This is a genomic window from Streptomyces sp. NPDC047886 (assembly GCF_043204435.1).
Taxonomy (GTDB): domain Bacteria; phylum Actinomycetota; class Actinomycetes; order Streptomycetales; family Streptomycetaceae; genus Streptomyces.
Genome location: NZ_JBIDCF010000002.1, coordinates 230,189 through 287,859, shown reverse-complemented (window position 1 = coordinate 287,859; position 57,671 = coordinate 230,189). Strand labels below are relative to the sequence as shown.

At 72.3% G+C, this 57,671-nt stretch carries 49 protein-coding genes and 1 riboswitch (1 of these 50 cut by a window edge); of the genes, 32 read left to right on the top strand and 17 right to left on the bottom strand.

The window, feature by feature from the left end; translation table 11 throughout:
- Positions 1-277: 277 nt before the first annotated feature.
- The 4 genes from ACGF5U_RS07030 to gcvT all read right to left on the bottom strand — a co-directional run bounded on the left by ACGF5U_RS07030 (position 278) and on the right by gcvT (position 4,786).
- Positions 278-1,645, bottom strand: coding sequence for an L-serine ammonia-lyase (locus ACGF5U_RS07030; protein WP_392710970.1), 1,368 nt, complete (start codon positions 1,643-1,645; stop codon positions 278-280).
- A gap of 236 nt (positions 1,646-1,881) precedes the next feature.
- Entirely contained in the window at positions 1,882-3,138 is a 1,257-nt protein-coding gene (gene glyA, locus ACGF5U_RS07025; protein ID WP_392710968.1) for a serine hydroxymethyltransferase, read from the bottom strand.
- 36 nt (positions 3,139-3,174) lie between these two features.
- Positions 3,175-3,549 carry a glycine cleavage system protein GcvH gene (gene gcvH / locus ACGF5U_RS07020; RefSeq protein WP_392710966.1) on the bottom strand — a complete coding sequence of 125 codons (375 nt, stop codon included), beginning with the start codon at positions 3,547-3,549 and terminating at the stop codon, positions 3,175-3,177.
- 121 nt (positions 3,550-3,670) lie between these two features.
- Positions 3,671-4,786, bottom strand: coding sequence for a glycine cleavage system aminomethyltransferase GcvT (gcvT, locus tag ACGF5U_RS07015; protein ID WP_392710965.1), 1,116 nt, complete (start codon positions 4,784-4,786; stop codon positions 3,671-3,673).
- Positions 4,787-4,956: 170 nt separating this feature from the next.
- Positions 4,957-5,054: riboswitch (glycine riboswitch) on the bottom strand.
- A gap of 154 nt (positions 5,055-5,208) precedes the next feature.
- On the opposite strand from gcvT, the gene ACGF5U_RS07010 reads away from it, so the two are divergent.
- The 8 genes from ACGF5U_RS07010 (at position 5,209) to ACGF5U_RS06975 (ending at position 13,815) form a co-directional block, all read left to right on the top strand.
- Positions 5,209-5,970, top strand: coding sequence for an AAA family ATPase (locus ACGF5U_RS07010; RefSeq protein WP_392710963.1), 762 nt, complete (start codon positions 5,209-5,211; stop codon positions 5,968-5,970).
- A gap of 58 nt (positions 5,971-6,028) precedes the next feature.
- The gene (locus tag ACGF5U_RS07005) at positions 6,029-6,778 is read left to right on the top strand and encodes an enhanced serine sensitivity protein SseB (RefSeq protein ID WP_392710961.1); all 750 of its coding nucleotides are present in this window, start codon (positions 6,029-6,031) and stop codon (positions 6,776-6,778) included.
- An 81-nt stretch (positions 6,779-6,859) separates the two neighbouring features.
- Entirely contained in the window at positions 6,860-7,684 is an 825-nt protein-coding gene (locus tag ACGF5U_RS07000) for an enhanced serine sensitivity protein SseB C-terminal domain-containing protein (protein ID WP_392710959.1), read from the top strand.
- A gap of 256 nt (positions 7,685-7,940) precedes the next feature.
- Positions 7,941-9,611: an ABC transporter substrate-binding protein gene (locus ACGF5U_RS06995; RefSeq protein ID WP_392710957.1), complete on the top strand. Its 1,671-nt coding sequence runs from the start codon at positions 7,941-7,943 to the stop codon at positions 9,609-9,611.
- 85 nt (positions 9,612-9,696) lie between these two features.
- Positions 9,697-10,701 carry an ABC transporter permease gene (locus tag ACGF5U_RS06990; RefSeq protein WP_392710956.1) on the top strand — a complete coding sequence of 335 codons (1,005 nt, stop codon included), beginning with the start codon at positions 9,697-9,699 and terminating at the stop codon, positions 10,699-10,701.
- A 1-nt stretch (position 10,702) separates the two neighbouring features.
- A complete protein-coding gene (locus tag ACGF5U_RS06985) occupies positions 10,703-11,656 on the top strand; it encodes an ABC transporter permease (protein WP_392710954.1) in 954 nt (317 codons plus the stop codon).
- Positions 11,657-11,662: 6 nt separating this feature from the next.
- Complete coding sequence (locus ACGF5U_RS06980; protein ID WP_392710952.1) at positions 11,663-12,664, top strand: ABC transporter ATP-binding protein; 1,002 nt, start codon at positions 11,663-11,665, stop codon at positions 12,662-12,664.
- Positions 12,661-13,815, top strand: coding sequence for an ABC transporter ATP-binding protein (locus ACGF5U_RS06975; RefSeq protein ID WP_392710950.1), 1,155 nt, complete (start codon positions 12,661-12,663; stop codon positions 13,813-13,815). The genes ACGF5U_RS06980 and ACGF5U_RS06975 overlap by 4 nt, the downstream gene beginning before the upstream one ends.
- A 112-nt stretch (positions 13,816-13,927) precedes the next feature.
- On the opposite strand, the gene ACGF5U_RS06970 is transcribed toward ACGF5U_RS06975, so the two are convergent.
- Positions 13,928-15,913, bottom strand: coding sequence for an Ig-like domain repeat protein (locus tag ACGF5U_RS06970; protein WP_392710949.1), 1,986 nt, complete (start codon positions 15,911-15,913; stop codon positions 13,928-13,930).
- Positions 15,914-16,287: 374 nt separating this feature from the next.
- On the opposite strand from ACGF5U_RS06970, the gene ACGF5U_RS06965 reads away from it, so the two are divergent.
- On the top strand, positions 16,288-16,965 hold the full coding sequence (locus tag ACGF5U_RS06965) for a trimeric intracellular cation channel family protein (protein ID WP_392710947.1): 678 nt from the start codon (positions 16,288-16,290) through the stop codon (positions 16,963-16,965).
- Positions 16,966-17,003: 38 nt separating this feature from the next.
- The gene (locus ACGF5U_RS06960; RefSeq protein WP_392710946.1) at positions 17,004-17,831 is read left to right on the top strand and encodes a thioesterase family protein; all 828 of its coding nucleotides are present in this window, start codon (positions 17,004-17,006) and stop codon (positions 17,829-17,831) included.
- Positions 17,832-17,834: 3 nt separating this feature from the next.
- Here ACGF5U_RS06960 and ACGF5U_RS06955 read toward each other — a convergent pair whose 3' ends face one another.
- Entirely contained in the window at positions 17,835-18,464 is a 630-nt protein-coding gene (locus ACGF5U_RS06955) for a TetR family transcriptional regulator (protein WP_392710944.1), read from the bottom strand.
- Between the two features lie 115 nt (positions 18,465-18,579).
- Between ACGF5U_RS06955 and ACGF5U_RS06950 the strand changes: the two genes are divergently transcribed.
- From ACGF5U_RS06950 to ACGF5U_RS06940, 3 genes are all read left to right on the top strand, one after another.
- Positions 18,580-18,834: a hypothetical protein gene (locus tag ACGF5U_RS06950; RefSeq protein WP_392710942.1), complete on the top strand. Its 255-nt coding sequence runs from the start codon at positions 18,580-18,582 to the stop codon at positions 18,832-18,834.
- Between the two features lie 11 nt (positions 18,835-18,845).
- Positions 18,846-19,205, top strand: coding sequence for a DUF4190 domain-containing protein (locus ACGF5U_RS06945; protein WP_392710941.1), 360 nt, complete (start codon positions 18,846-18,848; stop codon positions 19,203-19,205).
- A gap of 80 nt (positions 19,206-19,285) precedes the next feature.
- Positions 19,286-20,449: a cysteine desulfurase family protein gene (locus ACGF5U_RS06940; RefSeq protein ID WP_392710939.1), complete on the top strand. Its 1,164-nt coding sequence runs from the start codon at positions 19,286-19,288 to the stop codon at positions 20,447-20,449.
- 63 nt (positions 20,450-20,512) lie between these two features.
- Here ACGF5U_RS06940 and ACGF5U_RS06935 read toward each other — a convergent pair whose 3' ends face one another.
- Positions 20,513-21,214, bottom strand: coding sequence for an N-acetylmuramoyl-L-alanine amidase (locus tag ACGF5U_RS06935; protein ID WP_392710937.1), 702 nt, complete (start codon positions 21,212-21,214; stop codon positions 20,513-20,515).
- Positions 21,215-21,274: 60 nt separating this feature from the next.
- Between ACGF5U_RS06935 and mnmA the strand changes: the two genes are divergently transcribed.
- Positions 21,275-22,402 carry a tRNA 2-thiouridine(34) synthase MnmA gene (gene mnmA, locus ACGF5U_RS06930; protein WP_392710935.1) on the top strand — a complete coding sequence of 376 codons (1,128 nt, stop codon included), beginning with the start codon at positions 21,275-21,277 and terminating at the stop codon, positions 22,400-22,402.
- Between the two features lie 20 nt (positions 22,403-22,422).
- On the opposite strand, the gene ACGF5U_RS06925 is transcribed toward mnmA, so the two are convergent.
- Positions 22,423-22,755, bottom strand: coding sequence for a DUF427 domain-containing protein (locus tag ACGF5U_RS06925; protein ID WP_392710933.1), 333 nt, complete (start codon positions 22,753-22,755; stop codon positions 22,423-22,425).
- 59 nt (positions 22,756-22,814) lie between these two features.
- Here ACGF5U_RS06925 and ACGF5U_RS06920 point away from each other — a divergent pair, with 59 nt between their 5' ends.
- The 11 genes from ACGF5U_RS06920 (at position 22,815) to ACGF5U_RS06870 (ending at position 36,812) form a co-directional block, all read left to right on the top strand.
- Entirely contained in the window at positions 22,815-23,354 is a 540-nt protein-coding gene (locus ACGF5U_RS06920; RefSeq protein WP_392710931.1) for a TIGR00730 family Rossman fold protein, read from the top strand.
- A 26-nt stretch (positions 23,355-23,380) separates the two neighbouring features.
- Entirely contained in the window at positions 23,381-24,070 is a 690-nt protein-coding gene (locus tag ACGF5U_RS06915) for an SDR family oxidoreductase (RefSeq protein ID WP_392710929.1), read from the top strand.
- A gap of 158 nt (positions 24,071-24,228) precedes the next feature.
- Positions 24,229-25,233 (top strand): methionine synthase, encoded by a 1,005-nt coding sequence (locus ACGF5U_RS06910; RefSeq protein ID WP_392710927.1) that lies wholly within the window; start codon positions 24,229-24,231, stop codon positions 25,231-25,233.
- Between the two features lie 38 nt (positions 25,234-25,271).
- Positions 25,272-27,461, top strand: a complete 2,190-nt coding sequence (ligA, locus tag ACGF5U_RS06905; protein WP_392711286.1) for an NAD-dependent DNA ligase LigA — start codon at positions 25,272-25,274, stop codon at positions 27,459-27,461.
- Between the two features lie 258 nt (positions 27,462-27,719).
- Positions 27,720-29,831, top strand: coding sequence for a putative bifunctional diguanylate cyclase/phosphodiesterase (locus tag ACGF5U_RS06900; RefSeq protein ID WP_392710925.1), 2,112 nt, complete (start codon positions 27,720-27,722; stop codon positions 29,829-29,831).
- A 143-nt stretch (positions 29,832-29,974) separates the two neighbouring features.
- Positions 29,975-30,271 carry an Asp-tRNA(Asn)/Glu-tRNA(Gln) amidotransferase subunit GatC gene (gene gatC / locus ACGF5U_RS06895; protein ID WP_010984178.1) on the top strand — a complete coding sequence of 99 codons (297 nt, stop codon included), beginning with the start codon at positions 29,975-29,977 and terminating at the stop codon, positions 30,269-30,271.
- A gap of 5 nt (positions 30,272-30,276) precedes the next feature.
- On the top strand, positions 30,277-31,776 hold the full coding sequence (gatA, locus tag ACGF5U_RS06890; protein ID WP_392710923.1) for an Asp-tRNA(Asn)/Glu-tRNA(Gln) amidotransferase subunit GatA: 1,500 nt from the start codon (positions 30,277-30,279) through the stop codon (positions 31,774-31,776).
- On the top strand, positions 31,773-32,012 hold the full coding sequence (locus ACGF5U_RS06885; protein WP_392710921.1) for a hypothetical protein: 240 nt from the start codon (positions 31,773-31,775) through the stop codon (positions 32,010-32,012). The genes gatA and ACGF5U_RS06885 overlap by 4 nt, the downstream gene beginning before the upstream one ends.
- 16 nt (positions 32,013-32,028) lie before the next feature.
- On the top strand, positions 32,029-33,543 hold the full coding sequence (gene gatB / locus ACGF5U_RS06880; protein ID WP_392710919.1) for an Asp-tRNA(Asn)/Glu-tRNA(Gln) amidotransferase subunit GatB: 1,515 nt from the start codon (positions 32,029-32,031) through the stop codon (positions 33,541-33,543).
- A gap of 351 nt (positions 33,544-33,894) precedes the next feature.
- Positions 33,895-36,219, top strand: a complete 2,325-nt coding sequence (locus ACGF5U_RS06875; protein ID WP_392710917.1) for an MMPL family transporter — start codon at positions 33,895-33,897, stop codon at positions 36,217-36,219.
- A 29-nt stretch (positions 36,220-36,248) separates the two neighbouring features.
- Positions 36,249-36,812, top strand: coding sequence for a GNAT family N-acetyltransferase (locus ACGF5U_RS06870; RefSeq protein ID WP_392710915.1), 564 nt, complete (start codon positions 36,249-36,251; stop codon positions 36,810-36,812).
- Between the two features lie 222 nt (positions 36,813-37,034).
- Here ACGF5U_RS06870 and ACGF5U_RS06865 read toward each other — a convergent pair whose 3' ends face one another.
- From ACGF5U_RS06865 to ACGF5U_RS06855, 3 genes are all read right to left on the bottom strand, one after another.
- Entirely contained in the window at positions 37,035-37,208 is a 174-nt protein-coding gene (locus tag ACGF5U_RS06865) for a DUF6191 domain-containing protein (RefSeq protein WP_392710913.1), read from the bottom strand.
- A 12-nt stretch (positions 37,209-37,220) separates the two neighbouring features.
- Complete coding sequence (locus tag ACGF5U_RS06860) at positions 37,221-38,372, bottom strand: PQQ-dependent sugar dehydrogenase (RefSeq protein ID WP_392710912.1); 1,152 nt, start codon at positions 38,370-38,372, stop codon at positions 37,221-37,223.
- 130 nt (positions 38,373-38,502) lie between these two features.
- Positions 38,503-39,507, bottom strand: coding sequence for an aldo/keto reductase (locus tag ACGF5U_RS06855; RefSeq protein ID WP_392710910.1), 1,005 nt, complete (start codon positions 39,505-39,507; stop codon positions 38,503-38,505).
- Positions 39,508-39,581: 74 nt separating this feature from the next.
- Here ACGF5U_RS06855 and ACGF5U_RS06850 point away from each other — a divergent pair, with 74 nt between their 5' ends.
- The 6 genes from ACGF5U_RS06850 (at position 39,582) to serA (ending at position 49,354) form a co-directional block, all read left to right on the top strand.
- Positions 39,582-40,532: a 2-hydroxyacid dehydrogenase gene (locus ACGF5U_RS06850; RefSeq protein ID WP_392710909.1), complete on the top strand. Its 951-nt coding sequence runs from the start codon at positions 39,582-39,584 to the stop codon at positions 40,530-40,532.
- 361 nt (positions 40,533-40,893) lie between these two features.
- Positions 40,894-43,728: a putative bifunctional diguanylate cyclase/phosphodiesterase gene (locus tag ACGF5U_RS06845; protein ID WP_392710907.1), complete on the top strand. Its 2,835-nt coding sequence runs from the start codon at positions 40,894-40,896 to the stop codon at positions 43,726-43,728.
- A 217-nt stretch (positions 43,729-43,945) separates the two neighbouring features.
- The gene (locus ACGF5U_RS06840) at positions 43,946-45,802 is read left to right on the top strand and encodes an acetolactate synthase large subunit (protein ID WP_392710906.1); all 1,857 of its coding nucleotides are present in this window, start codon (positions 43,946-43,948) and stop codon (positions 45,800-45,802) included.
- Between the two features lie 35 nt (positions 45,803-45,837).
- A complete protein-coding gene (ilvN, locus tag ACGF5U_RS06835; RefSeq protein ID WP_385412025.1) occupies positions 45,838-46,362 on the top strand; it encodes an acetolactate synthase small subunit in 525 nt (174 codons plus the stop codon).
- Between the two features lie 126 nt (positions 46,363-46,488).
- Positions 46,489-47,490: a ketol-acid reductoisomerase gene (gene ilvC / locus ACGF5U_RS06830; RefSeq protein WP_392710904.1), complete on the top strand. Its 1,002-nt coding sequence runs from the start codon at positions 46,489-46,491 to the stop codon at positions 47,488-47,490.
- Positions 47,491-47,761: 271 nt separating this feature from the next.
- Complete coding sequence (gene serA / locus ACGF5U_RS06825) at positions 47,762-49,354, top strand: phosphoglycerate dehydrogenase (RefSeq protein WP_392710902.1); 1,593 nt, start codon at positions 47,762-47,764, stop codon at positions 49,352-49,354.
- A 68-nt stretch (positions 49,355-49,422) separates the two neighbouring features.
- On the opposite strand, the gene ACGF5U_RS06820 is transcribed toward serA, so the two are convergent.
- The 6 genes from ACGF5U_RS06820 to ACGF5U_RS06795 form a co-directional block, all read right to left on the bottom strand.
- Positions 49,423-50,631 (bottom strand): MFS transporter, encoded by a 1,209-nt coding sequence (locus ACGF5U_RS06820; RefSeq protein ID WP_392710901.1) that lies wholly within the window; start codon positions 50,629-50,631, stop codon positions 49,423-49,425.
- Positions 50,628-51,308 (bottom strand): ATP-binding cassette domain-containing protein, encoded by a 681-nt coding sequence (locus tag ACGF5U_RS06815; protein ID WP_392710900.1) that lies wholly within the window; start codon positions 51,306-51,308, stop codon positions 50,628-50,630. The genes ACGF5U_RS06820 and ACGF5U_RS06815 overlap by 4 nt, the downstream gene beginning before the upstream one ends.
- Entirely contained in the window at positions 51,305-52,369 is a 1,065-nt protein-coding gene (locus ACGF5U_RS06810; protein ID WP_392710898.1) for an ABC transporter ATP-binding protein, read from the bottom strand. The genes ACGF5U_RS06815 and ACGF5U_RS06810 overlap by 4 nt, the downstream gene beginning before the upstream one ends.
- On the bottom strand, positions 52,359-54,095 hold the full coding sequence (locus ACGF5U_RS06805) for an ABC transporter permease subunit (RefSeq protein ID WP_392710897.1): 1,737 nt from the start codon (positions 54,093-54,095) through the stop codon (positions 52,359-52,361). The genes ACGF5U_RS06810 and ACGF5U_RS06805 overlap by 11 nt, the downstream gene beginning before the upstream one ends.
- Positions 54,092-55,582 (bottom strand): ABC transporter substrate-binding protein, encoded by a 1,491-nt coding sequence (locus tag ACGF5U_RS06800; protein ID WP_392710896.1) that lies wholly within the window; start codon positions 55,580-55,582, stop codon positions 54,092-54,094. Before ACGF5U_RS06800 ends, ACGF5U_RS06805 begins: the two co-directional genes overlap by 4 nt.
- Before the next feature lie 306 nt (positions 55,583-55,888).
- Positions 55,889-57,181, bottom strand: coding sequence for a PucR family transcriptional regulator (locus ACGF5U_RS06795; RefSeq protein ID WP_392710895.1), 1,293 nt, complete (start codon positions 57,179-57,181; stop codon positions 55,889-55,891).
- 176 nt (positions 57,182-57,357) lie between these two features.
- On the opposite strand from ACGF5U_RS06795, the gene ACGF5U_RS06790 reads away from it, so the two are divergent.
- Positions 57,358-57,671: the 5' end (the start) of a proline dehydrogenase family protein gene (locus ACGF5U_RS06790; RefSeq protein ID WP_392710893.1), read on the top strand. 613 nt of this gene lie beyond the right edge of the window; 314 of the gene's 927 nt are visible here — the first part of the coding sequence; its start codon is at positions 57,358-57,360; the stop codon falls past the right edge of the window.

Below are 57,671 nucleotides of genomic sequence, written 5' to 3'. Positions count from 1 at the left end.
GCTACCAGTTTGATGCTGACGACCGCGAATGCCTGCTCAGGGCCGTGGAACCGCAGCACCGTCCCTCCTGACTGCCCGCAGGCCGGCACCGCGCGTGGTCGGCCGACCGTTGCCCGGGAGCCAAGGCTCGGAAGACCGCTCCGAGCGGAAACATCTCAGGGGCTTGCAGGGACTTTCACGTCTGTCCCGGGGATGTCCCAGGGGCTTTCCGCCGCGTGAGCAGGGAAGGCCCTGACCGTGCCGGAAGGACACGAACGCGCTGTCAGGGCCTTCCGCCTCAGCACTCGATGATGTTCACCGCGAGCCCGCCGCGCGCCGTCTCCTTGTACTTGACCGACATGTCCGCGCCGGTCTCCTTCATGGTCTTGATGACCTTGTCCAGGGAGACCTTGTGGCTGCCGTCGCCGCGCATCGCCATCCGGGCGGCGGTGACCGCCTTGACCGCCGCCATGCCGTTGCGCTCGATGCAGGGGATCTGGACGAGCCCGCCGACCGGGTCGCACGTCAGGCCCAGGTTGTGCTCCATGCCGATCTCGGCGGCGTTCTCCACCTGCTCGGGCGAGCCGCCCAGTACCTCGGCGAGCGCTCCGGCGGCCATGGAGCAGGCCGAGCCGACCTCGCCCTGGCAGCCGACCTCGGCGCCGGAGATCGAGGCGTTCTCCTTGAAGAGCATGCCGACCGCGCCCGCGGCCAGCAGGAAGCGGACAACGCCGTCGTCGTCGGCGCCGGGCACGAAGTTCATGTAGTAGTGCAGGACCGCCGGGATGATGCCGGCCGCGCCGTTCGTCGGGGCGGTCACCACGCGCCCGCCCGCGGCGTTCTCCTCGTTCACCGCCATCGCGTAGAGGGTGATCCACTCCATGGACAGCGCCTGCGGGTCGCCCTCGGAGCGCAGCTTCCGCGCCGTGTTCGCGGCGCGGCGGCGGACCTTCAGACCGCCGGGGAGGATGCCCTCGCGGGACATGCCGCGCGCCACGCACGCCTGCATGACGCGCCAGATGTCGAGGAGGCCCTCGCGGATCTCGTCCTCGGTCCGCCAGGCCTTCTCGTTCTCCAGCATCAGCGCGGAGATCGACAGGCCGGTCTCCCGGGTGAGGCGCAGCAGCTCGTCACCGGTGCGGAACGGGTACTTCAGGACGGTGTCGTCCAGCACGATCCGGTCGGCGCCGACGGCGTCCTCGTCCACGACGAACCCGCCGCCGACCGAGTAGTACGTCTTCTCCAGCAGGGTCGCGCCCTCGGCGTCGTACGCCCACAGGGTCATGCCGTTGGCGTGGTACGGCAGCGCCTTGCGGCGGTGCAGGACCAGGTCCGTGTCGAAGTCGAAGCCGATCTCGTGCACGCCGAGGAGGTCGAGGCGCTTCTCGCTCCTGATCCGCTCGACCTGGTCGTCGGCGGTCTCGACGTCGACGGTACGGGGCGAGTTGCCCTCCAGGCCCAGGAGGACGGCCTTCGGCGTGCCGTGGCCGTGGCCGGTGGCGCCGAGGGAACCGTACAGCTCGGCCCGTATCGACGCGGTGTGGGCGAGCAGGCCCTCGTTCTTCAGCCGGCGCGCGAACATGCGGGCCGCGCGCATGGGGCCGACCGTGTGGGAGCTGGACGGGCCGATGCCGATCGAGAACAGGTCGAAGACCGAGATGGCCACGGGGAACTCCTTGGTTGGTAGACGCCGCTGTCTGCCGGGGTGGTGCAGGGGAGGGGCTTCAGGGGAGAGGGGAGAGGGGGAGGGGGAGAGGGGGAGAGGCGGGGAGGGAGGGGGATCGGGTGTCGGGGGCGGAGCCCGCGCGGGCACCGCGTGTCGTGCGGGGCATGGAGCGGGGCACCGCACTCACCGTCCAGTGTGCGCGGTGCCCCGCAAATGGTCTGTAACGTACGTAACGCTTACAGGCCAGGGTAAAGCGGGTGCTTCGCGGCGAGTGCCGTGACCCGCGCCGTGAGCGCGTCCGCGTCGTACGACGGCTTCAGCGCCTCGGCGATGATGTCGGCGACCTCGGTGAAGTCCTCGGTGCCGAAACCGCGCGTGGCCAGGGCCGGCGTGCCGATCCGCAGACCCGAGGTGACCATCGGGGGCCGCGGGTCGTTCGGGATGGCGTTCCGGTTGACGGTGATGCCCAGCTCGTGGAGCCGGTCCTCCGCCTGCTGGCCGTCGAGCTCGCTGTCGCGCAGGTCGACCAGGACCAGGTGGACGTCCGTGCCGCCGGACAGGACGGAGACGCCGTGTTCGGCGACGTCCGCCTGGATCAGGCGCTCGGCGAGGATCTTCGCGCCCTCGAGGGTGCGCTGCTGGCGCTCCTTGAAGTCCTCGCTCGCCGCGACCTTGAAGGCCACCGCCTTCGCCGCCACGACGTGCTCCAGCGGGCCGCCCTGCTGACCCGGGAAGACCGCCGAGTTGATCTTCTTCGCGAGCTCCTGTGTCGACAGGATCACGCCACCGCGCGGACCGCCCAGGGTCTTGTGCGTGGTGGTGGTGACGACATGGGCGTGCGGCACCGGGTTCGGGTGCAGGCCCGCGGCCACGAGACCCGCGAAGTGCGCCATGTCGACCATCAGGTACGCGCCGACCTCGTCGGCGACGCGGCGGAACGCGGCGAAGTCGAGCTGGCGCGGGTAGGCGGACCAGCCGGCGACGATCAGCTTCGGCTTGGACTCCTTGGCGAGGCGCTCGACCTCGGCCATGTCGACCCGGCCGTCGTCGCCGACGTGGTAGGCGACCACGTTGTAGAGCTTGCCGGAGAAGTTGATCTTCATGCCGTGGGTCAGGTGACCGCCGTGGGCCAGGTTCAGGCCCATGATCGTGTCGCCCGGCTTCAGCAGGGCGAACATGGCGGCGGCGTTGGCCTGGGCCCCGGAGTGCGGCTGCACGTTGGCGTGCTCCGCCCCGAAGAGCTCCTTGACGCGGTCGATCGCGATCTGCTCGACCACGTCGACGTGCTCGCAGCCGCCGTAGTAGCGGCGGCCGGGGTAGCCCTCGGCGTACTTGTTGGTGAGAACGGAGCCCTGGGCCTCCATCACCGCGACCGGAGCGAAGTTCTCCGAGGCGATCATTTCCAGGGTGGACTGCTGGCGGTGGAGCTCGGCGTCGACGGCGGCGGCGACGTCCGGGTCCAGCTCGTGGAGAGGGGTGTTGAGAAGCGACATCACGCGGTCCCTAGGGGTCTGGTGGGTGTTCTCGGGTCAGCCGGCGTACTCGGTGTACTCGTCGGCGGAGAGCAGGTCCTTCGGCTCGTCCGCGACGCGCACCTTGAACAGCCAGCCGCCCTCGAACGGAGCGGTGTTCACCAGCGACGGGTCGTTCACCACGTCCTCGTTGGCCTCGACGACCTCACCCGTGACCGGGGAGTACAGGTCGCTGACCGACTTGGTGGACTCCAGCTCACCGCAGGTCTCGCCCGCGGTCACGGTGGCACCGACCTCGGGGAGCTGCACGTACACGACGTCGCCGAGGGCGTTCGCCGCGTGCTCGGTGATGCCGACCGTCGACACGCCGTCCTCGGCGGCCGACAGCCACTCGTGCTCCTTGCTGTAACGAAGCTGCTGGGGGTTGCTCATGACCTGAATTCTCCTGTACGCGGGGGAGTGGTGGTGAACGGGGAGGGAGTGCGCGGGATCACGTCCGGCACCGCGAGTGCCGCGAGCCGGCAGCCTGGAGGCGAGCCTTCTCGCGAGCGTGTCACTTCTGGCGCTTGTAGAACGGCAGCGCCACGACCTCGTACGGCTCGTGGGTGCCGCGGATGTCGACGCCCACGCCGGCGGTGCCGGGCGCGGCGTGCGCCGCGTCCACGTAGGCCATGGCGATCGGCTTGCCCAGCGTCGGGGACGGGGCTCCCGAGGTGACCTCGCCGATCACCTGTCCGCCGGCGACCACGGCCATACCGGCGCGCGGCACCCGGCGGCCCTCGGCGATCAGGCCGACGAGCTTGCGCGGCGGGTTGGTCGCGGCGCGCTCGGCGGCGGCCTCCAGGGCGGTGCGCCCGACGAAGTCACCGGTCTTCTCGAACTTCACGACTCGGCCCAGGCCCGCGTCGAACGGGGTGAGCCCGGTGGTCAGCTCGTGCCCGTACAGCGGCATGCCCGCCTCCAGGCGCAGCGTGTCGCGGCAGGACAGGCCGCACGGGATCAGGCCGACGTCCCGGCCGGCCTCGGTCAGCGCCTGCCACAGCTTCTCGGCGTGCTCCGGCGCCACGAACAGCTCGAAGCCGTCCTCGCCGGTGTAGCCGGTGCGGGCGATCAGCGCGGGCACGCCCGCGACCGTGCCCGGCAGGCCCGCGTAGTACTTCAGGCCGTCCAGGTCGGCGTCGGTCAGCGACTTCAGGATGCCGGGGGACTCGGGGCCCTGGACGGCGAGCAGCGCGTAGGCGTCACGGTCGTCGCGCACCTCGGCGTCGAAGCCGGCCGCGCGCTCGGTCAGCGCGTCGAGGACGATCTGGGCGTTGGAGGCGTTGGCGACGACCATGTACTCGCTCTCACCGAGGCGGTACACGATCAGGTCGTCGAGGATGCCGCCGTCCTCGCGGCAGATCATGGTGTAGCGGGCGCGGCCCACGCCGACGCCGCCGATGTTGCCGACGAGCGCGTGGTCCAGCAGGTCGGCGGCGCGCGGTCCGGTGACGGTGATCTCACCCATGTGGGACAGGTCGAACAGGCCGGCCGCCGTGCGGACGGCGTTGTGCTCGTCGCGCTCGCTGCCGTAGCGCAGGGGCATGTCCCAGCCGGCGAAGTCGGTCATGGTCGCGCCGAGCGAACGGTGCACGGCGTCGAGAGCGGTCAGACGGGGGGCAGGGCTCATGGAAGGGCTCCCAGGTCCGGGGCATGGCTGGCGAGGACGGTCCTCCCCATCTGTCATCGGAACCTGAGAGGTTCGCCGTGACCCTGAGGGGTCGGTCGGCTTGCACCTTGGGTGGAGCACCCGTGCTCGAACGCGTGCGCTCGAAGCGGGGGCTCGCTTTTCAGATCTGCCTCATCCGTGCGGTACGGGGCCTGAGAGATTCAAGGGAGGAACTTGCTCCTTCGGCGCCCGGACCTGACCTGACCCGGGACTCTCCCGCGCGGATTCGATCGGCCGGTATGCGGTTGTCGGCGCATGCGGTTGACTGCGCCTGGCGCGGACATCATTGCACGAGGGGTCCGATCGGCAAATCACTTGTTCCTTATTACCCTTTCTTTACACTTCTTGGGCAAGGGTCGGGGAGCCGAGCAAGGGGGAGGGCGATGACGTTGCACCGGTCCGGTGTGTACGCGACGACCGCGGGGACGGCCGGAGAGGTGGCGGGCGGGGGCGGGGCGGCAGCCCGCCCCGTGGGCGCCCCGGTGACCGTTCCCACGGCTCCCACCGTTCCCACGGCTCCCACGGCTCCCACGGCTCCCACCGTTCCCGCCGCTCCCACCGTCGCGGTCCTGCGCGACCTGCGCGGGCGGGCCGGACGCGGCCCCCAGGAGCTCGCCTTCGCCCCCGGCGACCTCGTGGTGGTCTCCGGGCTCCCCGGCAGCGGCAAGTCCACCCTGATCGCGCGGGCGGCCGCCGGCTGCGCCGTCGACTCGCAGGACGCCCGGGAGCAGTGGGAGCGGCGCCTCCCCCGCCTCCTGCCCTACGCGGTCTACCGCCCGTTCGTACGGATCGCCCACTACGCCGGACTGCGGCGGGCGCTGCGCTCCGGCGACAGCGTCGTCGTCCACGACTGCGGCACACAGGCGTGGGTACGCCGCTGGCTCGCCCGCGAGGCCCGCCGCCGCGGCCGGTCGCTGCACCTGCTCCTGCTCGACGTGACGCCCCGCACCGCCCGCGAGGGCCAGCGCGAGCGGGGCCGCGGGGTGTCCGGCTACGCCTTCGCCCGGCACCGGGCCGCCGTCGGGCGGCTGGTCAGGGACGCCGAGCGGGGCGTCCTGCCGGGCGGCTGCGCGTCGGCGGTGCTCCTGGACCGCCCGGCGGCCACGGCCCTGACGCGGATCACGTTCTCCGGACCGCCGCGTTAGGGTGCTGCCGCACGCCGCGGACACGCGGGACCGGGAACCAGGACCAGGGGGCGCACCAGTGGACACCGCATGGCCGGGCAACGAGCTCGAAGAGGTGCTCGCCGCCTCCCTCGGCAACCCCTCCGCCGGAGGCCGGATCGTCGAGGTGCTGGGCCGTAGCGCCGTCTGGGTGCCCCTGCCCAGGGGCGGCGGCCCCGACAGCCCCGACCTGGACCTGCCGACGCTGACGCTGGAGCCCGACGGGCAGCCGTACGTCCCGGTGTTCAGCTCCGAGGCCCAGTTCCGCGCGTGCGTCGGCGACCACATGGCGTACACCGTCGCACCCGCCGTCGAGTTCGCCCGCGGCCTGCCCCCGCAGCTCGGCATCGCCGTGAACCCGGGCGGCGCCGTCGGGATCCCCCTCCCGCCGGCCGCCGTCGCCGAACTGTGCCGGGCCGGCCGCACCCCGCTGGACGGCCCCGCGAGCGGCGCCCGGGTGCGGCTGTTCGAGCCCGACTGGCAGGAGGATCCGGTGGACTTCCTGGCCGCCGCCGGCGCCGAGTTCGAGGCGGCGGGCGTCGTGCTCACGGCGCGGCGCGCCCTGGCCAGCGTCGAGGGCGAGGCGCCCGCCCTGTTCGTCGGCGTCCAGGTCTCGTCCTTCGAGGGTCCCGACCGCACCGCGCCCATGGACGCGCTCGGCCGGGCGCTGGGCCGCGTCCAGGTGCCGTGGCCGGTCAATCTGGTGCTGCTGGACGCGGCACAGGACCCGGTCGTCGACTGGATGCTGGAGAAGGTGCGCCCCTTCTACCGCCGCGAGCACAGCTCCTGACGGAGACGCCGCTTAAGCTGGTCCGGTCCACCGGTGGACCGGTGGTCCGGTGGACGAGACGGAAGAGGGGCGGGATCCAGGGTGAGCGCGTCAGGCACCGAAGCGGCCGGTGGGGGCTCCCCTGCCCGAGCGGAGTCCAGGGCTCCCGGGCAGGTGGAGAGCATGCTGCGACAGGTGACGCCCGGACGCTATGACGCGTACGAGGCGCTGCTCCAGGCCCTCGCCGACGGCCAGGTCTGGATGCTGCTCTGGCACGGCACGGCCGGTTCCCCCGACGCCCAGTACGGCAACATGGACGTCGACGGCCTCGGATACGCCCCGTGCGTCACCTCCGCGCAGGAGCTCGCCGCCTCCGGCTGGAACCGCGCCCACGAGGTCGTCGCCGTCCGCGAGGTGGCGGCCGCCCTCTACCCCGACCGCTGGGGCATCTGGCTCAACCCGCACGCGCCCGGCGGCGGCCTCGGGGTCCCGTGGGCCGACCTGCGGCGGATCGCCACCGGCCTGGACCGGATGCCGGCCGGACCGCTCAGGCTCAGCGACCCGGCCATCGAGCTCCCGCAGTTCTACGCGCTGCTCACGCAGAACGCCCACCGCACGCCCCCCGTCCGCTCGCTGCGGCGCGCCTGGGTGCAGCCCTCGCTCGGCTCCCCGTACCTCGCGATCGGCCTCGACCTGTACGACACGAGCCAGACGTCCGTCGACGCGGTCCACGCGATGATGCGGCACTCGATCGCCGCCGTCCCCGACGGCCTGCCCGTCTCGACGGTCGCCATGTCCGACGCGTACGACCCGGTGGCGATGTGGCTGCGGGCGAACACGAGGCCTTTCTACGACCGCGAGGCGCACGGCGCCGTACCCGCCGCACCCCCCGCCCCCGGCTACGGCTACCCGCCACGACACGGCTGATCACCCGCCGTGGTCGTCCGTGGTGACGGGCGCGCGGCGGCGCGGAGCGCGGCGTTCCGAAAACGCCCTGCTGAACTCGCGTAGATTTCCGGGGTGTTAACGCGCCCGCCACCGTTGTCCCGTATCCCACCGGTTTGGCGAGTGTCCGGGTCTCGACTAGGTATCACCGCTATCCGGACTGTTCTCCGCCCGGCCACCCGTGGGTAGTGTTCGGCCGGTCAAGACCTCGTTCACTAGGCCAAACCAGGGGTGGCCCATGCGAATACTCAAGTCCCGCGCCGTCCGGGCGGTCACCGCGGCGGTCGCCGTCGGTCTGATCGCGACGGGCTGCGCCAGCGAGCGCGGCAAGGACGGCGAAAAGGGCGGGGCGAAGGACACCTTCGTGTTCGCCGGAGCCGGGGACCCCGGCTCACTGGACCCCGCGCTCGCCAGCGACGGCGAGACCTTCCGGGTCACCCGTCAGGCGTTCGAAGCGCTGCTGGAGCACGAGTCCGGCGGCAGCAAGCTGGTCGGCGGTCTCGCCGAGAAGTGGTCGAGCAACGACGCCGGTACGGTGTGGACGTTCAACCTCCGCAAGGGCGTGAAGTTCCACGACGGCGAGGCCCTCAACGCCGCCGCCGTCTGCGCCAACTACGACCACTGGTTCAACTGGACGGGCACCTACCAGTCCAGCGCGGTCTCCTACTACTGGCAGACCATCATGGGCGGGTTCGCCAAGAACGAGGACCCCGAGGCCCCGAAGGCGAACTACAAGTCCTGCACCGCGCAGGACGAGAACACCGCCGTCATCGAGGTCAACGAGCCGTCCGCCAACCTGCCCGGCGGATTCTCCCTCCAGGCCCTGGCGATCCACTCGCCGAAGGCCATCGAGGAGTACGCGAAGCAGGCCGCCACCGGCAAGGGCGACGCGATCACCTACCCCAAGTACAGCCAGGAGGCCGGCACGGTCGCCGGCACCGGCCCGTACAAGATCACGAAGTGGAACAAGGGCAACAAGGAAGTCACCCTTGAGCGCTTCGACGACTACTGGGGTGAGAAGGCCAAGGTGAAGAACCTGGTCTTCCGTACGATCGACACCGAGGAAGGCCGTCGTCAGGCCCTCCAGGCCGGTGACATCAACGGCTACGACCTCGTCTCGCCGGCGGACGTCAAGACGCTGGAGGGCGCGGGCTTCGAGGTCCCGACCCGTGACGTCTTCAACATCTTCTACCTGGGCATGACCCAGGAGAAGAACCCGGCGCTGAAGAAGCCCGAGGTCCGCCAGGCCATCGCGCACGCCATCGACCGCGAGAACATCGTCAAGACCCAGCTCCCCGAGGGCGGCAAGGTCGCGACGCAGTTCATGCCCGACACGGTCGCCGGCCACTCGGACAAGGTGAAGACGTACCCGTTCGACACCGCCAAGGCCAAGCAGCTCCTCAAGGACGCGGGCGAGTCCGCGCTCAAGGTCGAGTTCTGCTACCCGACCGAGGTCACCCGCCCGTACATGCCCGCCCCGCAGGACATCTTCGAGCTGATGAAGGCCGACCTGGAGAAGGCCGGCATCACCGTCACCCCGAAGCCGATGAAGTGGGCCCCGGACTACCTGGACGCCACCGAGTCCGGTGCCTGCGCCCTGCACATGCTCGGCTGGACCGGTGACTTCAACGACGGCTACAACTTCATCGGCACCTGGTTCGCCGGGTACGACAAGCAGTGGGGCTTCAAGGAGCCCGCGCTCTTCTCCGCCGTGACCGGCGCGTCCAAGGAGACGGACCCGGCCAAGCGCGTGGAGTCCTACAAGGCCGCCAACGAGAAGATCATGGAGTACCTGCCGGGTCTCCCGATCTCCTCGTCGCCGCCCGCCATCGCGTTCGGCAAGAACGTCAACCCGCCGAAGGTCTCCCCGCTGACGCAGGAGAACTTCGCCGAGGTCTCCTTCAAGTAACCGCACCTCATGCGGGGTCCGCCCGGCCACACACCCGTGGCCGGGCGGACCCGCATCTGACGCACGTAAGAAAGGGGCACGCGGGGTGCTGCGACTTGTCGTACGAAGACTGCTACAGCTGATACCCACCCTGCTCGGCCTGTCGGTTCTCCTCTTCCTCTGGCTGAACCGGCTGCCCGGCGGACCCGCCTCAGCGATCCTGGGCGAGCGGGCCACCGCCAGCGAGGTGGCGCGCATCAACCGGGCTCTCGGCCTCGACCAGCCGGTCTGGGTGCAGTACGGCCGCTTCCTGGGCCGGATCTTCCAGCTGGACCTGGGCACATCGACACAGACCGGCCAGCCCGTGTGGGACGAGTTCGCCCTGCGCTTCCCGGCCACGGTGGAGCTCAGCGTCGCCGCCATGCTCATCGCCATCGCCGTCGGCATCCCGCTCGGCTACCTCGCGGCCAAGCGGCGCGGCGGCTGGCTAGACGTCGCCTCGGTGTCCGGCTCCCTCCTCGGCATCTGCGTTCCGGTCTTCTTCCTCGCCCTGATCCTCAAGGGCGTCTTCGCCGTCAACCTCGGTCTCTTCCCGAGCTACGGCCGGCTGTCGACCGGGCTCGACGCGACCAGCGTCACCGGGTTCGCCGTACTCGACGGCCTCCTCACCGGAGAGCTCGACGCCTCCTGGGACGCCCTCGCCCATCTGATCCTGCCCGCCGTGACGCTCGCCTCCATCCCGCTCGCCGTCATCGTCCGGATGACCCGCGCCAGCGTCCTCGAAGTACTGGGCGAGGACTACATCAGGACCGCCGAGTCCAAGGGCCTGGAGAAGAACGTCGTCCGCGTCCGCCATGTGCTGCGCAACGCCCTCCTCCCGGTGGTCACCGCGATCGGTCTGCTGACCGGCTCGCTGCTGTCCGGTGCGGTCCTCACCGAGTCCGTCTTCTCCTTCGGCGGTATCGGCTCCTTCATCCGCACCTCGATCGACGCCCGCGACTACCCGGTGCTCGTCGGTTTCATCATGTTCATCGCGATGGTGTACGTCCTCATCAACCTGCTGGTCGACCTGGCGTACAGCCTCATTGACCCGAGAGTGCGGGTGAACTGACGTGAGCACCAGAACGGACAAGATCGACCGTCTCGCCGAGCTCACCCAGCTCAACGAGACGACGTCCGGCGCCAGTCTGTGGCGGGAGGCGTTCCGGCGCCTCAAGGACAGCAAGATGGCCGTCATCGGCGCGGTCATCATCGCGCTGTTCGTCGTCGTCGCGATCGTCGGCCCCTGGCTCACGCCGTACTCGCCGACCGCCCAGACCTGGCGCGGTGAAGTCCTCGCCAACCAGGGCGAGTTCGTCGGCATGCGCGGCGAGAACTGGTTCGGCCTCGACCACCTCGGCCGCGACACCTTCTCGCGGATGCTCGTCGGCGCCCGGCAGACCCTGCTCGTCGGCGTCGTGTCGATGCTCATCGGCCTGCTCGTCGGCGCACTCGTCGGCATGCTCTCCGGCGCGGCCGCCACCCTCGGCGGCAAGGCGGGCCGGCGGATCGACACCGTCGTCATGCGGTTCATCGACATCATGCTGTCGCTGCCGTCGCTGCTGCTCGCCGTCTCCATCGCGGCCGTCATGGGCCAGTCCCTGACCACCGTGATGATCGCCGTCGGTGTCGTCCAGATCCCGATCTTCGCCCGGCTGCTGCGCGGCTCGATGCTCGCCCAGGGCGGCTCCGACTACGTCCTCGCCGCGAAGGCGCTCGGTGTGCGCAGGAACCGGATCGTCCTCACCCAGATCCTGCCGAACTCGCTGAGCCCCGTGATCGTGCAGGCGACCCTCAGCCTCGCCACCGCCATCATCGAGGCCGCCGCCCTCTCCTACCTGGGCCTGGGCAACCCCGACCCGGCCGTCCCCGAGTGGGGCGTGATGCTCTCGCAGGCCCAGCGGTTCTTCGACAACGCGCCGATGATGGCCGTCTACCCGGCGGTCGGCATCATCATCACCGCACTCGGCTTCACCCTGCTCGGCGAGGCCATGCGCGAAGCCCTCGACCCGAAGTTGCGAGGCTGAACTGCCATGCCACTGCTCTCTGTTGACGAACTCACCGTCACCTTCGGCGGACGCGGCCGCAAGCCGTCCACGGCCGTCGACGGCGTCTCCTTCACCGTCGACCAGGGTCAGGTCGTCGGGCTGGTCGGCGAATCCGGCTGCGGCAAGTCCGTGACCTCGCTCGCCCTGATGGGCCTGCTCCCGCGCAAGGGCGTCACCATCGGGGGACGCGCCGAGTTCGACGGCGCCGACCTGCTCACCATGAGCCCGAAGAAGCTGCGGGACATGCGCGGCAGCCGACTCGCGATGATCTTCCAGGACCCGCTGTCCTCGCTGAACCCGGTCGTCCCGATCGGCGTCCAGGTCACCGAGATCCTGCGGCGCCACCGCGGCCTGAAGGGCGAGGCCGCCCGCAAGGAGGCCGCGCACCTGCTGGACCGGGTCGGCATCCCCGACCCGGCCCGGCGGCTGAAGGAGTACCCGCACCAGCTGTCCGGCGGCATGCGCCAGCGCGCCCTGATCGCCATGGCCGTGGCCTGCGCGCCCCGGCTGCTCATCGCCGACGAGCCGACCACCGCGCTCGACGTGACCATCCAGGCGCAGATCCTGGAGCTGCTCAAGGAACTCGTGGACCAGGAGGGCACCGCCCTGCTGATGATCACCCACGATCTGGGAGTCGTCGCCGGCCTCTGCGACCAGGTCAACGTCCTGTACGCGGGCCGGGCCGTCGAGTCCGCGGGCCGCCGGGAGCTGTTCGCGCACCCCACGCACCCGTACGCGCACGGACTCCTCGGCTCCATCCCGCGGCTGGACGCCCCGCGCGGCGAACCGCTCAACCCGATCCGCGGATCCATCAACGACAAGATCGCCTGGGCCGACGGCTGCGCCTTCGCGCCCCGCTGCGACTTCTACACGATGGAGTGCCTGACCGGCACACCCGAACTGACCGAACCGCGCGCCGAGGGCCACCAGGTGCGCTGCGTCAACCCGGTCCTGCCCGCAGCGGACCAGTCGGAGGTCTCGGCATGAGCCTGCTCGAACTCGACGGGGTGAAGGTCCACTTCCCCGTCAAGAAGGGCCTCTTCTTCGACCGTACGGTCGGCCATGTGTACGCCGTCGACGGGGTGTCCCTGAAGGTCGAGGCCGGCCAGACGTACGGCCTGGTGGGCGAGTCCGGCTGCGGCAAGACGACCCTCGGCCGGGCCGTGCTGCGGCTGGTCGACGTCACGGACGGCGAGGTCCTCTTCGACGGTACGGACCTGGCGAAGCTGCCCGACGAGGAGATGCGCAGGTTCCGGCGCCGGCTCCAGATGGTCTTCCAGGACCCGCTGGGCAGCCTCAACCCGCGGCAGAACATCGAGTCCATCCTCAGCGAGGGCATGGCCGCGCACGGCATCGGCGCGAACCAGGAGGAGCGCCGGGAGAAGATCAAGGCGATCCTCGCCCGCGTCGGTCTGCCGACCAACGCGCTCTCCCGCTACCCCCACGAGTTCTCCGGCGGCCAGCGGCAGCGCATCGGCATCGCCAGGGCGCTGGTGCTGGAGCCGGACGTCATCATCTGCGACGAGCCGGTCTCGGCGCTGGACGTGTCCATCCAGGCCCAGGTCATCAACCTGCTGGAGGAGCTCCAGGAGCAGCTGGGCCTGACGTACCTGGTCATCGCCCACGACCTGGCCGTGGTCCGGCACATCTCGGACGTCATCGGGGTCATGTACCTCGGGTCCCTGGTGGAGGAGGCGCCCAGCGACGCGCTGTACGCGTCGCCCAAGCACCCCTACACCAAGGCCCTGATGTCGGCGGTGCCGGTGCCCGACCCGGAGGTCGAGGACCGCCGGGAGCGCATCCTGCTCCGCGGGGACCTCCCCTCCCCGGCCAACCCTCCGGCGGGCTGCCGCTTCCACACGCGCTGCCCGTGGGCGCGGCCCCGCTGCGCCGAGGAGCGCCCCGCCCTGACGGACGTCGGCGACGGCCACAAGGTCGCCTGCCACTTCACGTCCGAGATCGAGGCGGGCACGCTGGAACCCACCCGCCCGACGGGCGTGGAAGCGGTCCTGGGCACGGCGGACGCGGAGATCCCGGCCCAGGGAGCCGCCGAGGAGACCACCACCGAGACCACCACCGAGACCGCCGGGAAGACCGTCACGGGGACCACGGGGACCACGGGGATCACGAAGACCTGACGTCCGGCCGCCGAACGGGGAACGGCTCCCACGCACAGGTGCGTGGGAGCCGTTCTCACGTCGCCGTCCGCCGGTCCGTTCGCCGGTGGCCGGTGGCCGGTCGCCGTACGGGCTAGTTGGTGAAGTACAGGTACTTCCAGGTCCCGTGCGTCGTGTAGTTGACGTTGTCGCCCGAGCTCGTGTCGATGTACGAGGAGCGGATCCGGGCACGCAGGCCGGAGGTGCCGGAGGCGCCCAGGTTGACGGTGGACTTCCCGTAGGAGTTCAGCGCGAAGAACTCGGAACCGCCGTCGTACCACGTGCCGTTGTAGTACACCTGGATCTGGAGCCGCTGCTTGCGGCCGGTGTAGTACGTCATCGACGTGGTGGCGATCACGTCGGTGCTCTTGCGGTAGTAGTAGTACGTCGTGGTGCCGATCTGGCCCGTCTTGTAGTGACGGGACGGAGTGGTGGAGACGTTCACCTTGGCGTAGGCGGTCGACTTCACCGCCTTCGGCGCGTAGCGGGCGTCACCCGCGAAGACCGCCGTCACGGCGGTGTCACGGGTCATGTCCAGGACGACCGACAGGTTGCCGCTGGAGTTGACCGTGCCCCGCTTCACCAGCCGCTTGGGCTTGTCGGCGCCGTACGGGTCGGCCCAGATCTCGACGACACGGTTCTTGTACGTGGTGCCGAGGTGCGCCGTGAACGACACGTCGGCGCCGTACGCCCAGACGCTGGCGTTGCGGTTCAGCGTCAGCGAGGTCGCCAGCCGGGACACCTGGACCGCCACGGCCGCCGCCGTCGCGGTGTGCGTGGCACCGCCCGCGTACGCCACCCGGTAGGTGACCTTGCCGCCGGCCGGCGGGATGTCGGTGAACGCGAACGCGCCCGTCGAGTCCACCTTCGCCGGGGCGATGACCTTGCCCGCCGGGGACTCCAGGTCGATACGGGTCACCGTCAGCGGCGTCCCCGCCGGGAGCGGCACGGTCGCGGTGACCTTGCCCTTGACCGTGAGCGGCTTCGCGCGGGCCGCGGTGGTGGGCGCGGTGAGCGTGATCTTCGGCACCGACTTGGTGGGGTCGGTGAAGGTGCGCAGCGTACGCGCGCCCTGGCTGTTGATCGACACCGCGAACAGGCGGGCGCCGCCCGGCTCCCAGGCGAGGGCTCCCTCGACGAGGGTGTCACCACCGCTGGACGTGCCGGTGTTGGGGAACTCGTAGCGCCGTACCGGGCTCGTGGAGCCGGGCAGGAAGACGTGCACGTCCGGGTCGTACCAGGAGCTGGTGCCGGCCGCGACCGTGCCGTCGGCGCCGACGGCGACGCTGTTCGCGTAGTGCGCACCGGTGTTGTACGCGCCGGCCTCGGTCAGGTCGGAGCTCTGCCAGACCGTGTGGGTGCCGCCGGGCGAGGCGGTGATGATCTTGCTGCCGTCCGGGGTGAACGCGGCGTCCGCGACCCGGCCGGACGCCCTGGTGCTCGCCGCCGGGGTCGCCTCGCCGGACGTGACGTCGTAGACCCGCAGCACACCGGGCGAGCCCTGGGTGTCCGCTGCCGCGATCCTGTCGGTCGCGCCAGGGGCGGCGGCCAGCAGCGGCGCGCGGTACCAGCCGTACGCGTCGTCCTGGTCCAGCGCCACGACGGGCTCGGCGCCGGAGACGTCGAGCGAGCCGATGTCGCCGTTGCCCCCCGTGCCGTAGCCGAACCACACCTTGTCGCCGGTGACCGCGAGGGTCATCGGGTCGGTGTCCGCGCCGGTGGCGTACCGGCCGGTCTCGGTGACCGTCTGCGGGTCGAGCGCCACGATCGCGTCGCTGCCGGGTACGGCCGCGTACAGCCTGTCCTGCGCGGCGTTCAGGGCGAGCCCGTTCACGCCGGGCAGTGCGCCGACGCTGGTGAGCACCGTACCCGCGTAGTCGGTGGCGACGATCCTGCCGCTCTGCGGGTCGCTGATGAACACGCGCTGGTGCGCGCTGTCGACGACGACCTCACCGACCGAGGAGACGGGAAGGAGCTTGGCGGAGTCGGCCGACGCCGGACCCGCCGTGCCGGCGACGAGCGCCGCCGAGCTGAAGAGGACCGCGAGCGCCGTCGCGGTCGAGATGCTGCGCCTGTGCACAGTGATGAGAACCCCCCACGAAGAAACCCGGTGGATGGCCGGGTGACATGAGAAGGCCGCGCGCCGCCCCCGCGCCCAGAAGGCGCCGGTCGCGCGACCGTTGGACGCAGCGTATGGCATGTCAGTGACACCGGCGTACCGGGATTTCCCCGAGGGCGGTCACGGCGGTCGGGGCGGGGTCACGGGTGGTGGCCACGGGTGGTGGCCACGGGCGCGGCCGGGCGGGGACTGCGCGGGGCCGGGGCGGGGTGCGCGGGGACGGACCGAGGAACCGGGCGGGTGCGCGCGGGGCCGGGGTGGGGTGCTCGGGGCCGGGCGGAGGAACCGGGCGGGTGCGCGCGGGGCCCGGGTGGGGAAAGAGATAGAACTGTCCGGTGCTCCTGGATCTGTTCACGCCGTCCGTGCTCCACGCCCTCGACCTCGCCGGGATCTTCGTCTTCGCGATCTCCGGCGCGCTGCTCGCCGTCCGCAAGAACTTCGACGTCTTCGGCATGGCCGTCCTCGCCGAGGTCACCGCGCTCGGCGGCGGGCTCTTCCGCGACCTGGTCATCGGCGCCGTACCGCCCGCCGCCTTCACGGACCTCGGGTACTTCGTGATGCCCCTGGTGGCCACGGCCCTGGTGTTCTTCCTGCACCCCGTGGTGGAGCGGACGCAGGCGGCCGTCAACGTCTTCGACGCCGCCGGGCTCGGCCTCTTCTGCGTGGCCGGGGCCACCAAGGCGTACGACTACGGGCTCGGCCTGACGTCCTCCGCCGTGCTGGGCCTCGCCACCGCCGTCGGCGGCGGCGTCCTGCGGGACGTCCTCGCCAACGAGGCGCCGTCGCTGCTGCGCTGGGACCGCGACCTGTACGCGGTGCCGGCGATCGTGGGCGCGGTGATGGTGGTGCTGTTCATCCGGTTCGAGCTGCTGAACCCCTTCACCAGCGGCCTCGCGGCGGCGACCACGTTCGTGCTGCGGCTGCTCGCCCTCCGCTTCCACTGGCGGGCGCCGCGCGCCTGGAACCGGCGCTCCGCCGCGACCGAGGAACCCCCCGGCAAAGCTACCGCTTAGTAATTGCTTGTTGTACGGTTCTGGCCATGGACAGGAGTATGGACAGCACCAGTCAGTTCGACCGCGACACCGCGGTGACCCTCCGCGTGCCCGGCGTCTACGACACGGAGCTCGCCGCCGACTGGACGATCTTCGGTGTCGTCAACGGCGGCTACCTGCTCGCCCTGCTGGGCCGCGCCCTCGGCGACGCCCTGCCGCACCCGCACCCCTTCTCGGTCTCCGCCCACTACCTGGCGCCCTCCCTGCCCGGCCCGGCCGTGATCCGTACCGAGACCGTGCGCACCGGCCGCACCCTCTCCACCGGCCAGGCCTCCCTGTACCAGCGGGCCGAGGACGGCACCGAGGTCGAGCGCATCCGGGTCATGGCCACGTACGGGGACCTGGACGCCCTGTCCGGCGACGTCCGCACGACCGCCAAGCCCCCGGCCATCCCCCCGTACGAGCACTGCTTCGGCCCCTCGGACGCGCCCTCGCCGCTGCCCGGCTCCTCCGCCATCGCCGAGGTCCTCGACCTCAAGCTCGATCCGGCGACCGTCGGCTGGGCCGTCGGGGCCCCCTCCGGCAAGGGCGAGATGCGCGGCTGGTTCGGCCTCGCCGACGGCCGGGACCCCGACCCGCTCTCGCTGCTCCTCACCGTCGACGCGCTGCCGCCGACCGCCTTCGACCTCGGCCTGCGCGGCTGGACGCCGACCGTCGAACTCACCACCCACATCCGCTGCCGCCCCGCCCCCGGGCCGCTGCGCGTCTCCATCGCCACCCGCAACCTCGCCGGCGGGTTCCTGGAGGAGGACGCCGAGGTCTGGGACAGCGCCGACCGTCTGGTCGCGCAGTCCCGTCAACTCGCCCGCGCGCCCCGGGACATGTGACCCTCAGTCCAGCCAGTGGCGGCTGCCCAGGACCACCAGGCGCAGCCGCCGTCGCGCTTCCCCGGCCACCCGCGCGCGGGCTCCGGAGTCAGGCCCCGCCGCCAGGAACGCGGACGCGGTCGACACCATGAGGTCGACGTACAGCCGGGCCAGCATCAGCAGGTCGTCCCGCGCCCAGCCGGCCGCCTCCGGCAGCCGGGCCAGTTCGTCGGCGACCTCGTCGGCGAACCGGTCGAGCTGGTCCCCGATCGCGTCGCGCACCGGCCGGACCCCGCCGTGCCGCTCGCGGGCGAGGAACCGGACGTGCGCCGGGTGCTCGCGCACCAGCCGGTCGATCAACTCGACCGCGCCCGCGATCCGTTGGTCGCTGTCACGCTCGCCCGTCGCGGCGAGCGTGGAGACGATCGTGCCATGGAGGCTGCCGAGCGCCTCCTCCACCAGGGCGACCCCGAGATCCGCCGTGTCGCGGAAGTGCCGGTAGAACGCCGTAGGGGCGACGCCGACGGCCCGGGTCACCTCGCGCAGGCCGAGACTGCTCAGGCTCTGCTCCTCCAGCAGCGCGAGCGCGGCGTCGAGCAGTGCCTGACGGGTCTTCCGCTTCTGGGCCTGCCGGATGCCGGTGGTGTGACTCATGCCATGCAGTAAACAACTGTTCTCCCAAGGGAGCCAGCGCCCGCATATGTAGACTCGTGAGTCAGTGAACAGTTGTCCTCCAAGCTCTGTCCCACGACCCACGAGAGGCAGCCCCATGCTCGTCCTCGTCGCCGCACTCCTCGTCCTCGGTATCGTCATGGGCACCGCCGCGCTCGTGCCGGTCCCCGTGACCGTCACCCTGGCCGGCGTCATCGCCGCATGGCTGCTGGTCTTCGCCGCCCGTGAGCGACTCGCCCGCAGGCGCACCCGCGTCCGGACCCCCGCCTCCGCGTCCCCCTCCGCGTCGGCGTCCACCCCCACCTCCACCTCCGCATCTGCCTCCGCATCCGCTGACGTCCGCATCCGCTGAGGAGTCCCGCCATGGCACTCACCGCCCGTCCGGCAGCGCGCACGACCCACGCCCCGCGAACCGTCCGTCCGGCGGCCCGCACGACCGGCGACCCGCGAACCGTCCGTCCGGCAGTGGGCGCCTTCGCCCGTGAGGCGCGACGCGAGTCCGACGACATGGCCGTCGCCGCGTTCGTCCTCGGCCTCGTCGGCCTGCTGGTCCTCAACATCGTCCTCGGGCCGATCGCCATCGGCCTCGCGGCCATCGCCCTGCGCCGCGGCACCGCCCGGCGCGGCCGCGCGCTGCTCGGGCTCGCCCTCGGCGTCGCCGACCTCGCCCTCCTGGCGGCCCTGACCACCCTGAACGGCACCGTCTCCTGGAGTCTGGGCTGAGCCGCGCGCGAGCCTGAACCGAGTCTGGCCGGATACGCCCCCGTCGGGGTGCGGTCCCGGGCTCGTAGAATCGGTTCACCATGGCTTACCTCGACCACGCCGCGACCACTCCGATGCTTCCGGAGGCGATCGAGGCGATGACCGCCCACCTCGCCGTCACCGGGAACGCGTCCTCCCTGCACGCCGCCGGGCGCCGTGCCCGCCGTACGGTCGAGGAGGCGCGCGAGACCCTCGCCGACGCGCTGGGCGCCAGACCCAGCGAGATCGTGTTCACCTCCGGGGGCACCGAGGCCGACAACCTCGCGGTCAAGGGCCTGTACTGGGCGCGCAGGGACGCCGACCCGCGCCGCGTGCGCGTCCTCACCAGCCCCGTGGAGCACCACGCGGTCCTCGACGCCGTGCACTGGCTCGGCGAGCACGAGGGCGCGACCGTCGAGTACCTGCCCGTCGACACGTACGGCCGGGTCCACCCGGACGCGCTGCGCGAGGCCGTCGCACGCGACCCCGGCAGTGTGGCGCTGGCCACCGTGATGTGGGCCAACAACGAGATCGGCACCCTCATGCCGGTCGCCGAACTCGCCTCCGTCGCCGCCGAGTTCGACATCCCGCTGCACACGGACGCGGTCCAGGCCGTCGGCCAGGTCCCCGTCGGCTTCACCGACGCCGGGGTCGCCGCCCTGACCGTCTCCGGCCACAAGATCGGCGGCCCCTACGGCATCGGGGCGCTGCTCCTCGGGCGCGAGTACGGCCCGGTCCCCGTGCTGCACGGCGGCGGCCAGGAACGCCATGTGCGCTCCGGCACCCTGGACGTCCCCGCCGTCGCCGCCTTCGCCGTCGCCGCCCGGCTCGCCGCCGAACGGCAGGCCGAATTCGCCCGAGACATCGGCGCGTTGCGCGACGAACTCGTCGACGCCGTCCGCACGGCCGTCCCGGACGCCGTCCTCGGCGGCGACCCCGACGGCCGGCTGCCGGCCAACGCGCACTTCGCCTTCCCCGGCTGCGAGGGCGACTCCCTGCTCCTGCTCCTGGACGCCCAGGGCATCGCCTGCTCCACCGGCTCCGCCTGCACCGCCGGTGTCGCCCAGCCCAGCCATGTGCTGCTGGCCACCGGAACCGACCCGGACCTCGCCCGCGGCACCCTCCGCTTCTCGCTCGGCCACACCTCCACCCGCGCGGACGTCGAAGCCGTCGCCAAGGCCATCGGCCCCGCGGTGGAGCGGGCGAGGACGGCGGGCCTCAGCTGACGGCGGCCTCCGGCCCGACAGCGTTCCGCGATCACGCGGCGGGCCTCACCTGACCCGTGGGCGTCAGCCGTCCGAGCCGGCCGCCGGCGCGGACGCGGGCGCGACAGGGGGCGCCGACGTACGCGCCGCCGCGGCGGCCCGTACGAGCCCCAGGTAGCGGTCCCAGTCCCAGTGCGGCCCCGGGTCGGTGTGGTCGGTGCCCTCAACCTCCACATGGCCGATGATGTGCTCCCGGTCCACGGGTATGCCGTACCGGGCGCAGACGTCGGCCGCCAGCCGCGCCGACGACGCGTACATCGCCGCCGTGAAGTCCTGCGGACGGTCCACGAACCCCTCGTGCTCGATCCCGACACTGCGCTCGTTCATGTCCCGGTTGCCCGCGTGGAACGCCACGTCCAGCTCGCGGATCATCTGCGCGATACGCCCGTCCTTGCCGACCACGTAATGCGCCGCCGCGCCGTGGCCGGGGTTCTTGAACACCCGCAGAGCCGTGGCGAAGCTGCCCTGCACCACATGGATCACGATCCGGTCCACGGTGTAGTCGTCCGGCCGGTCCGCCCGCCGCCAGTTCGCCCGCGCCGCCGCCGTCCACTCGGCGCCCGCGTGGTCGAGCTCACCCTCGACCCGCTTCTTCTCCATCCCGGGCAGCCGCCACCAGGCACGCCTCAGCTCGTCCCAGCCCAGCACGGCCGCGCCCGCCACGGCGGCACCGCCGCCGATCAGGACCGCCCGCCGCCCCACCCGCCCGCTCTTCTCACTCCCCATGTGATCGCCAACGGATACGCACACGACTTCGGTTCCCGGGCCCCTTACCCTGGTAGGGCTATGACTCAGACTCCGCAGCGCCCCCTCCGTGTCCTCGCCGCCATGTCGGGCGGTGTGGACTCCGCCGTCGCCGCCGCCCGCGCCGCCGAAGCGGGGCACGACGTGACCGGGGTGCACCTGGCGCTCTCCGCGAACCCGCAGTCGTTCCGCACCGGCGCGCGCGGCTGCTGCACCATCGAGGACTCCCGCGACGCACGCCGCGCCGCCGACGTCATCGGCATCCCCTTCTACGTCTGGGACCTCGCCGAGCGGTTCCGCGAGGACGTCGTGGAGGACTTCGTCGCGGAGTACGAGGCCGGCCGCACCCCCAACCCGTGCCTGCGCTGCAACGAGAAGATCAAGTTCGCGGCACTGCTCGACAAGGCGCTCGCCCTCGGCTTCGACGCGGTCTGCACCGGCCACTACGCCACGGTCGTGACCCGCGAGGACGGCACCCGTGAGCTCCACCGGGCGTCCGACATGGCCAAGGACCAGTCGTACGTCCTCGGCGTCCTGGACGACAGGCAGCTCGCCCACGCGATGTTCCCGCTCGGCGACACCCTCACCACCAAGGACGAGATCCGCGCCGAGGCCGAGCGGCGTGGACTGGCCGTCGCCAAGAAGCCCGACAGCCACGACATCTGCTTCATCGCCGACGGCGACACCCAGGGCTTCCTGGCGTCCCGCCTCGGCAGGGCGGAGGGCGACATCGTCGACGAGGACGGCAACACGATCGGCAGCCACGAGGGCGCCTACGGCTTCACCATCGGCCAGCGCAAGGGCCTGCGCATCGGCCGACCGGCCCCCGACGGCAAGCCCCGGTACGTCCTGGACATCTCCCCCGTGAACAACACCGTGACCGTCGGCCCGGCCGAGGCGCTCGACGTCACCGCGCTCACCGCGATCAAGCCGCGCTGGTGCGGCACGGCCCCCGACGGCCCCGGCACGTACACGGCCCAGCTCCGCGCGCACGGCGGCGAGACCGAGGTCACGGCCGCCCTGGAGGACGGCGAGCTGAAGGTGGCCTTCACGGAGCCGGTCCGCGGTGTGGCCCCCGGCCAGGCGATCGTCCTCTACGACGGCACCCGCGTGGTCGGCTCCGCCACCATCGCCACGACCACCCGCCGCACCGCCGCCGTCACCGCCTGACCCTCCGGAGGGGGCCGGGTTCAGGCGGCGCGCACCGTCTCCGTCTCGTAGAAGCAGACGTGCCCCTTGATCGGCGCGACCTCCGGCTCGGGGTCCTCGTACGCCCACACCGCGTCCCGCGCGCCCGGCAGGGACCAGTACGTCGCCGTGCCCTTGAACGGGCAGTACGTCCGCGTGTCGGACCGCGTCAGCGCGTCCGTCGCCACGTCCTCCAGCGGCAGGTAGTAGCGGACGGGACAGCCCGTCTCGCGGAGGACCAGCGGCCGCCGGCTCTCCGCGACGACCCGGCCGTCGTGGACGACCCGTACGTGCTGCGTGCCCTGCTCGACGGTGATGCGGTGTCCTGTGGTCATGACACGCTCAACGTCACCCGCCCGTACCGGATTCCCCGGCCGCCTCGTACGGTGGCGCCATGGACATCTGCGTCTTCCTCTCCGCCGCCGACCTCGACGACCGTTACACCCGCCCCGCGCGGGAGTTCGCCGAACTGCTCGGCAAGGGCGGGCACACACTCGTGTGGGGCGGCTCGGACGTCGGTCTGATGAAGGTCGTGGCGGACGGCGTGCAGGAGGCGGGCGGCCGGCTCGTCGGCGTGTCGGTCGAGTTCCTCTCCGCCAGGGCCCGTTCCGGCGCCGACGAACTCGTCGTCACCAAGGACCTCGCCGAGCGGAAGGCGCAGATGCTGGCCAGGTCCGACGCGATCGTCGTCCTCGTCGGCGGGATGGGCACGCTGGACGAGGCCGCCGAGATCCTGGAGCTGAGGAAGCACGGCCTGCACACCAAGCCCGTGGTCGTCCTCAACACGGACGGCTTCTACGACGGACTGAAGCAGCAGTTCCGGCGCATGGACGCGGAAGGGTTCCTGCCGCTGCCGCTCACCGACCTCGTCTTCTTCGCCGAGGAGCCGGTCGCGGCGCTCGCCTACCTGGAGGAGGCCGCCGGGATCCGGTGACCCGGCGGGGTGCGAGCATGGCCCGTATGGCTACCCATCTGATCACCGGCGCGGGCTCCGGCATCGGCGCCGCCGTCGCACGCCGGCTGCGCGAACGGGGCGACGACCTCATCCTGCTGGCCAGGGACGCCGGCCGCGCCAAGGAACTGGCGGACACCTACCCCGGCGCCCGTACCCTCGTCGGCGACCTCGCCAACCCGGACCGGCTTTCCTGGGCGTTCTCCCACCAGACGCTGCCCGACCGGCTGGACTCCCTGCTGCACATCGCGGGCGTCGTCGATCTCGGCCAGGTCGGCGACCTCACCACCAGGGCCTGGCGCACCCAGCTGGAGGTGAACCTCATCGCCCCCGCCGAGCTGACCCGGCTGCTCCTGCCCCAGCTGCGCGTGTCCCAGGGGCACGTGGTCTTCGTCAACTCCGGTGCGGGGCTCAAGGCCCACGCCGGCTGGTCCGCGTACGCCGCCTCCAAGCACGGGCTGAAGGCCCTCGCCGACGCGCTCCGCGAGGAGGAGCACGCGGGCGGCGTACGGGTCACGTCCGTGTACCCGGGCCGTACCGCCAGTCCCATGCAGGCCAAGGTCCACCAGCAGGAGGGCAAGGAGTACGACGCGTCCCGCTGGATCGACCCGGAGTCGGTGGCGACGACGGTCCTGATGGCCCTCGACCTGCCGCGCGACGCCGAGGTCAACGACCTGACGGTCCGCCCGGGCCGCTAGTGACCTGAGTCGGAGACCCCGGCGGCCGACATCCGGCCCCCGGCTCCGGTCGTCCCGGTCCGCGACCCGGGCGGCCGAGTCCCCGGCCCCGGGCGGCCGGGCACCACCCCTCCGGACACCGGCGCGACCGGGACCGGCACGGCACGTACCCTGCCCGAGTGAGCGAGAACTACGACTTCAGCTGGGGCCCCGCCACCGGGGTCGGTTCCATGCCGGGCGGGGACGCGCGGGAGGCCGCGAAAACCGTCGCGGGCTCCTTCGAGGACTTCGTCCATCTGCCCGAGCTGCCCGCGCGCGGCCCCGGCGCCGACATGATCGGGCGGACCATCGGGCTGCTGGTCGAGATGTACGCCCACGTGGAGCCGAGCGGCTGGCGGATCAGCGACCGGCCGGGGCGGGACACGCGCAGGGCCACCTCCTGGATGGGCGAGGACCTGGACGCCCTGGAGGAGTTCACCCAGGGGTACGAGGGCCCGCTGAAGGTGCAGGCCGTCGGCCCGTGGACGCTCGCCGCCGCCCTGGAGCTCCGGGGCGGCGAGGCCGCGCTCGGCGACCCGGGCGCGTGCCGGGACCTGACGGACTCGCTGTCCGAGGGGCTGCGGCTGCACCTGGCGGAGGTGCGGCGGCGGGTGCCGGGCGCCCGCGTCGTGCTCCAGCTCGACGAGCCGTCGCTGACGGCGGTGCTGCAAGGGCGGATCCGCACGGCGAGCGGCTACCGGACCCACCGCGCGGTGGACCGGCAGGTCGTGGAGGGCGCGCTGCGGGGGCTCACCGAGCTGCACGACGGGCCCGTCGTCGTGCACTCCTGCGCCCCGGACGTGCCGTTCGCGCTGCTGCGCCGGGCCGGCGTCGCGGGTATCTCGTTCGATTTCGGTCTGCTTACCGAGCGTGACGAGGAACAGATCGGTGAGGCGGTCGAGGGCGGCACGAAACTGCTCGCGGGCGTGGTGGCGTCCTCCGACGGCCCGTTGTCAGACCCTGCCGGTAGCGTCCATGGTGTCAGGACGCTGTGGCGCAGGCTGGGGCTGAATCCGGGGACTCTCGCGGAGTCCGTGGTGATCACTCCGACGTGCGGGCTGGCGGGCGCTTCGCCCGCGTACGCCCGGCGTGCGCTCGCGCAGTGCGTCAAGGCGGCGACATCGCTCGCTGACAACCCTGAGTGATGAGCCTGAGTGACGTGGACGAGCGAGCAACGGGAGGAATGACGGTGGCTGTCGAACACCACGACGTCGTGCCGGCGGAGGCACGGGAGAAGCACGCGCAGCTGGCCGAGCAGGTCGAGGAGCACCGCTTCCGGTACTACGTGAAGGACCAGCCGGTCGTCAGCGACGCCGAGTTCGACCGGCTGCTGCGCACCCTGGAGGCCCTGGAGGACGAGTACCCGGAGCTGCGGACGCCGGACTCGCCGACGCAGAAGGTCGCCGGGGCGTACGAGACGGAGTTCACCGCCGTCCAGCACCGTGAGCGCATGCTCTCGCTCGACAACGCCTTCGACGACACCGAGCTGGCCGCCTGGGCCGAGCGGGTCGCGCGGGACGTCGGCAGCGCCTCCCACCGCTTCCTGTGCGAGCTGAAGGTCGACGGGCTCGCCGTGAACCTGACGTACGAGAAGGGCCGGCTGACCCGGGCCGCCACCCGTGGCGACGGCCGCACCGGCGAGGACATCACGCCCAACGTCCGCACCATCTCCGACATCCCGGACCGGCTGAAGGGCGACCACGTCCCCGATCTGGTCGAGATCCGGGGCGAGGTCTTCTTCCCGATGGAGAAGTTCGAGGAGCTGAACGCGCGTCTGGTGGCGGCGGGCGACAAGCCGTTCGCCAACCCGCGCAACGCGGCCGCCGGTTCGCTGCGCCAGAAGGACCCGAGGATCACCGCCACCCGTCCCCTGCACATGGTGGTGCACGGCATCGGCGCGCGCGAGGGCCTCTCCATCGACCGGCTGTCGCAGGCGTACGAGCTGCTGCGCGAGTGGGGCATGCCGACCGCCCGGCACAACCGGGTGGTCGACGGCCTCGACGGTGTAAGGGAGTTCATCGCGTACTACGGCGAGCACCGGCACTCGGTGGAGCACGAGATCGACGGCGTGGTCGTCAAGCTGGACGAGATCCCGCTCCAGGGGCGGCTCGGCTCCACGGCGCGGGCGCCGCGCTGGGCCATCGCGTACAAGTACGCCCCCGAGGAGGTCAACACCAAGCTGATCGCCATCCGCGTGGGTGTCGGGCGCACCGGCCGGGTGACGCCGTACGCGCAGGTGGAGCCGGTCACGGTCGCGGGCTCCGAGGTCGAGTTCGCCACGCTCCACAACCAGGAGGTGGTGAAGGCCAAGGGTGTCCTCATCGGCGACACGGTGGTGCTGCGCAAGGCCGGCGATGTCATCCCGGAGATCCTCGGGCCCGTGGTGGACCTGAGGGACGGCACCGAGCGGGAGTTCGTGATGCCCGCCGAGTGCCCGGAGTGCGGCACGGCGCTGAAGCCCATGAAGGAGGGGGACATCGACCTGCGGTGTCCCAACAGCCGCACCTGCCCCGCACAGCTGCGTGAACGGCTGTTCTATCTCGCCGGGCGGGAGTGTCTGGACATCGAGAACTTCGGCGAGGTGGCCGCGGCCGCGCTGACCCGGCCGCTGGAGCCCGCCGAGCCGCCGCTGACCGACGAGGGGGATCTGTTCGACCTCACGATCGAGCGGCTGCTGCCCATCAAGGCCTATGTCCTCGACTCCGACAGCGGACTGCCGAAGCGGGACCCGAAGACGGGCGATGACAAGATCGTCACCGTGTTCGCCAACCAGAAGGGCGAGCCGAAGAAGAACGCCCTGGCGATGCTGAAGAACATCGAGGCGGCCAAGGAGCGTCCGCTCGCCCGGTTCATCAACGGCCTGTCCATCCGTCATGTCGGCCCGGTGGCCGCCCAGGCGCTCGCCCGAGAGTTCCGTTCCATCGACCGGATCGAACAGGCGACCGAGGAGGAGCTCGCGGCGGTCGACGGCGTCGGCGGCATCATCGCGACCTCGGTCAAACAGTGGTTCGAGGTGGACTGGCACCAGGAGATCCTGCGCAAGTGGCGGGCGGCGGGTGTCCGGTTGGAGGAGGAGGGCGCCGGTGAGGAGGAGGGGCCGCGGCCGCTGGAAGGACTCACCGTCGTCGTCACCGGGACCCTGCAGGAGTTCACGCGGGATGGCGCAAAAGAGGCGCTCCAGAGCCGCGGGGCGAAAGTGACGGGTTCCGTTTCGAAGAAGACGTCCTTCGTGGTGGTCGGTGACAACCCCGGTTCCAAGTACGACAAGGCGATGCAGCTGAAGGTTCCGGTTCTGGACGAGGAAGGCTTCACCGTCCTCCTGGAACAAGGCCCGGACGCCGCTCGCGAGGCGGCCGTACCCGTCGAACAGTAGGGCGGGAGCGTCCGGAAAAGGTCACCCGTTCAGCGCATACCAGATGGATAAGGGTGGCTGGGTCGCATTCGGGCAAGAGCAGTAGAGCGCTGCCCGTCGCAGCCTTCAGCGGCCTACTGTTGAGAGGTGCGCCTGTCGTGCACGGATGCCTCGGGGCGTCCCCGGCCCGTCAGGAGTCCGGGGATGGACCTCCCGCCGTGGCGGCATGACGACGGACCAGCGCGTGGCAACGGCACCGCCGGCTGTGAGAGGGACGGAATGAAACCGACCGAGAGTGCCGCCCCGGTCTCGCGGCCGCGTGCGTACGTGGCCTTCGCGGGCATCGCTTCCAGGCTCCCCGCCGTCGTGGCGGCCCTCGCCGCCCTCGCCCTCGCGACCGGCTTCTACCGCGCGGTCCGCGACGGCCACGCCCTGTTCCCCGGCGGTGTCACGGGCTGGTCCCTCGCGGTGCTCAGCGGCATCGTCGTCGGCCATCTCGTGGCCCTCGGCCGCGACCGCTGGTGGGGCGGCACCGGCTCCGGCGCCGCCCTCACCCTCGCCGTCCTGCTGCTGTACGGCTGGGTGCCCGCCGGACTGGTCAGCCTCGCCGTCGTCGTGCTCGTCGGCGCCGCGCGCCGCCACCGCTGGCGGCAGGGCCTGCTGCACGGCGCGGCCGACGTCCTCGGCATCGGCGCGGCGGCACTCGTCCTCGCCGCGTTCGGTGACGTTCCGACCGTCGAACAGCCGTGGCAGCCCCTCCAATGGGGGATCGCGGACGTACCGGAAGTCGCGCTCGCCGCCGGCGCCTACCTGCTGGTGACCCGGGTGGTCCTGTGGTACACGCTCGCCCCGCAGGGCGGCGGACTGCCCACCGCGGCCCGCACCGCGCTCCTGCGCCAAGGGCTCGTCGCCGTCGCGCTCCTCGGTATCGCCCCGCTCATCTGCGTCGTCGCCGTCTCCCTGCCGGTGCTCCTGCCGCTGTTCGCCGTGCCCTTAATCGCCCTGGACTCCACGCTCTGGATCGCCCGTGCCCGGGCGGAGGAACAACTGCGCGACCCGCTCACCGGGCTGCCCAACCGTCAGTGGCTCCTCGAACGCACCTGGGCCGCCCTGGAGTCGGCCGACGGCCAAGGAGCCCGCGCCGCCCTCGTGCTGATCGACCTCGACCGCTTCCGGTCGGTCAACGACACGCTCGGTCATCTGGCGGGCGACCGGCTGCTCCTCCAGATCGCCGAACGGCTGCGGCTCGCCCTGCCCCGAGGGGCGGAGGCCGCACGCCTCGGCGGCGACGAGTTCGCCGTACTCCTCCCCACCGCCGACTCCACCACGAGCGCCCAGCGCATCGCCCGCCATCTCGCCGCCGAGCTGTCCTCACCGCTCGACCTCGACGGCCTCACCCTCGTCCTGGAGGCCAGCGCGGGCGTCGCCGTCTTCCCCGACCACGCGCTCGACGCGGAGGGGCTGCTCCAGCGGGCCGACGTCGCCATGTACCAGGCCAAGCGGGACCGCACGGGGGTCGAGGTGTACGAGTCCAAGCGGGACTCCAACACCCCCGACCGGCTCGGACTCCTCGGCGACCTCCGCCGCGCCCTCGACGCCGGCGATGTCGAACTGCACTACCAGCCCAAGGTCCGGTTCGACGGCCATGTCGCCGGCCTGGAGGCCCTGGTGCGCTGGGTCCACCCCGAGCGCGGCCGCGTCCCCCCGGACGAGTTCATCGCCATCGCCGAGTCCTCCGGGCTGATGCCGCACCTCACCGAATACGTCCTGGAGACGGCGCTCGGCCAGGTCGCCAGGTGGCGCAAGCAGGGCCTGGAGGTGCCCGTCGCGGTGAACGTCTCCCCGCGCGACGTCCACAGCCCCGGCTTCGCCGGCGCCGTCGCCGCCCGGCTCGCCCGCCACGGTGTCCCGGCGGGCTCCCTCCAGCTGGAGATAACGGAACACGTCCTGCTGGAGGACCCCCAGCGCGCCGCCGACACCCTCGCCGGGCTCACCGGGCACGGCGTCAAGATGTCCCTGGACGACTTCGGCACCGGCTACTCGTCTCTGGTCCACCTGCGCCGCCTCCCGGTGAGCGAGCTCAAGATCGACCGCTCGTTCGTCGCCCGGCTCGCGGTCGACAACGAGGACGCCGAGATCGTCCGCTGCACCGTCGACCTCGCCCACTCCCTGGGCCTCCTCGTGGTCGCCGAGGGCGTCGAGGACGACGAGACCTGGGAACGGCTGCGCGACCTCGGCTGCGACGCCGTGCAGGGCTGGCTGGTCGCGGCCGCGATGCCGCCGAGCGAGACCACCGCCTGGCTCCGCGCACGCGAACACGGCTGGCGCCGCCCCGCGGCGGCGCTCCCGCCCGCCCCGTCGGACCAGCCGTCGGGCCAGGCCGTCACCTAGGGGTGTCCGGCGGCGAAACCGCCCGCCAGGAACGACCGTCCGGAGCCCCGGTGCCGACGGGACGGCAAACCGTTTCACGGGCACCGGGGCCCGACCCATAGGATTGGGCCAAAACCATCACACTCACCCCTGAGGATCGCCGCATGCCTGGCATCACGCGCGAGGAGGTCGCTCACCTCGCCCGGCTGGCACGTCTGGAGCTGAAGGCAGAAGAGCTCGACCACTTCGCCGGACAGCTCGACGACATCATCGGCGCGGTCGCCCGCGTCTCCGAGGTCGCCGACCAAGACGTACCGCCGACCTCCCACCCGCTGCCGCTGACCAATGTCATGCGCGCGGACGAGGTCCGTCCGTCGCTCACCCCCGAGCAGGCGCTCTCCGGCGCCCCTGCACAGGAGCAGCAGCGTTTCAAGGTGCCGCAGATCCTGGGGGAGGACTGACCGTCATGACGGACAACCAGATCATCAAGCTCACCGCCGCGGAGATCGCGGCGAAGATCGCGTCAGGCGAACTCACCGCCGTCGAGGTCACCGAGGCCCACCTCGCCCGGATCGCCGCCGTGGACGAGAAGGTCAACGCCTTCCTCCACATCGACCGCGAGGGCGCCCTCGCGCAGGCCCGCGCCGTCGACGCCAAGCGGGAGCGCGGCGAGGAGCTCGGCCCGCTCGCGGGCGTCCCCCTCGCGCTGAAGGACATCTTCACCACCCGGGACATGCCGACCACCGTCGGCTCCAAGATCCTCGAGGGCTGGCTCCCGCCATACGACGCGACGCTCGTCAAGAAGCTGCGCGCCGCCGACATCGTGATCCTCGGCAAGACCAACATGGACGAGTTCGCCATGGGGTCCTCCACCGAGAACAGCGCCTACGGCCCCACCGGCAACCCCTGGGACCTCACGCGGATCCCCGGCGGCTCCGGCGGCGGCTCGTCCGCCGCGCTCGCCTCGTACGAGGCGCCGCTCGCCATCGGCACCGACACCGGCGGTTCCATCCGCCAGCCGGCCGCCGTCACCGGCACCGTCGGCGTGAAGCCGACGTACGGCGGGGTCTCCCGCTACGGCATGGTCGCGTTCAGCAGCAGCCTCGACCAGGGCGGGCCCTGCGCCCGTACCGTCCTCGACGCCGCGCTGCTCCACGAGGTCATCGCCGGGCACGACCCGATGGACTCCACCTCCATCGACGCGCCGGTCCCGCCCGTCGTGGAGGCCGCCAGGAACGGCAGCGTCCAGGGCCTGCGCGTCGGCGTCGTCAAGCAGTTCCGCGGCGAGGGGTACCAGGCCGGTGTCCTGCGGCGGTTCGACGAGTCCGTCGAACTGCTCAAGGAGCTCGGCGCCGACATCGTCGAGCTGGACTGCCCGTCCTTCGACCTGGCGCTCTCCGCTTACTACCTGATCGCCCCGTCCGAGTGCTCCTCCAACCTCGCCCGCTTCGACGGCCTGCGCTACGGCCTGCGGACCGGCGACGACGGCACGCGCTCCGCCGAGGACGTCACCTCGCTCACCCGTGAGGCCGGCTTCGGCGACGAGGTGAAGCGCCGCATCATGCTCGGCACGTACGCGCTCAGCTCGGGCTACTACGACGCCTACTACGGCTCGGCGCAGAAGGTCCGTACGCTCATCACCCGGGACTTCGAGAAGGCGTTCGAGCAGGTCGACGTGATCGTCTCGCCGACGACCCCGACCACCGCCTTCCCGATCGGCGAGCGCGCCGACGACCCGATGGCCATGTACCTGGCCGACCTGTGCACCATCCCGACCAACCTGGCCGGCAACGCCGCCATGTCGCTGCCCTGCGGCCTGGCGCCGGAGGACGGTCTGCCGGTCGGACTGCAGATCATCGCCCCCGCCCTGAAGGACGAGCGCCTCTACAAGGTGGGCGCCGCCGTCGAGGCCGCCTTCGTGGCACGCTGGGGCCACCCGCTGCTGGAGGAGGCTCCTTCGCTATGAGCGCACTGACCAAGGCCAAGGGCTTCAAGAAGTCCCGGACCGGTACGTACCTGTCCATCGGCACCACCGCGTTCGGCGCGCTGAGCGTGATCAAGCAGGCTCGCAAGGCCCGCTCCGAGCACGACACGCTGCAGCTCGTGGACGCGGTCGTGTCCGCCGCTGCGATCGTCACCGGCCTCGCCATCCTGGTGCGCGAACTCAAGCGCATCGGTGACGACGACGTCCTGTTCGGCTGAGAGGGAAAGTTTCACCGTGACCGTCACGACTGACCTGGTGTCGTACGAGGACGCCCTCGCCACCTTCGATCCCGTCATGGGACTCGAAGTGCACGTCGAGCTCGGCACCAAGACCAAGATGTTCTGCGGCTGCTCCACCGAGCTGGGCGCCGATCCGAACTCCCAGACCTGCCCCGTGTGCCTCGGCATGCCCGGCGCGCTGCCGGTCGTCAACGCGACCGGCGTCGAATCCGCCATCCGGATCGGTCTCGCCCTCAACTGCGAGATCGCCGAATGGTGCCGCTTCGCCCGGAAGAACTACTTCTATCCGGACATGCCGAAGAACTTCCAGACCTCCCAGTACGACGAGCCGATCGCCTTCAACGGCTACCTGGACGTCCAGCTGGAGGACGGCGAGGTCTTCCGCGTGGAGATCGAGCGCGCCCACATGGAGGAGGACACCGGCAAGTCCACCCACGTCGGCGGTGCCACCGGCCGTATCCACGGCGCCTCGCACTCGCTCCTGGACTACAACCGGGCCGGCATCCCGCTGATCGAGATCGTCACCAAGCCGATCGTCGGCGCGGGCGAGCGCGCTCCCGAGGTCGCCAAGGCGTACGTCGCCGAGCTGCGCGAGCTCATCCGGGCGCTCGGCGTGTCCGAGGCCCGCATGGAGATGGGCCAGATGCGCTGCGACGTGAACCTGTCGCTGCGCCCCATCGGCAGGGAGAAGTTCGGCACCCGCAGCGAGACGAAGAACGTCAACTCGCTGCGGTCGGTCGAGCGGGCCGTCCGCTATGAGGTGCAGCGGCACGCCGCCGTCCTCATCGGCGGCGGCACGATCATCCAGGAGACGCGCCACTTCCACGAGGACGACGGCTCCACCACGTCGGGGCGGGTGAAGGAGGAGGCCGAGGACTACCGGTACTTCCCGGAGCCCGACCTCGTACCGGTCGCCCCGTCCCGCGAGTGGGTCGAGAAGCTGCGCGCCGAGCTGCCCGAGCTGCCCCGCGTGCGCCGCAACCGGCTGCGCGAGGAGTGGGGCGTCTCCGAGCACGACATGCAGTCCATCCTCAACGCCGGCGCGATCAGCCCGATCATCGCGACGATCGACGCGGGCGCCCCGGCCGACCAGGCCCGCAAGTGGTGGATGGGCGAGCTGTCCCGGCACGCCAACGAGTCCGGCAAGGCCCTGGACGAGCTGCCGATCACCCCGGCGCAGGTCGCCCGGGTCACCGAGCTCGTCACCTCCGGCGACCTCAACGACAAGCTGGCCCGCCAGGTCATCGAGGGCGTCCTCGCGGGTGAGGGCGACCCCGACACCGTCGTCGAGAAGCGCGGCCTGAAGGTCGTCTCCGACGAGGGCGCGCTCGGCACGGCGGTCGACGAGGCCATCGCCGCCAACGCCGCGATCGCGGACAAGATCCGCGGTGGCAAGGTGGCCGCGGCCGGCGCCCTGGTGGGCGCGGTCATGAAGGCCACCCGGGGCCAGGCGGACGCGGCGCGCGTGCGCGAGCTGATCCTGGAGAGGCTGGGCGTCAGCGAGGGCTGAGCCCCGGGCCATACGCGGCCCCTTCCGTACGTCCACGAGGGCGGCGCACCGGACGACCGGTGCGCCGCCCTCGCCGTACGGGGCCGGGGTGCCGGACAGAGCCCCGGCGGCGGCGGGACACGGACCGGCGCGGCGGGACAGAGCCGTTGTGCGCGCGATGGCGCGCCGGACGGTACGCCGGTCCGGGGACGGAGGTCCCGGGCTGCCGCACACCGCCATCCGGGCCTGTGAGTAAGCCCACGAAAGGGGCAAACGATCACTTTTGGCTGCCAAAGTAGCCGCATATAGGTCATGTGTTCTGTCGGGGCAGTTCCCGATGAAGATCCACGAACCACTCCAGGGAGCAACCCGTTGGCAGCACTCGCCCGGTGGTGTGTCACCCACCGCCTCGTCGCCGTCGTGCTCTGGTTCCTCGCCCTCGGCGGAGTGTCGGCAGCGGCCGGATTCGCCGGTTCCGCGTACTCCAACGACTACGAGGTCCCGGGCACCGAGTCGGGCCGCGCCACCTCCGTGCTCCAGGAGGCGTTCCCCGGCCAGGGCGGCGAGAGCGGCACCATCGTCTGGCACACGGAACGCGGCAGCGTCCGCGCGGCCGACGTCCAGCAGCGCGTGTCGGCGATGCTCGACAAGGTCGGTGAGCTGCCCGGCGTCGCCGCCGTCACCGGCCCGTACAGCGGCGGCGACATCGCCGAGGTGACCCCGCGTGGCGCCGGTCAGGACTCCGACCAGGCGGCCGGAGCCGCCGAGGCCGCCGAGGCGGCGGCCCGGTCGGCGGCCACCCGCTCCGACAGCGGCGACCAGGGGCGGATCAGCGAGGACGGGCGTACCGCGTACGCCACCGTCACCTTCGACCAGCAGGGCTCCGACATCCCGCCGGAGCAGGCACAGGCCCTCGTCGACACGGCACGCTCCGCGGCCGACGACACCCTCCGGGTGGAGATCGGCGGCGGGGTCGCCGCGCTCACCGCGAGCGGTGGAGGCCATATCGCCGAGATCGTCGGTGTGGTCGTCGCCGCTCTCGTGCTCTTCATCGCGTTCGGCTCGTTCGCCGCGAGCCTCCTGCCGATCGCCACCGCGCTCGTCGGCGTCGGCACCGCCTACTCGGGCATCGTGCTCCTCGGCCATGCCATGACCGTCGCCGACTTCGCCCCCATGCTCGGCATGCTCATCGGGCTCGGCGTCGGCATCGACTACGCCCTGTTCATCGTCACGCGCCACCGCAAGGGCCTCAAGGCGGGTCTCCCCGTCGCCGAAGCCGCGCGGAACGCCGTGGCCACCACCGGACGTGCCGTCGTCTTCGCCGGAGCGACGGTCTGCATCGCCCTGCTCGGCATGCTCATCCTCCGGCTCAGCTTCCTCAACGGTGTCGCCATAGCGGCGTCGCTGACCGTCGTCCTCACCGTCGCCGCGTCCGTGACCCTCCTGCCCGCGCTGCTGTCCTTCATCGGGATGCGGGCCCTGTCGCGCCGCGAACGCCGCCGCCTCGCCGACCACGGCCCGGAGCCGGAGCTGCCCACCGGCTTCGCCGCCCGCTGGTCCGCGTTCGTGGAGCGCCACCCCAAGAAGCTCGGCGCGGTCGCCGCCGTCGTCATGCTGCTGCTGGCCCTGCCCACGCTGTCGCTCCGCCTCGGCACATCCGACCAGGGCAACGACCCGGCCACGACGACCACCCGACAGGCGTACGACCTGCTCGCCGACGGCTTCGGCCCCGGCGTCAACGGGCCGCTCACCCTGGTCGCCCAGCTCGACGGCGCCGACGACCGGCTCGCCATGAACGAACTCCCCGCGCAGCTGCGCGCCACCGCCGGCGTCGAGTCGGTCGGCCCCGTCATGTACAGCGGCAGCGGCAACACGGCCGTCGTCAGCGTCGTCCCGGACTCCGCGCCCCAGTCGCAGGAGACCAGCGAGCTGGTCGACCGGCTGCGCGACCAGGTCCTCCCGGCGGCCGAGCACGGCACGTCGCTGGACGTGCACGTCGGCGGCGTCACAGCCGCGTACGACGACTTCGCCCAGGTCATCATCGGCAAGCTCCCGCTCTTCGTCGGCGTCGTCATCGCCCTGGGCTGCCTGCTGCTCCTGCTCGCGTTCCGGTCCATCGGCATCCCGCTGAAGGCCGCGCTCATGAACGTCGCCGCCGTCGCGTCCGCGTTCGGGATCGTCGTCGCGATCTTCCAGTGGGGCTGGGGGAGCGAACTGCTCGGCCTCGGCCGGGCGGGCCCCATCGAACCGTTCCTGCCGGTGATCGCCGTTTCGGTGCTCTTCGGCCTCTCCATGGACTACCAGGTGTTCCTGGTGAGCCGCATGTACGAGGAGTGGCTGGAGACCGGCGACAACCGCCGGGCCGTACGGGTGGGCCTCGCCGAGACCAGCCGTGTCATCAACTCCGCCGCCGTCATCATGATCGCCGTCTTCCTGGCGTTCGTGCTCTCCGGCGACCGGGTGATCGCGATGTTCGGCATCGGGCTCGCCGCCGCCGTGGCACTCGACGCGTTCGTGCTCCGCACGCTGCTCGTGCCCGCGCTGATGCACATGCTCGGCGGCGCCAACTGGTGGCTGCCCCGCTCCCTCGACCGGCTGCTGCCCCGCATCAGCATCGAGCCCCCCGAGTGCCGGGAACCGGCCCGTGGGAAGATCCCCCGGGACCGCGCGAGCGAGGACGGAGAGCTCGTGCCGTAGCCGCCGCACCGGCGGAGGGGGAGACCACCATGTTCACGAAGTCCCTGGGGGACGACGGCGCCGAACTCGGCCCGCTGGAGCCCTGGCACGCCGAGGAGTACCTCGCCCACCTCGACCGGGGCCGGGACTTCATCGGGCAGTACATCGCGCTGGCCGCGGTGGCCCCGGACCTGGCGTCGGCCCGCGCCTTCCTCCAGGCGTACGCCGAGAAGGCCGCCTCCGACACCGGCCGTCTCTACGGCATCCGGGTCGACGGCCGGCTCGTCGGCGGCGTCCTGTTCCGTACCATGGACGTCGCCCAGGGCACGGCCGAGGCGGGCTGCTGGCTGGAGCCATCGGCCGTCGGCCGGGGCCTGGTCACCCGCGCCGCCCGCGCCGTCATCGACTGGGCGGTGGACGAACGGGGCATCCACCGGATCGAATGGCTGGCGGCCGCAGGCAACACCGCGAGCCTCAAGGTCGCCGAGCGGCTCGGCATGACCAGGGACGGCGTCCTGCGGGAGAGCTACCTCTACCGGGGCGTACGCCATGACATGGAGGTCTGGTCCGTCCTGGCCCCGGAGTGGCGCGCCCGCCGGAACGACCACCGCTGAGACCCCCACCGGGCCCGTCATGCGCCGCCGCCCGCGCCGCGCCCGCCGCCTGCCCGCGCCTGCCCGCACCACCCGTCCGCGCCGCGCCTGCCCGCACCACCCGTCCGCGCCGCGCCTGCCCGCACCACCCGTCCGCGCCGCCGACCGCGCGCCCACTCGGCCCCCGGCCGGGGCCGCGCCCGTTCCGGGCTCGGACCGGACGTGCTCGCGGGCCGGCGGGCGTCATGGCTCCCGGGGGTGTTCCGGCCGTATGGTGACCTTTCCCGAGGCCAGGTCTATCGGTCCGCGCGCGGGGTCGTTGTCACCGAGGTCCTCGCGCGTCAGCTCCAGCCGCCGGAGCTCGTCGTCGGTGTGCTTGCGGCCCGGCGCGAAGAGCTCTTCCATCATGTTGAACACGGGATACCGCCCTCACTCCACCTCCAGCTGGAGGATCTTGTCGTCGCCGGACTCCGGGGTGCCCCGGGTGTCGGTCTCGCTGGTGACGAGCCACAGCCTGTTCCCGCCCGCCGCCAGCACGGTGCGCAGCCGTCCGTGCTTCCCTTCCAGGAACGCCTGGGGTTCCGCCGAAGTTTCCGTCCCGGCCAACGGGACGCGCCACAGCCGCTCGCCCCTCAGTGACGCCATCCACACGGACCCCTGCGCGAAGGCGATCCCGCTCGGTGACGACTCGGCCGTCCGCCACTGCGCCACGGGGTCGACGAACCCGGAGCGCCCGCCCCTGCCCTCCACCTCCGGCCAGCCGTAGTTCTTGCCCGGCTCGATCAGATTGAGCTCGTCCCAGGTGTTCTGCCCGAACTCCGACGCCCACAGCCGCTTCTCCGGGTCCCAGGCGAGGCCCTGCACATTGCGGTGCCCGTACGAGTAGACGACGGAGTCCGCCGACGGATTGCCGTGCACCGGCCGGCCGTCCGGCGTCATCCGCAGGATCTTGCCGCCCAGCGACTCCTTGTCCTGCGACAGACCGGTGTCGCCGGTCTCCCCGGTGCCCGCGTAGAGCATGCCGTCCGGGCCGAACGCGATACGGCCCCCGTTGTGGACGAAGCCCTTGGGAATGCCCCGCAGGATCGTGTCGGGCGCACCCAGCTGCTGCCCGGCCGGCTTCTTCTCGTCGTACAGCATCCGGGCGATGCGGTTGTCGGACTCGGTGGTGAAGTACGCGTACACCAGACGGTCGGAGGCGAACTTCGGGGAGACCGCCAAGCCCATCAGACCGCCCTCACCGCGCGGCGCGACCCCGGGCACCGAACCGATCACGGTCTGCTCGCCGCTGTCGGCGTCGACACGCGTGATGGTGCCCTCGTCACGGGAGGAGACCAGCAGGTCCCCGTCGGGCAGCGCGGCCAGGCCCCACGGCGACTTGAGCCCGTCCGTGAGCGTGGCCATCACGCGTACGGAGCCCTTGGCGGGCGGGGCGGACGGCGAGGCCGCGCGCGTCGCGGGAGCGGACGTCCCGGACGTCCCGGACGGCGTGGCGCTGCGCCCACCCTGCGGCGGGCCGCCCCCGTCCGACGTACACCCGGTCGCCAGCACCAGCGCGGCAGCGGCCAACACGGCGGTCACAGCAGGACGTTGCACGGTCCGGATCCCTTCCCCGACGGGTGTGAGCTCCGCCCACCCTAGGCGGTGTCCCGCCGTCCGGGCGGGAGCGCGAGCCCGCCGGGAGCGGGAAGGGGGCCCCGGGGGCGCCCCCTCAGTCCCACGAGCCACGGGCCGGGGGCAGCGACGCGATCTCCGCGAGGTCCGCCCGCGTCAGCGCCAGCTCCGCCGCGCGGGCGTTCTCGACGGCCCACCGCTCCTGCTTCGTGCCCGGCACGGGCACCACGTGCCGGCCCCGGCGCAGCACCCACGCCAGGGCGACCTGCGCCGGGGTCACCCCGGCCGCCGCGCCGCCGTGGCGCTCGGCGACCCGGCGCAGTCCCGCGACCAGCGGCTGGTTCGCGGCCATCATCTCGGCCGTGAACCGGGGGTGCCGCGCCCGCAGGTCCTCCGGTTCGAATCCGCCGCCCGGCGTCAGCGTCCCGGTCAGGAAGCCGTTCCCGAGCGGCATCGCCGCCAGGAACCCCACGCCCCGCGACTCGCACCAGGGCAGCAGCGTCCGCAGCGCCTCCGGCGACCATACGGACAGCTCCGCCTGGACGGCGCTCACCGGGAAGACCTGCTGGACCCGCTCCAGTTGGCGGATCGTTCCGTCGAACAGACCCGCGCCCCGGCGTGAAGCCCGCGCGCCCACGGCGCACAACCCCAGCGCCCGCACCTTGCCCGCGGTCACCAGGTCCGCCATGGCGCCCCACGTCTCCTCGACGGGCACCTCGGGGTCGGCCCTGTGCAGCTGGTACAGGTCGATCACATCGGTCTGGAGCCTCCGCAGCGACGCGTCGCACGCCCTGCGCACATACCCGGGGCGCCCGTTGGCGACGATGTGGCCCTCGCCGACGAGCAGCCCGCACTTCGTGGAGACGAACGCCTCCGCCCGCCGCTCCCTCAACACCCGCCCCAGCAGCAGCTCGTTGGTGAACGGCCCGTACATGTCCGCCGTGTCCAGCAGCGTGACCCCGGCGTCGAGCGCGGCGTGCACGGCGCGCAGCGAGCGGTCGCCGCGCTGCCGCGAGGCGCTGTAGGCCCAGTTCATCGGCATACATCCGAGGCCGATCGCCCCCACTTCGAGCGCCGTCGCCCCGATTGTCCTGCGCTCCAACTCCCCGTACCCCTCCTCGTGCCGCTCCCCAAACTAACCAATGGCGACCCGGCCCCTTCGCATAGCCTCCTGCCATGACTGCAGACGTGTGGCTCCCCGTTCCGGCCGAGGAGATCGACGGGCTTCCCGAGCCCGCCGCGGCCGGCCTCGCTTACCGCTTCTGGGACGGCGGCGACGACTTCCCCGCCGACCCCGCCGATTGCGCCTTCTACGTCGTCCCGTACATGAAGGGCATGGAGATCGCGATCCGGCCGCTGGCCGCGATGCGCTCGCTGCGGGTGGTGCAGACCCTGTCGGCCGGCATCGACCACGTGACCCCCGGCCTCGGTGACGTGGCGCCCGGTGTGGCGCTGTGCAACGCCCGGGGCGTCCACGAGGCCAGTACGGCCGAGCTCACGCTCGCGCTGATCCTGGCGTCGCTGCGGGACATCCCCGGCTTCGTCCGCGGGCAGGACAGGGAGGAGTGGCGGGCCGGCTTCTACCCCGCGCTCGCCGACAGGTCCGTGCTGATCGTGGGGTACGGATCGATCGGCGCGGCCATCGAGGACCGGCTCGCGCCTTTCGAGTGCGCGCGGGTCACACGCGTCGCACGCTCCTCGCGTACCACCGAGCGCGGACCCGTGCGGGCGCTCGCGGATCTGCCCCACCTCCTGCCGGACGCCGATGTCGTCGTCCTGTCCACGCCCCTCACCGCCGACACCCAGCACCTCGTCGACGCCGAGTTCCTGTCCCGGATGAAGGACGGCGCCCTGCTCGTGAACGTCGCGCGCGGACCCGTCGTGGACACCAAGGCGCTCGTCGCCGAGGTGGAGAACGGGCGGATCAGGGCGGCGCTGGACGTCACCGACCCGGAGCCGCTGCCGCCGGGCCACCCCCTGTGGCACGCGCCCGGCGTGCTGATCACCCCCCATGTGGGCGGCTCGACCTCGGCCTTCATGCCGCGTGCGAAGCGGCTCATGGCCGACCAGGTGACCCGGTTCGCCGCCGGTGAACCGCTGCGGAACATCGTCCTCACCACCGGCTGACCACGCTTCGGAGCGATATGCCTGCACTGCGTGTCTATTACCATCTTGATCGTCACGGAGCGTATAAGACCCCTGTCCCTGAGTGACGATCCTGGTGTATCGTCCCGACCTGGGGGACGCGCCGGGCACGAGGGCGGCGCGGGGGAGCGACGTGATTGCCGATCAGAATCCGAGGGGGGCGACGGGCGATGCGCGGTCGACGGGTCAACAGCCGGACGCGGCGGGAGCGGTGGCGGCGACAGGAACACCGGCTGCGACCCCGCTCCGCGACGCGGCCGCGTCCGAGGCCGTCCGGCCGGACCGCCTCCGCGTCGCCGAGGCCGTACGCCCGGCCCGCCGAGGCGCCCGCGGAGGTCTTCCGATGAGCGCCCAGGGCATGATCATCGAGCGTGGTCCCGTCACCGGCGGCCCGGGGCCCGGCCGGCGCGGCGGGGCCGGCGGACTGCGCGGCCAGCTCCTCCTGGCCGGGATCTGCGCGGCGTACGCCGCCGGCGCACTCGTCGGCTGGGGCTCCGAGGAACTCGCGCTGATCATGGGTGACTTCGGGCTCAGCGCCGCCGCACTCGCCGCCGCCGTCTCCTGCTTCCTGTACGCGCGCGCGGACGGCAGCCGCTTCCGGCCGGCCTGGCTGCTGTTCGCCTTCTCCTCCACGATGGCGGCGGCCGGGAACGCGGTCTGGGGCTGGTACGAGGTCGTCCTCGACCGGCATGTGCCGAGCCCCTCCCTCGCCGACCTGTTCTTCCTGCTGTTCGCGCCGCCCGCGATCGTCGGACTGCTCGTCCTCGCCAAGCGCCCCGTCACCCGGGCCGGCTGGGTCTGCCTCGGCCTCGACGCCTGGCTCATCGGCGGCTCGCTGCTCACCCTCTCCTGGAGCCTCGCCCTCGCGCACACCGCGCACTTCCAGGGCGAGAGCGTCGCCAGGGCCGCCCTTGCACTGGCCTACCCGCTGCTCGACATCGTGCTCGTCAGCATGGTCCTCGCGCTGCACTTCCGGCGCACCCAGGGCAACCGCTCCGCCGTGCACACCGCGATCGCCGCACTCGCCCTGACCGTGCTGTGCGACGCCCTGTTCACCTCGCCGCTGCTCCGCGACAACTACCGCTCGGGACAGCTGCTGGACGCGGGCTGGTTCGCCGGGTCGCTCCTCCTGGCGTACGCCCCCTGGGGCGCGCGCCGCTTCATCGAGGCCGCCGTGCAGCCCCAACGCGGCACGCGGCCCGCCAGCCGCCCCATCGCCGGATCGCTCGCCGCCCTGACCCCCTACCTGGCGGCGGCGGTCTGCACCCTCGGCATCCTGTACAACGTCATCGAGGGCCGCCGAGTGGACCGCGTCGTCGTCTTCACCGGCTGTACGGTCGTGCTCGCCCTGGTCGTACGGCAGGGGATCATGCTCCTCGACAACATCGCCCTCACCCACGAGCTGGCCCAGAAGGAGAACCACTTCAGGTCGCTCGTGCAGAGCTCCAGCGATGTCATCATGATCGCCGCGCCCAACGGGGTGCTGCGCTACGTCAGCCCCGCCGCCTCCGGTGTGTACGGGCGGGACGCCGACGAGCTGATCGGCTCCGAGCTGGCCGGCCTCATCCACCCCGACGACCTCGGCGGCGTCGTCCACGAGGTGCGGCGGTTCCTGGCCGCTCCTCCGTCGGAGGAGCCCACGACCAGGATCGAGTGCCGCTTCAAGTCCGGCACCGGCGACTGGCTCAACGTGGAGTCCACGGTCAACCGCCACCAGGGCGGACTGATCTTCAACAGCCGGGACGTCACCGAGCGGGTCCGCCTCCAGGCCCAGCTGCAGCACAACGCCGAGCACGATCCGCTCACCGACCTTCCCAACCGGGCCCTGTTCACCCGCAGGGTCCGCCAGGCGCTCAGCGGCCGCAGGGCGGGCGACTCCGGCGCCGCCGTCCTCTTCATCGACCTCGACGGCTTCAAGGCCGTCAACGACCGCCTCGGCCACCAGGCGGGCGACGAACTGCTCATCCAGGCCGCCCACCGCCTCCAGGACTCCGTACGGGCCGGGGACACCGCCGCACGGCTCGGCGGCGACGAGTTCGCCGCGCTGATCCTCGGCGACGGCGGCCACGACAGGGCGGCCCGCGAGTTTCAGGTGCACGAGATCGCCGACCGGCTGCGGCTCACGCTCTCCCAGCCGTACCGCGTCGAGGGGAACGAGGTCCGGGTCGCCGCCTCCATCGGCGTCGCCTTCGCCGAGCCCGGCATCGGCGCCGGCGACCTCCTGCGCAACGCCGACCTCGCCATGTACCGCGCCAAGGCCGGCGGCAAGAACCGCGTCGAGCTGTACGCCCCGCAGATGCAGGCCGACGTCGTCCGCCGTACGGAGCTGGCCGGGCGGCTGCGCACCGCGCTCCACGACGGCGAGTTCGCCCTCCTCCATCAGCCGGTGGTGGACCTGACCACCGGCCGGATCAGCGCCGTCGCCGCACAGGCACGCTGGCGCTCCAGTCAGGGCATCCTGTTCACCCCGGCCGAGTTCATGCGGGTCGCCGACGACGGCGACCGCACCGCGGAGCTGGGGCGCTGGATGCTGGAGGAGGCCGTCAGGCAGGCCGCCGAACGCGCCCGCATCGGCCATGACGTCCCCGTATCGGTCCGGGTCCCGGCCCGCAGGCTCCTCGACAGGTCCATGCCCCTGGCCACCGTCGAGGCCCTCCTCACCCGGCACGGGCTGCCGTCCGGCGCGCTGATCATCGAGCTGGCCGACAGCGACCCGCGGATCTCCTTCGACGACCTGGAACAGCGCCTGGTGGCCCTGCGCAGGCTCGGTGTCCGGATCGCCCTCGACGGCTTCGGCAGCGGCTACGCCGCCATCAACGCGCTGCGCCGGCTGCCGCTCGACGTCCTCAAGCTCGACCGGGGCCTGGTCGAGGGCGTCGTGGAGTCCGCCCGGCTGCACAAGATCACCAGTGGCCTCCTGCGGATCGCCTGCGATCTGGGCATGCGCTCCGTGGCCGACGGCGTGGACGTACCGGAACAGGTTCTCGCCCTGCGCGCCATGGGGTGCACGCACGCCCAGGGCATGGCGTTCTCCGGGCCCCTGGACGAGTACCGGCTGCGGCGCGCCCTGGTCAGGGGCGATTTCCCGGTTCCCGGCGGAGTCGCCCTTTCGGTGCTCAGTGGCCGGTCCCTGCCCCCCATGCGCTCACATGGTGAGACGCCCGTCCCACCCACTTGACACTGACCCGGCGCCGGGGGGAGGGTCAGTGCCATGCGCACCCGAATTCTCGTACTTGGAAAGCGCGTCGGCTGAAGCACGGTCACGTCATGGCCCTGCAGACCCACACCGGCGCGCTCCCCTCGCTTGCCTCACGGCACGAGGGGTTTTTTGTTGCACTGGCACTTGTCACACCCGCCACACCACAACGCCGTACACCCTCAGCTTCGAGAAGAGAATGCCGATGACCGAGCAGGCCACCGGGGCCCACCACCCGCAGCCGCGGCCCCGTACCGGCGGACAGTCCGCCACCGTTGAGCACGTCACGGGCGCCCAGTCCCTCATTCGCTCTCTCGAGGAAGTCGGAGCCGAGACGGTGTTCGGCATCCCCGGCGGCGCCATCCTCCCCGCGTACGACCCGATGATGGACTCCCAGCGCGTCCGCCACGTCCTCGTCCGCCACGAGCAGGGCGCGGGCCACGCCGCGACCGGCTACGCGCAGGCCACCGGCAAGGTCGGTGTCTGCATGGCCACATCGGGCCCCGGCGCCACCAACCTGGTCACCCCGATCGCCGACGCGCACATGGACTCCGTGCCGCTCGTCGCCATCACCGGCCAGGTCGCGTCCAAGGCGATCGGCACCGACGCCTTCCAGGAGGCGGACATCTGCGGCATCACCATGCCGATCACCAAGCACAACTTCCTGGTCACCAAGGCCGAGGACATCCCGAGGACGATCGCCGAGGCGTTCCACATCGCCTCCACCGGCCGCCCCGGCCCGGTCCTGGTCGACATCGCCAAGGACGCCCTCCAGGCGCGCACCACGTTCAGCTGGCCGCCCCAGCAGGACCTGCCCGGCTACCGTCCGGTGACCAAGCCGCACGCCAAGCAGATCCGCGAGGCCGCCAAGCTGATCACCCAGGCCAAGCGGCCCGTCCTGTACGTCGGCGGCGGCGTCCTGAAGGCCGGCGCCACCGCCGAGCTGAAGGTGCTCGCCGAGCTGACGGGCGCCCCGGTCACCACCACGCTGATGGCGCTCGGCGCCTTCCCCGACAGCCACCCCCTGCACGTCGGCATGCCGGGCATGCACGGTGCGGTCACCGCCGTCACCGCCCTGCAGAAGGCCGACCTGATCGTGGCCCTCGGCGCCCGCTTCGACGACCGCGTCACCGGCAAGCTGGACAGCTTCGCCCCGTACGCCAAGATCATCCACGCGGACATCGACCCGGCGGAGATCGGCAAGAACCGCGCCGCCGACGTGCCGATCGTCGGTGACGCCCGCGAGGTCATCGCCGACCTGGTCCAGGCCGTCCAGGCCGAGCACACCGAGGGCAACACCGGCGACTACACCGCCTGGTGGAAGGACCTCAACCGCTGGCGCGAGACCTACCCGCTCGGCTACGACCAGCCCGAGGACGGCTCCCTCGCCCCGCAGCAGGTCATCCAGCGCATCGGCCAGCTCGCCCCCGCGGGGACGATCTTCGCGGCCGGTGTCGGCCAGCACCAGATGTGGGCCGCGCACTTCATCGACTACGAGCAGCCCGCCACCTGGCTGAACTCCGGTGGCGCCGGAACCATGGGGTACGCCGTGCCCGCCGCCATGGGCGCCAAGGCCGGCGCGCCGGACCGTACGGTCTGGGCCATCGACGGCGACGGCTGCTTCCAGATGACCAACCAGGAACTGGTCACCTGCGCCCTGAACAACATCCCGATCAAGGTCGCCATCATCAACAACGGCGCCCTCGGCATGGTCCGCCAGTGGCAGACCCTGTTCTACAACCAGCGCTACTCCAACACCGTCCTGCACTCCGGCCCGGAGGCGGACGGAAAGCAGCCGAGCGCGGGCACCCGTATCCCGGACTTCGTGAAGCTGTCCGAGGCCATGGGCTGCGTCGCGATGCGCTGCGAGCGCCCCGAGGACCTGGACAAGGTCATCGCGGAGGCGAACGCGATCAACGACCGCCCGGTCGTGATCGACTTCATCGTCCACGAGGACGCCCAGGTGTGGCCCATGGTCGCCGCAGGCACCTCCAACGACGAGGTCATGGCCGCCCGCGGGGTCCGCCCCGACTTCGGCGACGGCGAAGACGACTGAGGCCGCAGAGAGCTGCAGGAAGAGGTACGACGCACATGTCCAAGCACACGCTCTCCGTCCTGGTGGAGAACACGCCCGGCATCCTCGCCAGGATCGCCGCCCTGTTCTCCCGGCGCGGCTTCAACATCGACTCGCTCGCCGTCGGTGTCACCGAGCACCCCGACATCTCCCGCATCACCATCGTGGTCAATGTCGAGGACCTGCCGCTGGAGCAGGTGACCAAGCAGCTCAACAAGCTGGTCAACGTCCTGAAGATCGTCGAGCTCGAACCCAGCGCCGCGATCCAGCGCGAGCTCGTCCTGGTGAAGGTCCGCGCCGACAACGAGACCCGCTCCCAGATCGTCGAGATCGTCCAGCTCTTCCGCGCCAAGACCGTGGACGTCTCGCCCGAGGCCGTCACCATCGAGGCCACCGGTTCGACCGACAAGCTCGACGCGATGCTCAAGATGCTGGAGCAGTTCGGCATCAAGGAGCTCGTCCAGTCCGGGACGATCGCCATAGGGCGTGGTGCCCGGTCCATCACGGACCGGTCGCTGCGGGCCCTGGACCGTTCCGCGTAGCGGCACCGCCCCCGGCGCGGCACAGGTCGCACAGCGGCACCGTTCCGCATAGCGGGATCCTTCGACTTCCCCATCCCTCCCCGCCGTACGGTGGGACGCAACATCAGCACACCAAGGAGAAACCCAGTGGCCGAGCTGTTCTACGACGACGACGCCGACCTGTCCATCATCCAGGGCCGCAAGGTCGCGGTGATCGGTTACGGCAGCCAGGGCCACGCCCACGCGCTGTCGCTCCGCGACTCGGGTGTCGACGTCCGCGTCGGTCTGCACGAGGGCTCCAAGTCCAAGGCCAAGGCCGAGGAGCAGGGCCTGCGCGTGGTCACGCCCGCCGAGGCCGCCGCCGAGGCCGACGTGATCATGATCCTGGTTCCGGACCCGATCCAGGCCCAGGTGTACGAGGAGTCCATCAAGGAGCACCTGAAGGACGGCGACGCCCTCTTCTTCGGCCACGGCTTCAACATCCGGTACGGCTTCATCAAGCCCCCGGCCGGTGTCGACGTCGCCCTGGTCGCCCCGAAGGGCCCGGGCCACCTGGTCCGCCGCCAGTACGAGGAGGGCCGCGGCGTCCCGTGCATCGCGGCCGTCGAGCAGGACGCCACCGGCAACGCGTTCGCGCTGGCCCTGTCGTACGCCAAGGGCATCGGCGGCACCCGTGCCGGCGTCATCAAGACGACCTTCACCGAGGAGACCGAGACCGACCTGTTCGGTGAGCAGGCCGTGCTCTGCGGTGGCGCGTCGGCCCTCGTCAAGGCGGGCTTCGAGACCCTGACCGAGGCCGGCTACCAGCCGGAGATCGCCTACTTCGAGTGCCTCCACGAGCTGAAGCTGATCGTGGACCTGATGTACGAGGGCGGCCTGGAGAAGATGCGCTGGTCGGTCTCCGAGACCGCCGAGTGGGGCGACTACGTCACCGGGCCCCGCATCATCACCGACGCCACCAAGGCCGAGATGAAGAAGGTCCTCGCCGAGATCCAGGACGGCACGTTCGCCAAGAACTGGATGGACGAGTACCACGGCGGCCTGAAGAAGTACGACGAGTACAAGACGCAGGACTCCGAGCACCTGCTGGAGACCACGGGCAAGGAGCTGCGCAAGCTCATGAGCTGGGTCGACAACGACGAGGCGTGAGCCGTGACGCCGCGGGGCCGGGCACTGCGCCCGGCCCCGCGGCCGTTGTCCGGCGGGCCCGCGCGGCGCGCGCGCCCCTCCGTTGGACACGCGGTCCAACCCGGACGGGTGATCCTTCCTCCGAGGCGGAAAACCAGCCGCGCGCCACTACTACACTGCACAGGCATACGCGTCAGGCCCACAGCGTCGTGCGTCTTCCACGCGGCAAGCCCCCCTCCACCGCCTGCGGCCGTCGGGACGGCCGTCCGCACTGGACTTGTGAGGACCTCACGTGAGCTCGAAACCTGTCGTACTCATCGCTGAAGAGCTGTCGCCCGCCACCGTCGACGCGCTGGGCCCGGACTTCGAGATCCGGAACTGCAACGGCGCCGACCGCGCCGAGCTGCTGCCCGCCATCGCCGACGTGGACGCCATCCTGGTGCGCTCCGCCACCAAGGTCGACGCCGAGGCGATCGCCGCCGCCAAGAAGCTCAAGGTCGTCGCCCGCGCCGGCGTCGGTCTGGACAACGTCGACGTCTCCGCCGCCACCAAGGCCGGCGTGATGGTCGTGAACGCGCCGACCTCCAACATCGTCACCGCCGCCGAGCTCGCCTGCGGCCTGCTGATCGCCAGCGCGCGGAACATCCCGCAGGCCAACACCGCTCTCAAGAACGGCGAGTGGAAGCGCAGCAAGTACACGGGCGTCGAGCTCGCCGAGAAGACCCTCGGCGTCGTCGGTCTCGGCCGGATCGGCGCGCTCGTCGCGCAGCGCATGTCCGCGTTCGGCATGAAGGTCGTCGCGTACGACCCGTACGTGCAGCCCGCGCGTGCCGCGCAGATGGGCGTGAAGGTCCTGACGCTGGACGAGCTGCTCCAGGTCTCCGACTTCATCACCGTCCACCTGCCGAAGACCCCCGAGACGCTCGGTCTGATCGGTGACGAGGCGCTGCACAAGGTCAAGCCGACCGTGCGGATCGTCAACGCCGCGCGCGGCGGCATCGTGGACGAGGCGGCGCTGTACTCGGCCCTCAAGGAGGGCCGGGTCGCGGGCGCGGGTCTCGACGTGTACGCCAAGGAGCCGTGCACCGACTCCCCGCTGTTCGAGCTCGACGAGGTCGTCTGCACCCCGCACCTCGGCGCGTCCACGGACGAGGCGCAGGAGAAGGCCGGTATCGCCGTCGCCCGTTCGGTGCGGCTCGCGCTCGCCGGTGAGCTCGTTCCGGACGCCGTGAACGTGCAGGGCGGGGTCATCGCCGAGGACGTCAAGCCGGGGCTGCCGCTGGCCGAGCGTCTCGGCCGGATCTTCACCGCGCTCGCGGGCGAGGTCGCGGTCCGGCTCGACGTCGAGGTGTACGGCGAGATCACCCAGCACGACGTCAAGGTGCTGGAGCTGTCCGCGCTCAAGGGCGTCTTCGAGGACGTCGTCGACGAGACCGTGTCGTACGTCAACGCCCCGCTGTTCGCGCAGGAGCGCGGCGTCGAGGTACGGCTCACCACCAGCAGCGAGTCGCCCGACCACCGCAATGTGATCACCGTGCGCGGCACCCTCGGCGACGGCGAGGAGGTCGCGGTCTCCGGCACGCTCGTCGGCCCCAAGCACCTCCAGAAGCTGGTCGCCGTCGGCGACTACGACGTGGACCTCGCCCTCGCCGACCACATGGTCGTCCTGCGGTACGAGGACCGTCCCGGTGTCGTCGGCACCGTCGGCCGGATCCTCGGCGAGGCGGGCCTCAACATCGCCGGTATGCAGGTCTCCCGCGCGGAGGAGGGCGGCGAGGCGCTTGCCGTGCTGACGGTGGACGACACCATTCCGCCGACCGTCCTGACCGAGCTGGCCGAGGAGGTCGGCGCGACGTCGGCCCGCTCGGTCAACCTGGGCGACTGACCCGCCCCGCCACGACGACGTCGTACCGCACCCGGCCCGCAGGCTCCCTGCCGGCCGGGTGCGCCGTTTCAGCCGTCCGCGGCGTGCGTACGGCGGCGCCCGCCGTCCTTCGCCCGGCGTACCGGCGAGCGCCTTCCGGGGACCGCCGCCACCCCCGCGAGCGGTACGGCGGCCATGACCGGCCAGTACCAGGGCGAGTCCACCAGGGCGCCCGCCGGGGCGCCGCCGACCAGTACGGCGAGGCCCGCCAGCGAGGACAGGGCGCCCGTGTACAGGCCGAGCCGCCGGGCGTCCACCAGGTCCGGGAGCCACGCCCGTACGGCGGGCAGCACCAGCATCTGGCCCACCGACAGCAGGGTGACGAAGGCGACCGCCGCCCACAGGCCGTCCAGCGCGCGCAGGGCGCCCGCCGCCGGGAAGGCGGCCGCCACCAGCAGCAGGCCCGCCCTGGTCGACGCGGGCCAGGACAGCCGGGCACCGGTCCAGCGTTCCAGCGGCAGCTGGCCGGCGACCACGAGGGCCGACGACAGCGCGAACAGCCAGCCGAGCGCGGACTGCGAGCCCGTCGCCCGGTCGAGCTCAGCGGGCAGCGCCAGATAGAGCTGGTTGTAGGCCAGCAGATACGTGGCATAGGCGAAGGCCAGGGCGAGGAACCGGCGGTGGCGCAGCACCTGGAGCGTGCCGCCGCCGGACGGGCGGGCGGGCGGTGCGGGCCGCCGGTGCGGCATCAGGCGCCAGTGCCCGGCGAGGACGACCAGGAAGACGGCCGCTCCGGTCAGGCACGCCACCGGGAACCGGCCCTGCAGCAGCAGCGCGCCGAGGACCGGGCCGATCAGCGCGCCCGCCTGGCCCGCGGCCCCGAACCGGGCCAGGACGCGGGTGCGCGGGGTGCCGGTCGCCTCCTCCAGCCGTACCGCCTCGCGGGCGATCTCCGATTCGACGGCCGGCGAGAACAGGGCCGCCGCGAAGCCCACCAGCACCACCGCCCCGACGATCTCCCCCACCGCTTCGGCGACGGCGAGCCAGCAGAAGCCGGCCACCCGCAGCGCGCACCCCGTCAGCACCACGGGGCGCGGTCCGAACCGGTCGGTGAGCCCGCCGCCGACGACGAACAGGCCCTGCTGGCTGAAGGTGCGCAGTCCGAGGACCAGGCCGACCAGCCAGCCGCCCAGGCCGAGCGTGCCGCTCAGATGATCGGCGAGGTAGGGGAGCACCGCGAAGAACCCGATGTTGAACGTGAACTGGCTGCCGATGAGGAGCCGGGCGAGCGCGCTCATGAGACCCGTACGATCCGGCCGTCGCGCATCTCCGCCGTACGGTCGGCGAAGTGGCGGACGAGCGCCATGTCGTGGCAGATGAAGAGGTAGCCGAGGCCCAGGGTCTCCTGGAGGTCGGCGAGCAGGTTCAGCACCCCGGCGCGTACGGAGGGGTCGAGGGCCGACACCGGTTCGTCCAGGACGAGCAGGCGCGGCTCCCCGGCCAGGGCGCGGGCGATGCCGGCGCGCTGGCACTGGCCGCCGGACAGCTCGTACGGCAGCCGGTCGCCGAGCGCGGGGTCGAGCCCCACCATGGCCATCAGTTCGGCGACCCGGGCCGGACCGGCCGTCGTGTCCCAGCGGCCCTGGACCCGCAGGGGTTCGGCGATCGCGTGCCGGATCCGCTGCCGAGGGCTCAGCGACCCGTACGGGTCCTGGAAGACCGGCTGCATCGCGGGGCGCAGCGCCCGCAGTTCTCGTGCGGGGAGCCGGGTCAGTTCGACGCCGTCGAACCGGACCTCGCCGCCGTCGGGGCGGCGCAACCGGAGCACGGCGGCGGCCGTGGACGACTTGCCGCAGCCGGACGGGCCGACGAGGGCGAGGGTCTCGCCGCGGCTCAGCGTGAACGACACCCCGTCCACGGCCACGGTGTCCCCGTACCGTACGACCAGGTCGCGTACGTCGAGCAGCGGGGTCATCGTGTCTCCAGGAACAGTTCGGCCGTGGGGGAGGGGAGTTCGGTGGCGCGGTGGCAGGAGACCTCCCTGTCGTCCAGGGCGGTCGGCTCCGGTCGTTCCGCGCGGCACCGGTCGTCGGCCGACGGGCAGCGCGGCGCGAACGCGCAGCCCGGCGGGTGCAGGCCGGCGGCCGGCGGTGTCCCGCCGATCGCGGGCAGGCGGCGGCGCCGGCCGGCCGGGGAAGGACCGGCGGGCGTATTCGCGGGCGGGTGGGCGCGGGGACCGGCGGGCGGGCCGGCCGGCGGGTCCGCAGGAGGCAGGGAGGCGAGGAGGCCCGCCGTGTAGGGCGCCCGGGGGGCGCCGAAGACCTGTGCGACGGGGCCCGACTCGACGTGCCGGCCGGCATACACGACGTACACCCGGTCGGCGTGCCCGGCGACGCTCTCCAGGTCGTGGGTGACGAGGAGCAGCGCCGCGCCGGTCGCCTCCCGCTGTTCGCCGAGCAGCCGCAGCACCTGGGCGCGCCGGTCGGGGTCGAGCGCGGTGGTGGGCTCGTCGGCGATGACCAGCTCCGGTTCGTTCACCATCGCCATGGCGATGACGGCGCGCTGCCGCATCCCGCCGGACAGTTCGTGCGGGTGGGCGCGGGCCGTGGCGCCCGTGAGGCCGACCCGGTCCAGGGCGTCGGCGGCCCGGGCGTGCGCGTCCCGGCGCGACAGGCCGCGCACCGACCGTACGGCGGCGGCGAGCTGGTCGCCCACCGGGTGGACGGGGGACAGGGCGGACAGCGAGTCCTGGGGGACGAAGGCGATACGGCGGCCCCAGACGGTGCTGAGGAGCGACGGCTTCGCACCGACCAGTTCGGTCCCGTCGCGCAGGCGCGCGCTGCCGGTGACCGTCGCCTCGCGCGGGACCAGGCCCAGCAGCGCCCGCCCCGTCAGCGACTTGCCCGCGCCCGACTCGCCCACGAGGGCCAGCGCCTCGCCGTCGTGGACGTCGAAGGACAGCCCGCGCACGGCTGCGGCGCCGTCGAAGGAGATCCGGAGGTCGCGGAGGGAGAGCAGGGGTTCGTCACTGTGCACGGGACAGGGCCTTCCGGGGCCGGTGTGAGGAGCGGTACGCGGTGTACGAGGCCGTCGACACCGACAGCGCGGCGAGCGCGGCCAGCGCCACGGCCGGAGCGAGACCCGCCCACGGGGCGCGCTCCACGTACGCCCGCGACTCGTCGAGCAGCAGCCCCCATTCGGGCGCGGGCGGCCGCGCGCCCAGGCCCAGGAAGCCCAGCGAGGCCAGGGCCAGGGCGATCCCGGGCAGCCGGAGCACCGCGTGACGGGCGACGGGACCGGCGACCGACGGCAGGACGTGCCGGGTGAGGATCCAGGCCGGACCCGCGCCGATCGCCCGTTGGGCGAGGAGGAAGCCCGACGCCCGTACCTCCTGGACCAGCGCGGCCGCGTGCGCGGCGAGCGGCGGCCAGGAGACCAGCGCCACGGCGAGCGCCGCGCCGCCCGTGCCGGGTCCGGCCGCCGCGGCGACCAGGATGCCGACGATCACCGGCGGCAGGGCGTTGGCGATGTCCGACGTCCCGGCGGCCACCCGTGGGGCGAAGCCCAGCACCATGGCCACGGCGAAACCGAGCGCGCACACCGCGGCGGCCGTGCCGGCGGTCGCCGCCGCGCCGTGCCCGAGCCTGGCCAGCACGTCCCGGCCCAGGCCGTCGGTGCCGAGCGGGTGCGTGAGCGAGGGCGGCATGAGCCGGGCGGCGGTGTCCACCCCGTACGGGTCGCGCAGCAGGCCCCAGCCGATCACCGCCAGCAGGGCGGCGGCCAGCACCACCGGCACGGCCGGGCTCACCCGTACGGGGCGCGGCGGGGGCAGGGTCAGCGCCGCGTCCCGCAGGCCGGGGCCGAGCAGCAGCCGGCGGCCGAGCGCCGCCAGGCCGCCGACCGTCAGGCCGAGCGCGAGCAGCGCCAGCACCGCCCCCTGGAGCAGCGGCAGGTCCTGTGACGTGGCCGCGCCCAGCGCCGTACGGCCGATACCGGGCACCGCGAAGATCGTCTCGACGGCGACGGCGCCACCGGTGAGGCCGACGACGACCATGCCGAACTGCGGGACGAGCGGCGGGGTCACGCGGCGCAGCGCGGCGCACGCGATCCGCGCCCGGGAGACGCCGGCGCCGCGCCAGAGCTCCACCCACCGTTCGTCGAGTACGGCGGGCAGGGCGTCTGCGGCGAGCCGGCCGAGCAGGCCACCGGCGGGGACGCCCAGCGCGACGGCGGGCAGCACCAGATGGGCGGGGCCCTGCCAGCCCGCGGTCGGGAGCGCGCCCAGCCAGACGCCGAACACGATCAACAGCAGGGTGGCGAGCAGGAATTCGGGCAGCGCGGCGAGCACGGCGGCGACCGCGCCGGACGTGCCGCGTCCCCGCACCAGCACGGGGACGACCAGCGCGGCGGCGACCGGCAGGGCCACGGCCAGCGCGGCGCCCATCAGCCCCAGCGACACCTGGAGCCCGGCGACGACGGACGGCAGCACGTCGGTGCCGGACACCCACGAGGTGCCGAGGTCGCCCCGGACGAGGCCGCCCGCCCAGCCGGACAGCAGGGCGAGCGGGCCCGCGTCGAGCCCCAGGTCGGCGCGGATCGCGGCGAGCGCCTCCCCGGTGGCCTCCTGCTCGGCCGACCTGGCCCGCAGCACGGTGAGCGCCGGGTCGCGGCCGGAGAGCCAGGGCAGCAGCCCGACGGCCGCGAGGACGATGGTCAGGGCGGCGGCGCGGATACCGCCCGCCCTCAGTCCGGCCTCGCTCACTTCACGTAGGTGTCGGTGGTGACCAGCAGCCGCTCGCGCGAGTCGTGCGCCGCACCGACGACCCCGGCCGCGTCGCCCTGGATCACGCGCTCGTGGAGCATCGGCACGGCGGCGTCGGTGGCGAGCACGGCGGCCTCGCCCTCGACGACCGCCGCGCGGCGGGCGTCGCCGGTCGCGGTGGCGGCGGCCTTCCGCAGGGCCTTGTCGACGGCCGGGTCGGCGAGCCGGGAGAGGTTGAAGGAGCCCTTCGACGCGAAGTCGCTGTACAGGTACGCGACGGGGTCGCCGGAGTCCAGGACCGTGGCCCGGGACAGGATGAACGCGTCGAAGGCCCCGGCCATCGCGTCGGACTCGATGGCGGCGTACTCGCGTATGTCCAGCTTCACCGTGAACCCGGCCTTCTTCAGCTGCTGCTGGAGCGCCTGCGCGACCTCGGGCAGCTCGGCGCGGTCGGTGTAGGTGCCGATGGTGACGGTCGCGCCCTTCGGGTCGCCGGCGGGGGCGGGCGTACGGGGGGCGCGCAGGCCGTCGGCCCAGCGGATGGCGGGCCCGAGGAGGCCCTTCGCGACATCGGCCCGGCCCTCGTACACGCCCTTCACGATGGACTCGGCGTCGACGGCCTGCCGGGCGGCGGCCCGCAGCTCCGGGTCCTTGAACGCGCCCTTCCCGGTGTTGAGGTAGAGGGTGTTGGTGCGCGGCATGGGGACCTCGGTGATGAGGTCCTGGTCGAGGAGGGCGGCCTGCGAGACCGGTATCGCCTCGACGATGTCGGCCTCGCCGCTGCGCAGGGCGGCGGCGCGCGCGGTGCCGTCCGGGACGAACGTCACGTCGATGCCGGGCGCCTTGGCCTTCTCACCCCAGTAGCCGTCGTAGCGGTCGAGGGACGCGGACGAGGTGCCGTCGACCCTGGTGAGCCGGAACGGGCCGGTGCCCGTGCCGACCGGGTCCACCGTCTTCCCCCGGTACGCCTTCGCGGACAGGATCGACAGCTGCGGCGAGCTGAGGCGCTGGGGGACGAGCGGGTCGTCGGTCGCGGTGGTGACCGTGACGGTGCGGCCGGCCGCCTTCACGGTGAGGTCGACGCCGTCGAGGATGCGCGGCTTGGGGGACGCGGTGGCGGCGCGGGTAAGGGACCGCTCGACGTCGGCGGCGGTGAGCGGGGTGCCGTCGTGGAAGGTGACGCCGTCGCGGACGGTGAACGTCCAGGAGGTGCCGTTCTGCTTCCAGCCGGTGGCGAGCGCTGGCCGGGCGTCGCCGTCGGTGTCGAGGACCACCAGGGTCTCGGCGGTGGACCAGCGGGACAGCTTGAACGCGTCGTCGGAGAGCGGCGAGAGCCCGGAGCGCGGCGGGTTCATCATCGCCACGCGGATGCGCTTGCCGGCCCCCGTGTCCGTCGCGCCCCCACTGGCCGCGAAGCAGCCGGTGAGCAGGACGGACGCCGATACCAGGGCGGTGGCGGAGAGAAGACGGGCAGGCAGGCGGCGCACGGGAGCACCCTTCCGGGCGGGGGAGAGCGGGACAGCCGAGACCGTAGCATGATGATTATCGTTTTCAACAACTTACGGGTGAAGGGTCACGGCTCGTCGCCATCCGGTCGCGGAGCGCCAGGATTGCGGGGTATGCGGAGGGCCTCAGAAGCGGGGAGGGGTGTGCGGAGGCGTCTCGGAGGCGGGGAGGGGTGTGCGGAGGCGCCGAGGGGGCGGAGGCGCGGGCGCGTAGAGGTGTGGGAGGCACGGAGGCGGGCCGGGGGCGGAGAAACGTCCCCGCCGGGCCTGCTTCGGGGCGGCGGGCCGTCAGAGGCGGTGCGCCTTCAGCGCCATGTGCAGCAGCAGGCGGTCCTCGCCGTCGTCCAGATCGAGGCCGGTGAGCTGCTCCACGCGGGAGAGGCGGTAGTAGAGCGTCTGGCGGTGGATGCCCAGGGCCGCCGCCGTACGTCCCGCCTGGCCCGCGCAGTCGAGGAACGTCTCGGCGGTGCGCACCAGTTCGGCGTGGCCGGGGGCGAGCAGCGGGCGGACCGCCGGATCGTCGCCCGGCGCCACCGGCAGGGCGGTGAGCAGCCGGTACGGGCCGATGCCCGACCACTGGGCGACCGGGCCGAGCAGGGGCCGCGCGCGGGCGGCGCGGGCGGCGGACGCGGCCTCGTGCCACGCCTCGGACAGCTGCGCCAGGCCCCGCCGGGCGTCGGCGACACCGGCCGCGGCGCCCGCCCCGGCCAGGTCCCGGAGCCGGGCGCCGGCCGTCAGGGCGGGGGAGGCGGCGTCGGCCGAGCGGAGCCGGACGAGGGCGGCGAGCGCGTACCCGGCGGGTTCGTCGCCGTCGTCGCCGTCGGCGCCCCCGCGTCGCGGTGCCGTGCCCGGGGGTGCCGTGCCCCCGCGCCCGTCGCCCCGCCCGCGCCCGTCGCCCCGCCCGTGCCCGCGTCCGTCGCCGGGGCGGTTCCCGGGGGCCCCTCCCGCGCCCGCCTCCCACGGCACCGTGCACAGCGCGGCCGCGCCCGGGGCCGTACGCACCGACGGGCTGTCGTCGTCCGGCCAGGGGGCGACGCACACCAGCGCGTGCAGCCCGTCGGCCCCCGGGCCGAGCGCCGTGCGCAGGGCGGCCAGCGCCATGTCGTACTGCCAGCCGGGCCCGGCAGTGAGCGCCGCGCGCAGCTCCCGCGACAGGTCGGCGCCCGCACGCTCCTCGTCCGCCAGCAGCGTGCCGATCCGGGACGCGACCTCCATGGCGGCGGCCAGCCGGGCCTGCGGGGGGCCCGGCTCGGCGTCCAGCAGCCAGACGTACCCGAGGACGACGCCCCGGTGCCGCACGGGCAGGCAGATCCGGGACCGGAAGACGCCCGCCTCCGGCGCGGCGGGGATCCGGACGGGGCCGGTCGCGCGGGCGATGCCGAACCCCTCGAACCAGGCGCGCACCGCCGGCGTGGACTTCCTCGTGAGGATCGAGCGCGTCCGCACGGGGTCCATGACCGTGGCGTCGTCGCTGTCGTGGGCGCCGAAGGCGATCAGGCCGAAATCCCGGTTCTCCAGGGTCGCCGGAGCGCCCAGCAGCGCCGAGATCTCGTCCACCAGCTCTTGGTAATCGCCCTTCACCCCCGCATTCTCCCACCCCTTCAGACAGATGTCTGAGGCGCGGGACACGGATGCGTGACAGCTGTCGATGGCCGACCCCGGGAGCGATCCTTAGGTTTCACGGTGGTTCTCCGTGCCGTTCCCGATCCGTTCGGTTTCGGCCTTTTCCCTCGACACCTGTTCCGTGGAGGTGCCCCGTGCTGGGACCCCTGATCCTCGCCGCGTCGCGCAGCGACAAGATGCGCCGCCTCGTGTCGGCGGCCCCGGTGACCAAGCCGGTCGTGAACCGTTTCATCCCCGGCGAGACGGTGGATCAGGTCGTTCCGATCGTCGTCGACCTCACCGGCAAGGGCCTGGAAGTCACACTCGACGTCGTCGGCGAGGACATCACCACCCGCGAGCAGGCCCACGCCGCCCGCGACGCGTACCTGGAGCTGATCGAGCACCTGGAGCGCCTCGGCCTCGGCACGAAGGCCGAGATGTCGGTCAAGCTGTCGATGTTCGGCCAGTC

Coding starts and splice junctions, on each gene's coding strand:
- ligA (WP_392711286.1), top strand. CDS start 25,272: ATGACGGTGGCTGTCGAACACCACGACGTCGTGCCGGCGGAGGCACGG.
- ACGF5U_RS06950 (WP_392710942.1), top strand. CDS start 18,580: ATGCTCGTCCTCGTCGCCGCACTCCTCGTCCTCGGTATCGTCATGGGC.
- ACGF5U_RS06870 (WP_392710915.1), top strand. CDS start 36,249: ATGTTCACGAAGTCCCTGGGGGACGACGGCGCCGAACTCGGCCCGCTG.
- ACGF5U_RS06840 (WP_392710906.1), top strand. CDS start 43,946: ATGCCGATGACCGAGCAGGCCACCGGGGCCCACCACCCGCAGCCGCGG.
- gatA (WP_392710923.1), top strand. CDS start 30,277: ATGACGGACAACCAGATCATCAAGCTCACCGCCGCGGAGATCGCGGCG.
- gcvH (WP_392710966.1), bottom strand. CDS start 3,549: ATGAGCAACCCCCAGCAGCTTCGTTACAGCAAGGAGCACGAGTGGCTG.
- mnmA (WP_392710935.1), top strand. CDS start 21,275: ATGACTCAGACTCCGCAGCGCCCCCTCCGTGTCCTCGCCGCCATGTCG.
- ACGF5U_RS06900 (WP_392710925.1), top strand. CDS start 27,720: ATGAAACCGACCGAGAGTGCCGCCCCGGTCTCGCGGCCGCGTGCGTAC.
- ACGF5U_RS06850 (WP_392710909.1), top strand. CDS start 39,582: ATGACTGCAGACGTGTGGCTCCCCGTTCCGGCCGAGGAGATCGACGGG.
- ilvN (WP_385412025.1), top strand. CDS start 45,838: ATGTCCAAGCACACGCTCTCCGTCCTGGTGGAGAACACGCCCGGCATC.
- gatC (WP_010984178.1), top strand. CDS start 29,975: ATGCCTGGCATCACGCGCGAGGAGGTCGCTCACCTCGCCCGGCTGGCA.
- ACGF5U_RS06845 (WP_392710907.1), top strand. CDS start 40,894: ATGAGCGCCCAGGGCATGATCATCGAGCGTGGTCCCGTCACCGGCGGC.
- ACGF5U_RS06980 (WP_392710952.1), top strand. CDS start 11,663: ATGCCACTGCTCTCTGTTGACGAACTCACCGTCACCTTCGGCGGACGC.
- ACGF5U_RS06820 (WP_392710901.1), bottom strand. CDS start 50,631: ATGAGCGCGCTCGCCCGGCTCCTCATCGGCAGCCAGTTCACGTTCAAC.
- gcvT (WP_392710965.1), bottom strand. CDS start 4,786: ATGAGCCCTGCCCCCCGTCTGACCGCTCTCGACGCCGTGCACCGTTCG.
- ACGF5U_RS06920 (WP_392710931.1), top strand. CDS start 22,815: ATGGACATCTGCGTCTTCCTCTCCGCCGCCGACCTCGACGACCGTTAC.
- ACGF5U_RS06885 (WP_392710921.1), top strand. CDS start 31,773: ATGAGCGCACTGACCAAGGCCAAGGGCTTCAAGAAGTCCCGGACCGGT.
- ACGF5U_RS06975 (WP_392710950.1), top strand. CDS start 12,661: ATGAGCCTGCTCGAACTCGACGGGGTGAAGGTCCACTTCCCCGTCAAG.
- ACGF5U_RS07010 (WP_392710963.1), top strand. CDS start 5,209: ATGACGTTGCACCGGTCCGGTGTGTACGCGACGACCGCGGGGACGGCC.
- glyA (WP_392710968.1), bottom strand. CDS start 3,138: ATGTCGCTTCTCAACACCCCTCTCCACGAGCTGGACCCGGACGTCGCC.
- ACGF5U_RS06935 (WP_392710937.1), bottom strand. CDS start 21,214: ATGGGGAGTGAGAAGAGCGGGCGGGTGGGGCGGCGGGCGGTCCTGATC.
- ACGF5U_RS06815 (WP_392710900.1), bottom strand. CDS start 51,308: ATGACCCCGCTGCTCGACGTACGCGACCTGGTCGTACGGTACGGGGAC.
- ACGF5U_RS06960 (WP_392710946.1), top strand. CDS start 17,004: ATGGACAGCACCAGTCAGTTCGACCGCGACACCGCGGTGACCCTCCGC.
- ACGF5U_RS06955 (WP_392710944.1), bottom strand. CDS start 18,464: ATGAGTCACACCACCGGCATCCGGCAGGCCCAGAAGCGGAAGACCCGT.
- ACGF5U_RS06995 (WP_392710957.1), top strand. CDS start 7,941: ATGCGAATACTCAAGTCCCGCGCCGTCCGGGCGGTCACCGCGGCGGTC.
- ACGF5U_RS06925 (WP_392710933.1), bottom strand. CDS start 22,755: ATGACCACAGGACACCGCATCACCGTCGAGCAGGGCACGCAGCACGTA.
- ACGF5U_RS06945 (WP_392710941.1), top strand. CDS start 18,846: ATGGCACTCACCGCCCGTCCGGCAGCGCGCACGACCCACGCCCCGCGA.
- ACGF5U_RS06915 (WP_392710929.1), top strand. CDS start 23,381: ATGGCTACCCATCTGATCACCGGCGCGGGCTCCGGCATCGGCGCCGCC.
- ACGF5U_RS06940 (WP_392710939.1), top strand. CDS start 19,286: ATGGCTTACCTCGACCACGCCGCGACCACTCCGATGCTTCCGGAGGCG.